This is a genomic window from Micromonospora sp. WMMD730 (genome assembly GCF_049178955.1).
Classification (GTDB): Bacteria; Actinomycetota; Actinomycetes; order Mycobacteriales; family Micromonosporaceae; genus Micromonospora; species Micromonospora wenchangensis.
Genome location: NZ_JBMHML010000002.1, coordinates 3,948,174 through 4,004,603 on the forward strand (window position 1 = coordinate 3,948,174; position 56,430 = coordinate 4,004,603).

The 56,430-nt window shown below is 72.2% G+C and carries 54 protein-coding genes (2 of these 54 running past the window's edge); 24 read left to right on the forward strand and 30 right to left on the reverse strand.

Annotated elements, in window-relative coordinates:
- From ACN265_RS17260 to ACN265_RS17270, 3 genes are all read right to left on the reverse strand, one after another.
- Positions 1–441, reverse strand: the 5' portion of a protein-coding gene (locus ACN265_RS17260) for a PspC domain-containing protein (protein ID WP_421408538.1). 81 nt of this gene lie to the left of the window's left edge; the window shows 441 of its 522 coding nt (coding positions 1–441); the start codon lies at positions 439–441; the stop codon falls past the left edge of the window.
- On the reverse strand, positions 438–761 hold the full coding sequence (locus ACN265_RS17265; protein ID WP_420115747.1) for a PadR family transcriptional regulator: 324 nt from the start codon (positions 759–761) through the stop codon (positions 438–440). Before ACN265_RS17265 ends, ACN265_RS17260 begins: the two co-directional genes overlap by 4 nt.
- A 92-nt stretch (positions 762–853) precedes the next feature.
- Entirely contained in the window at positions 854–1,543 is a 690-nt protein-coding gene (locus tag ACN265_RS17270; RefSeq protein ID WP_421408539.1) for a FadR/GntR family transcriptional regulator, read from the reverse strand.
- A 188-nt stretch (positions 1,544–1,731) separates the two neighbouring features.
- On the opposite strand from ACN265_RS17270, the gene ACN265_RS17275 reads away from it, so the two are divergent.
- Positions 1,732–1,866: a hypothetical protein gene (locus ACN265_RS17275; RefSeq protein ID WP_421408540.1), complete on the forward strand. Its 135-nt coding sequence runs from the start codon at positions 1,732–1,734 to the stop codon at positions 1,864–1,866.
- Positions 1,863–2,663 carry an ABC transporter ATP-binding protein gene (locus ACN265_RS17280; protein ID WP_307826280.1) on the forward strand — a complete coding sequence of 267 codons (801 nt, stop codon included), beginning with the start codon at positions 1,863–1,865 and terminating at the stop codon, positions 2,661–2,663. The genes ACN265_RS17275 and ACN265_RS17280 overlap by 4 nt, the downstream gene beginning before the upstream one ends.
- Before the next feature lie 56 nt (positions 2,664–2,719).
- Here ACN265_RS17280 and ACN265_RS17285 read toward each other — a convergent pair whose 3' ends face one another.
- Positions 2,720–3,577, reverse strand: coding sequence for a hypothetical protein (locus ACN265_RS17285; protein WP_421408541.1), 858 nt, complete (start codon positions 3,575–3,577; stop codon positions 2,720–2,722).
- Positions 3,578–3,827: 250 nt separating this feature from the next.
- On the opposite strand from ACN265_RS17285, the gene ACN265_RS17290 reads away from it, so the two are divergent.
- The 10 genes from ACN265_RS17290 to ACN265_RS17335 all read left to right on the forward strand — a co-directional run bounded on the left by ACN265_RS17290 (position 3,828) and on the right by ACN265_RS17335 (position 15,138).
- On the forward strand, positions 3,828–5,069 hold the full coding sequence (locus tag ACN265_RS17290; RefSeq protein ID WP_421408542.1) for an MFS transporter: 1,242 nt from the start codon (positions 3,828–3,830) through the stop codon (positions 5,067–5,069).
- A gap of 806 nt (positions 5,070–5,875) precedes the next feature.
- A complete protein-coding gene (locus tag ACN265_RS17295; protein ID WP_357930987.1) occupies positions 5,876–6,322 on the forward strand; it encodes a hypothetical protein in 447 nt (148 codons plus the stop codon).
- A complete protein-coding gene (locus ACN265_RS17300; RefSeq protein ID WP_421408543.1) occupies positions 6,310–7,482 on the forward strand; it encodes a cytochrome P450 in 1,173 nt (390 codons plus the stop codon). Before ACN265_RS17295 ends, ACN265_RS17300 begins: the two co-directional genes overlap by 13 nt.
- Positions 7,482–7,718, forward strand: a complete 237-nt coding sequence (locus ACN265_RS17305) for a phosphopantetheine-binding protein (RefSeq protein ID WP_204926655.1) — start codon at positions 7,482–7,484, stop codon at positions 7,716–7,718. Before ACN265_RS17300 ends, ACN265_RS17305 begins: the two co-directional genes overlap by 1 nt.
- Positions 7,718–8,458, forward strand: coding sequence for an SDR family NAD(P)-dependent oxidoreductase (locus ACN265_RS17310; protein WP_420119666.1), 741 nt, complete (start codon positions 7,718–7,720; stop codon positions 8,456–8,458). The genes ACN265_RS17305 and ACN265_RS17310 overlap by 1 nt, the downstream gene beginning before the upstream one ends.
- 22 nt (positions 8,459–8,480) lie before the next feature.
- A complete protein-coding gene (locus tag ACN265_RS17315; RefSeq protein WP_421408544.1) occupies positions 8,481–9,302 on the forward strand; it encodes a PAS domain-containing protein in 822 nt (273 codons plus the stop codon).
- A 257-nt stretch (positions 9,303–9,559) separates the two neighbouring features.
- Complete coding sequence (locus tag ACN265_RS17320; protein WP_421408545.1) at positions 9,560–11,647, forward strand: molybdopterin oxidoreductase family protein; 2,088 nt, start codon at positions 9,560–9,562, stop codon at positions 11,645–11,647.
- Between the two features lie 4 nt (positions 11,648–11,651).
- Complete coding sequence (locus tag ACN265_RS17325) at positions 11,652–13,025, forward strand: FAD-dependent oxidoreductase (protein ID WP_421408546.1); 1,374 nt, start codon at positions 11,652–11,654, stop codon at positions 13,023–13,025.
- Complete coding sequence (locus tag ACN265_RS17330; RefSeq protein ID WP_204926660.1) at positions 13,022–14,224, forward strand: NAD(P)/FAD-dependent oxidoreductase; 1,203 nt, start codon at positions 13,022–13,024, stop codon at positions 14,222–14,224. Before ACN265_RS17325 ends, ACN265_RS17330 begins: the two co-directional genes overlap by 4 nt.
- 29 nt (positions 14,225–14,253) lie before the next feature.
- A complete protein-coding gene (locus tag ACN265_RS17335; RefSeq protein ID WP_421408547.1) occupies positions 14,254–15,138 on the forward strand; it encodes a 2-hydroxy-3-oxopropionate reductase in 885 nt (294 codons plus the stop codon).
- Here the strand turns inward: ACN265_RS17335 and ACN265_RS17340 are convergent.
- The 4 genes from ACN265_RS17340 to ACN265_RS17355 are packed head-to-tail and all read right to left on the reverse strand — an operon-like array spanning position 15,123 to position 19,115.
- Positions 15,123–16,004, reverse strand: a complete 882-nt coding sequence (locus tag ACN265_RS17340) for an ABC transporter ATP-binding protein (RefSeq protein WP_421408548.1) — start codon at positions 16,002–16,004, stop codon at positions 15,123–15,125. The genes ACN265_RS17335 and ACN265_RS17340 overlap by 16 nt on opposite strands.
- Positions 16,001–17,035 (reverse strand): FecCD family ABC transporter permease, encoded by a 1,035-nt coding sequence (locus tag ACN265_RS17345; protein ID WP_421408549.1) that lies wholly within the window; start codon positions 17,033–17,035, stop codon positions 16,001–16,003. The genes ACN265_RS17340 and ACN265_RS17345 overlap by 4 nt, the downstream gene beginning before the upstream one ends.
- On the reverse strand, positions 17,032–18,072 hold the full coding sequence (locus ACN265_RS17350) for a FecCD family ABC transporter permease (protein WP_421408550.1): 1,041 nt from the start codon (positions 18,070–18,072) through the stop codon (positions 17,032–17,034). The genes ACN265_RS17345 and ACN265_RS17350 overlap by 4 nt, the downstream gene beginning before the upstream one ends.
- Positions 18,072–19,115 carry an iron-siderophore ABC transporter substrate-binding protein gene (locus tag ACN265_RS17355; protein ID WP_420119674.1) on the reverse strand — a complete coding sequence of 348 codons (1,044 nt, stop codon included), beginning with the start codon at positions 19,113–19,115 and terminating at the stop codon, positions 18,072–18,074. Before ACN265_RS17355 ends, ACN265_RS17350 begins: the two co-directional genes overlap by 1 nt.
- A gap of 99 nt (positions 19,116–19,214) precedes the next feature.
- On the opposite strand from ACN265_RS17355, the gene ACN265_RS17360 reads away from it, so the two are divergent.
- Complete coding sequence (locus tag ACN265_RS17360; protein ID WP_421408551.1) at positions 19,215–20,903, forward strand: ABC transporter ATP-binding protein; 1,689 nt, start codon at positions 19,215–19,217, stop codon at positions 20,901–20,903.
- The gene (locus ACN265_RS17365; RefSeq protein ID WP_421408552.1) at positions 20,900–22,753 is read left to right on the forward strand and encodes an ABC transporter ATP-binding protein; all 1,854 of its coding nucleotides are present in this window, start codon (positions 20,900–20,902) and stop codon (positions 22,751–22,753) included. The genes ACN265_RS17360 and ACN265_RS17365 overlap by 4 nt, the downstream gene beginning before the upstream one ends.
- Here ACN265_RS17365 and rpsD read toward each other — a convergent pair.
- Positions 22,741–23,349, reverse strand: coding sequence for a 30S ribosomal protein S4 (gene rpsD / locus ACN265_RS17370; RefSeq protein WP_357930952.1), 609 nt, complete (start codon positions 23,347–23,349; stop codon positions 22,741–22,743). The two genes, ACN265_RS17365 and rpsD, sit on opposite strands and share 13 nt — an antisense overlap.
- Before the next feature lie 73 nt (positions 23,350–23,422).
- Between rpsD and ACN265_RS17375 the strand changes: the two genes are divergently transcribed.
- Positions 23,423–24,157 carry a DUF2470 domain-containing protein gene (locus tag ACN265_RS17375; protein WP_421408553.1) on the forward strand — a complete coding sequence of 245 codons (735 nt, stop codon included), beginning with the start codon at positions 23,423–23,425 and terminating at the stop codon, positions 24,155–24,157.
- 247 nt (positions 24,158–24,404) lie between these two features.
- Positions 24,405–25,046 carry a TetR/AcrR family transcriptional regulator gene (locus ACN265_RS17380; RefSeq protein ID WP_421408554.1) on the forward strand — a complete coding sequence of 214 codons (642 nt, stop codon included), beginning with the start codon at positions 24,405–24,407 and terminating at the stop codon, positions 25,044–25,046.
- A gap of 132 nt (positions 25,047–25,178) precedes the next feature.
- On the opposite strand, the gene ACN265_RS17385 is transcribed toward ACN265_RS17380, so the two are convergent.
- The 4 genes from ACN265_RS17385 to ACN265_RS17400 all read right to left on the reverse strand — a co-directional run bounded on the left by ACN265_RS17385 (position 25,179) and on the right by ACN265_RS17400 (position 28,532).
- The gene (locus ACN265_RS17385) at positions 25,179–25,775 is read right to left on the reverse strand and encodes a toll/interleukin-1 receptor domain-containing protein (protein ID WP_421408555.1); all 597 of its coding nucleotides are present in this window, start codon (positions 25,773–25,775) and stop codon (positions 25,179–25,181) included.
- A complete protein-coding gene (locus ACN265_RS17390; protein ID WP_420119680.1) occupies positions 25,772–26,191 on the reverse strand; it encodes a hypothetical protein in 420 nt (139 codons plus the stop codon). The genes ACN265_RS17385 and ACN265_RS17390 overlap by 4 nt, the downstream gene beginning before the upstream one ends.
- An 83-nt stretch (positions 26,192–26,274) precedes the next feature.
- Complete coding sequence (locus ACN265_RS17395; RefSeq protein WP_420119681.1) at positions 26,275–26,832, reverse strand: RipA family octameric membrane protein; 558 nt, start codon at positions 26,830–26,832, stop codon at positions 26,275–26,277.
- A 182-nt stretch (positions 26,833–27,014) separates the two neighbouring features.
- On the reverse strand, positions 27,015–28,532 hold the full coding sequence (locus tag ACN265_RS17400) for an MFS transporter (RefSeq protein WP_421408556.1): 1,518 nt from the start codon (positions 28,530–28,532) through the stop codon (positions 27,015–27,017).
- Between the two features lie 232 nt (positions 28,533–28,764).
- On the opposite strand from ACN265_RS17400, the gene ACN265_RS17405 reads away from it, so the two are divergent.
- Both ACN265_RS17405 and ACN265_RS17410 read left to right on the forward strand, forming a co-directional pair.
- Positions 28,765–29,313, forward strand: a complete 549-nt coding sequence (locus ACN265_RS17405; protein ID WP_421408557.1) for a hypothetical protein — start codon at positions 28,765–28,767, stop codon at positions 29,311–29,313.
- Between the two features lie 83 nt (positions 29,314–29,396).
- Positions 29,397–29,933: an AAA family ATPase gene (locus tag ACN265_RS17410; RefSeq protein WP_421408558.1), complete on the forward strand. Its 537-nt coding sequence runs from the start codon at positions 29,397–29,399 to the stop codon at positions 29,931–29,933.
- Positions 29,934–29,969: 36 nt separating this feature from the next.
- Here ACN265_RS17410 and ACN265_RS17415 read toward each other — a convergent pair whose 3' ends face one another.
- From ACN265_RS17415 to idi, 11 genes are all read right to left on the reverse strand, one after another.
- A complete protein-coding gene (locus tag ACN265_RS17415; RefSeq protein WP_421408559.1) occupies positions 29,970–30,497 on the reverse strand; it encodes a cellulose binding domain-containing protein in 528 nt (175 codons plus the stop codon).
- Positions 30,498–30,713: 216 nt separating this feature from the next.
- Positions 30,714–32,015: an FAD-binding oxidoreductase gene (locus ACN265_RS17420; RefSeq protein ID WP_421408560.1), complete on the reverse strand. Its 1,302-nt coding sequence runs from the start codon at positions 32,013–32,015 to the stop codon at positions 30,714–30,716.
- Complete coding sequence (locus ACN265_RS17425) at positions 32,015–32,824, reverse strand: hypothetical protein (protein ID WP_421408561.1); 810 nt, start codon at positions 32,822–32,824, stop codon at positions 32,015–32,017. Before ACN265_RS17425 ends, ACN265_RS17420 begins: the two co-directional genes overlap by 1 nt.
- Entirely contained in the window at positions 32,808–33,623 is an 816-nt protein-coding gene (locus ACN265_RS17430; protein ID WP_420119688.1) for a hypothetical protein, read from the reverse strand. The genes ACN265_RS17425 and ACN265_RS17430 overlap by 17 nt, the downstream gene beginning before the upstream one ends.
- Positions 33,608–34,876, reverse strand: a complete 1,269-nt coding sequence (locus ACN265_RS17435; RefSeq protein WP_421408562.1) for a hypothetical protein — start codon at positions 34,874–34,876, stop codon at positions 33,608–33,610. The genes ACN265_RS17430 and ACN265_RS17435 overlap by 16 nt, the downstream gene beginning before the upstream one ends.
- Before the next feature lie 28 nt (positions 34,877–34,904).
- The gene (locus ACN265_RS17440; protein WP_421408563.1) at positions 34,905–37,043 is read right to left on the reverse strand and encodes a geranylgeranylglyceryl/heptaprenylglyceryl phosphate synthase; all 2,139 of its coding nucleotides are present in this window, start codon (positions 37,041–37,043) and stop codon (positions 34,905–34,907) included.
- A complete protein-coding gene (locus tag ACN265_RS17445; protein ID WP_204926682.1) occupies positions 37,013–37,849 on the reverse strand; it encodes a radical SAM/SPASM domain-containing protein in 837 nt (278 codons plus the stop codon). Before ACN265_RS17445 ends, ACN265_RS17440 begins: the two co-directional genes overlap by 31 nt.
- Positions 37,846–39,042, reverse strand: coding sequence for a glycosyltransferase (locus tag ACN265_RS17450; RefSeq protein ID WP_421408564.1), 1,197 nt, complete (start codon positions 39,040–39,042; stop codon positions 37,846–37,848). Before ACN265_RS17450 ends, ACN265_RS17445 begins: the two co-directional genes overlap by 4 nt.
- Before the next feature lie 18 nt (positions 39,043–39,060).
- A complete protein-coding gene (locus tag ACN265_RS17455; protein WP_204926684.1) occupies positions 39,061–40,833 on the reverse strand; it encodes an ATP-binding cassette domain-containing protein in 1,773 nt (590 codons plus the stop codon).
- On the reverse strand, positions 40,833–42,572 hold the full coding sequence (locus ACN265_RS17460; RefSeq protein WP_357930912.1) for an ABC transporter ATP-binding protein: 1,740 nt from the start codon (positions 42,570–42,572) through the stop codon (positions 40,833–40,835). Before ACN265_RS17460 ends, ACN265_RS17455 begins: the two co-directional genes overlap by 1 nt.
- 4 nt (positions 42,573–42,576) lie before the next feature.
- Entirely contained in the window at positions 42,577–43,164 is a 588-nt protein-coding gene (idi, locus tag ACN265_RS17465; RefSeq protein ID WP_421408565.1) for an isopentenyl-diphosphate Delta-isomerase, read from the reverse strand.
- Between the two features lie 345 nt (positions 43,165–43,509).
- On the opposite strand from idi, the gene ACN265_RS17470 reads away from it, so the two are divergent.
- From ACN265_RS17470 to ACN265_RS17480, 3 genes are read left to right on the forward strand one after another with little or no spacing between them, the layout of a single operon-like run.
- A complete protein-coding gene (locus ACN265_RS17470) occupies positions 43,510–44,595 on the forward strand; it encodes a polyprenyl synthetase family protein (protein WP_420119694.1) in 1,086 nt (361 codons plus the stop codon).
- 43 nt (positions 44,596–44,638) lie between these two features.
- Complete coding sequence (locus ACN265_RS17475) at positions 44,639–45,574, forward strand: NAD-dependent epimerase/dehydratase family protein (protein WP_204926688.1); 936 nt, start codon at positions 44,639–44,641, stop codon at positions 45,572–45,574.
- Positions 45,574–46,371: a glycosyltransferase family 2 protein gene (locus tag ACN265_RS17480; RefSeq protein ID WP_204926689.1), complete on the forward strand. Its 798-nt coding sequence runs from the start codon at positions 45,574–45,576 to the stop codon at positions 46,369–46,371. The genes ACN265_RS17475 and ACN265_RS17480 overlap by 1 nt, the downstream gene beginning before the upstream one ends.
- A gap of 41 nt (positions 46,372–46,412) precedes the next feature.
- On the opposite strand, the gene ACN265_RS17485 is transcribed toward ACN265_RS17480, so the two are convergent.
- Together ACN265_RS17485 and ACN265_RS17490 are read right to left on the reverse strand one after the other, a co-directional pair.
- Positions 46,413–47,111, reverse strand: a complete 699-nt coding sequence (locus ACN265_RS17485; RefSeq protein WP_204926690.1) for a hypothetical protein — start codon at positions 47,109–47,111, stop codon at positions 46,413–46,415.
- Positions 47,108–47,788 (reverse strand): ABC transporter ATP-binding protein, encoded by a 681-nt coding sequence (locus ACN265_RS17490; RefSeq protein ID WP_204926691.1) that lies wholly within the window; start codon positions 47,786–47,788, stop codon positions 47,108–47,110. The genes ACN265_RS17485 and ACN265_RS17490 overlap by 4 nt, the downstream gene beginning before the upstream one ends.
- Positions 47,789–48,051: 263 nt before the next feature.
- Here ACN265_RS17490 and ACN265_RS17495 point away from each other — a divergent pair, with 263 nt between their 5' ends.
- Positions 48,052–49,080: a hypothetical protein gene (locus ACN265_RS17495; protein WP_420119696.1), complete on the forward strand. Its 1,029-nt coding sequence runs from the start codon at positions 48,052–48,054 to the stop codon at positions 49,078–49,080.
- 143 nt (positions 49,081–49,223) lie between these two features.
- Here the strand turns inward: ACN265_RS17495 and ACN265_RS17500 are convergent, their stop codons facing one another.
- From ACN265_RS17500 to ACN265_RS17510, 3 genes are read right to left on the reverse strand one after another with little or no spacing between them, the layout of a single operon-like run.
- Positions 49,224–49,688, reverse strand: coding sequence for a hypothetical protein (locus ACN265_RS17500; RefSeq protein ID WP_204926693.1), 465 nt, complete (start codon positions 49,686–49,688; stop codon positions 49,224–49,226).
- Positions 49,689–49,693: 5 nt separating this feature from the next.
- A complete protein-coding gene (locus tag ACN265_RS17505; RefSeq protein ID WP_420119697.1) occupies positions 49,694–50,338 on the reverse strand; it encodes an RNA polymerase sigma factor in 645 nt (214 codons plus the stop codon).
- Positions 50,335–51,648, reverse strand: coding sequence for a S8 family peptidase (locus ACN265_RS17510; protein ID WP_421408566.1), 1,314 nt, complete (start codon positions 51,646–51,648; stop codon positions 50,335–50,337). The genes ACN265_RS17505 and ACN265_RS17510 overlap by 4 nt, the downstream gene beginning before the upstream one ends.
- Positions 51,649–51,836: 188 nt before the next feature.
- Between ACN265_RS17510 and ACN265_RS17515 the strand changes: the two genes are divergently transcribed.
- Positions 51,837–54,449, forward strand: coding sequence for a CHAT domain-containing protein (locus tag ACN265_RS17515; RefSeq protein WP_204926694.1), 2,613 nt, complete (start codon positions 51,837–51,839; stop codon positions 54,447–54,449).
- A 31-nt stretch (positions 54,450–54,480) separates the two neighbouring features.
- Here the strand turns inward: ACN265_RS17515 and ACN265_RS17520 are convergent, their stop codons facing one another.
- Positions 54,481–55,263 (reverse strand): inositol monophosphatase family protein, encoded by a 783-nt coding sequence (locus tag ACN265_RS17520; protein ID WP_363654755.1) that lies wholly within the window; start codon positions 55,261–55,263, stop codon positions 54,481–54,483.
- 257 nt (positions 55,264–55,520) lie between these two features.
- On the opposite strand from ACN265_RS17520, the gene ACN265_RS17525 reads away from it, so the two are divergent.
- A protein-coding gene (locus ACN265_RS17525) for an aminotransferase class V-fold PLP-dependent enzyme (RefSeq protein WP_421408567.1) crosses the window boundary here: on the forward strand, positions 55,521–56,430 show its 5' portion. The gene runs 791 nt beyond the window's last position; only the first 910 of its 1,701 coding nucleotides appear in the window; it begins with the start codon at positions 55,521–55,523; its stop codon lies off the right edge, out of view.

Here is a 56,430-nt window from a genome sequence, read left to right on the forward strand (position 1 = left end):
GTACGCCACGGCGAGCAGCCCACCGGTGACCAGGGTCAGCAGCAGCACGACGGTGCGCACCCAGTCGACGCGGAACCCGCCGTACGCCGCGAGGCCGAGACAGACGCCGCCGAACCACCCGCCCTCGCTGATCCGGCACCAGAACCGGCCGCGTACCGCTCCCCCGACCTCGGACGGCACGGGGTGCGCCGGCCGCACCGGCCCGAGTTCGGACAGGATCGCGGTCATCCGGGCACCGGTCACCGGGTCGCCGCCCGGATCCAGCCGGTCGCCGACGGCGGCCTCCAGGTCACGCACGATCTCGTCGGCGTCCGGGTCGCCGCGCAGCGCACGTCGGGCGTCGTCGAGGTACCCGCGCAGGGCGTCGTACGCCTCGCGGGTGGCGGGATAGGCCGCGGTGTGCCCGGTGAGGCGGATGGCGGTGGAATCGTCCATGGTCATCGTCCAACCGAATCGATCATGCGGGTCAGGTCGTCCCAGTGCTCCCGGAACGCGGCGAGCCGCTGCCTGCCGGCGTCGGTGAGCAGGACGTACTTGCGGGGCGGCCCGGACGGCGACTCCCGCCACTCGTGGTGCACCAGCCCGTCCCGCCGGAGCTTGCTCAACAGCGGATACAGCGTGCCCTCCTGAGCGGGGAAGTTCGCCTCCCGCAACGCGGCGAGGATCTCTGCCGCGTAGCGCTGCCGGGACTCGACGGCGGCGAGCACGAGCGGTTCGAGCAGGCCGCGCCGCAACGCGACGAGCATCGGGTCGGCCTGCATGCCACTACCTTGCCACAACAAGGTACCTGCTCGCATCCGGAGCTCCTCCGGACCGGTTTCCCCGGGCACCGGTCGTTCGGCTGCTCCGGGGGTCAGAGCGACTGGAGCATGGCGAGGGTCTGCCGGAGCTCGTCCCGCAGCGCCCGCCCGGCCGCCTCCGCGTCCCCCGCCGCGACGGCGTCCACCAGAGCGGCATGCCCCTCGTCGCCGTGGTTCGGGTCCGCGGAGCGCAGGCTGAGCAGTTCCACCATGTCGAGCAGCCGCCGCTGCAGCACCGGCACGAACTCGGTGAACAGGCTGCTGAGCACCGGGTTGTGCGCCGCGGCGACCACCGCCACGTGCAGCGCGATGTCGGCCGCGACGAATGCGGCGTCGTCGGCGTGCGCGGCGTGCCGACGCCCGGCCAGGGCTCTGCGCAGGGCGGTGACGTCGTCGTCGGTCCGCCGCCGCGCGGCCAACTGCGCGGCTTCGACCTCGACGACCATCCGCACCTCGTAGACGTCGGTGATCGCCGCCTGGCGCAGCCGGGTGGACCAGTCCTGGCGGGGGCTGGTCGCGATGACGAAGACGCCCGATCCCTGCCGCGCCTGCACCAGCCCCGCTCCCGCGAGCGCCCGCAGTGCCTCCCGGACGGTCGACCGTCCCACACCGAGGGACTCGGCCAGTGCGACCTCACCGGGGAGCTTCGTCCCCACGGCCCAGGCGCCACCGGTGATCTGCTCGCGCAGACGGTCGGTGGCCTGCTCGACCAACGGGGACGGCCGCAAGGCACCTAGCGACATGTCAGATTCATCCTTCCGAGCAGGCGGACAAGTTGTCTGAGGAGCTGAGCGGTTGTTAGAGTACTCCGCATGCTGCCGCACGGGCTTCTTCTCCTCGGCTGCCGCTGCGGGGCCTGACACGACCGGCACCCCGTAGCGGGTTCCCGGGTTGCGCCGGTCACCGGACGGCTGACCGAAAGAAGTTCCGCATGTTAGCTTGCTGCCCACCCGCCGGCGTCGCGTGCCGCGGCGACGACTCCACCCGCCGACTCGCCGGCTGGAACACCTCCACCCTCGCCGCACCGGCGACGGCGGCCGCCGTCGACCGGGGGGTGTCCTCGTGACCGCGCCGCCGGTGCTGCGCGTGACGGACGCGGCGGTCGTCCGCGACGGCAAGCCGATCCTGTACGAGGTGTCGCTGACGGTACGGGCCGGCGAGCACTGGGCGCTGCTCGGCGCCAACGGGGCGGGCAAGAGCACCCTGCTCAGCCTGCTCGGGGCGGTCACCCATCCCACCCGGGGCACCGTCGAGGTGCTGGGCCACCGGCTGGGGCGGGTCGACCTGCGGGAGCTGCGCTCCTACGTCGGCCACGTCAATCCGCGGCACGATCCACGTTCGCCCCTGACCGTGCAGGACGTCGTGCTGACGGGCCTGACCAACACCAACGAACGCGTTCCCCGCTGGGAGCCGACACCGGACCAGGTCGCCGAGGCCGACCGGCTGATCGGCCTGCTCGGCCTCAGCGAGCGGCACGGGGCGCGGTGGCCGACCCTGTCGCAGGGGGAACGGGGCCGGGCGCTCATCGCCCGCGCGCTGATGCCCAGGCCACGGCTCCTGCTGCTCGACGAGCCCGCGACCGGCCTCGACGTCGCCGGCCGGGAACAGCTCATCGAACGACTCGACACGCTACAGCACACCCACCCGGAACTCGCGTCCGTCCTGGTCACCCACCACCTGGAGGAGCTTCCCCCCGGGACGACCCACGTCATGCTGCTGCGGGACGGTTGCTGCCTGGCGGCGGGCCCCGCCGACGAGGTCCTCACCAGCGACCAGGTCAGCAAGTGCTTCGACCATCCCATCCGCATCACCCGCACGGACGGACGGTGGAGCGTGCGGGCGAGCCGCCCGGCCAGAGGATGAGGTGGGCTGCGGTCGCGGTGGTACGCCCACCGGCGTGCGCCACCGCGACCGTAGCCTCAGGCCAGTGACTCCCCGGCCTTCTCGACGGCGGCCCGGGCCTGGTCCCAATCCCCGTCGAAGTGGTCCGCCAGAGCGTGGAGCCACCGCTCGACGCCGAAGCCGACACAGCTGGTGGAGACCGGGCCGCCGTCGGCCAGCGCGATGGAGCACCGTTCACCGAAGAACTTGTGGTGGGTGTTGACGGAGGCGATCGCCAGGCCCTGATAGACGTACTCGTGCTTGACCGGCACGAGCTGCTGGAAGGTGACGCGGTGGTCGGACTGGTCGTAGAAGGGGTCGGCGGCCGCGCGGCGGTACAGGGGCAGACCGATCTCACCGGCCAGCGTGGTCAGGAACCGCGCCGAATGATCGAGGTGGGCCGCAGCCTGTTCGGGGGTGCCCAGGGCCACGACCTCGCGCATCCGGAACGCCCTGAGGCGGCGGAGCCCGTCGAAGTGGTCCTCGTTGCGGAAGCACTGTCCCAGCAGGGTCACCAGCCTTCCGTCCCCGGGCACCTGTCGGTCCCGGTAGTGGAGGTAGACGCCATAGCAGGCGCTGGACGGCAGCGCGAGCCCCGCCGCACGCAGCGAGCCGGGGTCGAACGCCCCCGAGTCGGCCTCGCGGGCGAGCCGGTCGGCCCCCGCCGCAGCGACGTCCAGGGCCGAGGAGACGAGAGCGAGGTGCGGAAAGTTCCGGTAGACGTCGAGCACGGCGAGGTCGCTGACCGGCAGCAACGGCGGAACGGTCAGCGCGACGGCGCCGGACTCCCCGGCCCACCGGGCCCAGAGGCGGTCCAGCGCCTCGGCGAGCCGGGTCGGCTCCTCGTCCAGCGCGGCGAGGCCCCCCGACACCCGGACCCCTGTCGTGACGCTCATCAGCAGCTCCTCACGTGAATTCCGCACCTGACCGGAGACCGGTCGACGGCACCGCGACGGCGGGTGGTCACCGGTCCCGCTGCGGTCCCTGACGGCAGCGGCGGGTGGTCTCGCGCGGTGGATGGCCGGCGTTCGCCCCTGAGGGGTAGGGGACCCGCTGCCTTCATGACACTCGATAAGGTAACACCTCAGAGGACCTGAGCACCTGAGTGAATCAGGAGCTCATCGAGAGATAGGAACGGACTTTTAGATGAAAAAAGGGCAACTCGGCTTCCTGACCGGCACCCATGCGGTCAACGACCTGTACCAGGGGGCGATCCCCGCGATGCTGCCGTTCCTGATGGCCGAGCGTCACTACAGCTACGCCGCCGTCTCCGGCCTGGCGTTCGCGGCGAGCGGGGTCTCCAGCCTGCTGCAACCGCTGTTCGGCATCCTCTCCGACCGCAGGCCGCGCACCTGGCTGGTGCCGACGGGGTTCGTCACCGCCGCCCTGGGGGTGGTCGCCGCCGGCCTGGCCGGGAACTACGTCGCCACCTGGCTCTGTGTCGCGCTGGCAGGGATCGGCATCGCCGCCTACCACCCGGCGGCAACGAGTCAGGCCCGCGCCGCCGGCGGCTCCTCGCAGCGGGCCATGAGCGTCTTCTCCGTCGGTGGGACGATCGGCGGCGCCGCCGCACCGTCGCTGGTCACCGTCGTGATCGGGTCGGCGGGATTCGCCGCGGGTTACCTGCTGGCGATCCCCGCCCTGACCATGGCGTTGCTCTGGGTCCTCAAGGGCCCGTGGATGCGGTGGCGGGGCCTGCGGGAGACGCCTGCGTCCGCGGCCGGCGCGTCGGCGCGGTCCGCGGCCGGCACCGCACGGGCCGACGACTGGCCGTCCTTCGGCCGCCTGGCGGCGGTCGTCATCGGATGGTCGATCCCCTTCGTCACCGTCACCTCGCTGGTGTCCCTGCACGCGCAGCGCGATCTCGGCCGGTCCGAGGCGGCGGGGGCGGTGGTGCTCACCGCCTTCACCGCCGCCGGGGCGGCGGGGACCCTGCTGGGCGGCTGGGTCGGCGACCGGTACGGCCGGATGACCTCGGTCCGCGTCGGCTACCTGGTGGCACTTCCCGCGCTGGCCGGCGTGGCCTGGGCTCCGTCGTTCCCGGTCCTGGTGCTCAGCGCCACCGTGTTCGGCGCGGCCATGTTCCTCCCGTTCGCCGCCCAGGTCACGCTCGCCCAGGACTACCTGCCCCACCGCCCCGGCACGGCGAGCGGACTGACCCTGGGGCTGGCCATGGCAGCGGGCGGCCTGTGTTCCCCCGCGTTCGGGTGGCTGGCCGACGCCAGCGGCCTGCGCGCCACCTTCTTCACCCTGCTTCTCGTGTTCACCGCCCCCGTCGTGCTGGCGCTCCGTCTCCCCGACCGCGTCCTCGACTCAGCCGAGACGCCCCGTCCGGACCCGGTAGGGGCAGCGAATATCAGCGGAGCAAATATCGGCGGCGGACAGTAGATATTGCTGCCGGTCCACGAAAGTTGGTCATCGTCCTAACATTCGGAAGCCGCCCATAGTATGAGATGGGCATTGAGAGTAATCACAGCGTTACGTACCGTCTGGTCTGGCCCAGAATTCACTTCATCCACGCCATGCGTAGCGCGGTTCCACACGGACCGGCGCTGTCGGATCCGTGTGTCGAGAAGGAGATCTTCGATGAAGACCGACAGAACGGGAACCAGAATCCCCAGAACGGGTGGATCGCATCGCCGCGGCGTTCGGCGGGTGGTGGACAGAAGCCCTTCATCCGGGTTGTCACCAACCATTACAGCGGGCTCGGTCCGCCACCCACCCCGGCCACGCACCCGATTCGGACGCCCCGGCGTCGACGACATCCGCCCGACCTATCCGGCCTGAACTGGGGATTCTGCGGAACCACACCGGCCCAGAGCGGTCGCGCCAGACCGGGTCGGGACCGCCGGTGCCACCGCGAACCTGCGGAGACCGGGTCGGTCACCCGCGCGCCGAGAGAATGCCGTAGACCAATTCCCCTCCCGACCGCAGCGGCACGCACACATCATTCTGTTCGCCGGGCGGCCCGGCACCGGAAGTGCGGAGCGGAAACTCCGGGGATGCTCCCGGAGAAACGCCGTCCACCCACCCGGCACCCGCCGAGACGGACTTCTCCCCCACGATTCCGCCACCCAGGCACACCCCGATGGACGGGAGGGGTTTCGACTCGTTTCCACCACGGGCCCGAGGCGCCTGGCCGGATTCCCGAACCCCAGGCGCCGCACCCCCGCGCGCCGGAAAGGAATCAACAGTTGGACACGAACAACCACACGGAGGAGAAATTCTCCGTCGCGCTGGAATCCATCCAGAGTAAGCGTCGGATCGAAAGGGTTCAGGAAGCGGCGAACGCCCTGCTCGACCGCTACGCGACGCAGGAGGGCCCCGAAGAGCGGCTGAGGCTCACCTTCGAACTCGTACGCCGGAACTTCGCCCCGGACGTGGTCGCCGTCTTCGGGAGTCTGGCGCTCGGCGTCGCCGACGGGGGCCGGACCGGGACACCCGCGCCGTCCGGGGATCCACGGCAGGTGGTCTTCCACTGCGACATCCACGGCTCGCAGGGCAGGAGCGGTTCGCTCACCGCGTCCTACACCGAGCCCGGCCCGCTGGGACTGACCACCACCGAATGGCTGGCGGCGATGCGGCTGCTGGCCGGCATCACCGGGCTCGGCGTCGGCGGGCGGGCGACATGCCGACAGTGACCGGCACGTCCTCTCCGGCCGGTCTCCTCGCCCAGCCGTACTGGTACCGGCACCTGCCGGCGGGCACCGACGTCCACCACCTGGACGAGGGGCTGTTCGCGGTGACCGGCAACGCGGCCGTTCAGGAGGCGCTCGTCCACCCCTCGGTCGTGGCCGAACACCCGCTCAAGGCCAGCGCGCGGGCCTTCGGTCCCAACGTGCTCGACGCCGACGGGCCCAGCCACCGGGCATTCCGCGCCCTCCTCGCACCGATCCTGTCCGCCGGGCGGATCGCGGAGTACCGGACGTCGCTGATGCCCGGACTCATCCGGGAACTCGTCGACAGCATCGTCGGCGTCGAGACCGACGACTTCTACAACTCCTTCGCCCACCGGGTGCCGTACGGGATCGTCTGCACGATCCTCGGGATCGACGTCGCCCTGGTGGACCGGTTCCACGAGCTGACCCGTCCGCTGGCACGGCTGCTGGACTACCCCACCCGGGAGACCGACGAGACCCACGCCAACGTCGCCGAGCTGCTGCGGCTGATCGAGGAGCAGCGAGCGGCGGGAACCAGCGGCGAGCAGTCCCTGCTGGAGACGATCGAGCGGACCCGGGACCGCAAGGGCATCTCGCTGACCGACGACGAGGTGCGCTCGACGGCACTGCTGTTCTTCCTGGCCGGCACCGAGACCAGCAGCGCGTTCATCACGTCGCTCGTGTACTGCCTGGGGCGTGGCCTCTTCGGCCTGGACGAGCTGCGCGACGACACGGTCCGCGACGACTACCTCGAGGAGGTCCTCAGGCTCTACCCGCCCGTGCAGACGATCGTCAGGTTCGCCGGTGACGACCTGACCATCCAGGGGGTGCGAGTGCCGCGGCACTCGGCGGTGCTGGCCTCGATCGCCGGCGCCAACCGGGATCCGCGGGTCTTCGACCACCCCGACCGGTTCCAGACCGGCAGACCCATGCGGGGTTCGCTCCCCTTCGCGGTGGGAGCGCACGCCTGCCCGGGGGCCATGCTCGCGAAGACGGAGTTCTCCCTGCTCGTCGCGGAGATCGTCGAGCGCTGCTCGGACGTGGTCATCACCCGCGACCGCCTCGGCATGGAGAGCCAATCGTTCTCGCACCCCACCGACTTCTCCATCGAGTTCAGGACGAGACAGGGAAAGAGGTCATAGTGGAAAGCAAGCTCGCCTCGCTGCGCAGGTGGCTCGACGGTCTGCACGAGGAGCCGTTCGACATCCAGGACGACACCGACCTGATCCAGTCGGGGGCGGTGACCAGCCTCCAGTTCGTCCAGATGGTGATCGAGATCGAGCGTCTGCACGGGCGCAAGCTCGACCCGGGTGTGATCACCATCGAGTCGATGCGCACCCTCAAGGCCATCGACACGGCCGTCTTCCAGGCTGCCTGATGGCAGCGGAACCCACCCGGGCGGCAGTGGTCTCGGGCACGTCGTCCGGGATCGGCGCGGCCGTGGCGGCGGAGTTCCTGCGCCGGGGTTACACCGTCGTCGGGCTGTCCCGACGCGGCAACCCCGGGCTCGCGGAGCACAGCGGCTACCTCGACCGGGTCGCCGACCTGCGTGACCCCGACGCCGTGCGGGCCGCGCTCCGCTCCGTCGCCGACGTCACCGCGCACGGGGTCAGGGCCGTGGTCCTCAACGCCGGAGTCGCACCGGACCCGGTCGATCTGATCAAGACCGAATGGCAGGTGGTGGCCGACACCTACGAGACCAACATCCGCACGGCACTGAACCTCGTCCAGGAAACGGCACCGTTGCTCGCCCGCGGCGGCGGTGGCTCCCTGACGTTCGTCGGGGCGAGCCTGGCGAACGGCTACCAGCCGGACCGCTGGGCCTACGCGGCCAGCAAGGCCGCGCTGACCACCCTGATGCGGGCGTGCTCCGTCGAGTTCGCCGACGACGGCATCGTGGCGAACGAGGTCCGTCCCGGCCCGGTGGCGACCGCCATGACGATGACCGGGCTGGACGCCGAGGTGAACGAACAGATCCTCCGCGCCGTCAACGCGGGGTTCGGCACGGACTGGCTCAAGTCCGCGCGCACCGTGGCGCAGTGGATCGTCGCCCTCGCCGAGTTCCCGTCCAACGGACCCACCGGTCAGGTCTTCAACTACAGCCGCAAGGTGCTGTAACCCACCCGAAAGGCAGGCAGCCATGTCGCACCACCCTGCTTCCGAGCAGCTCCTCGACCTGTTCAACTGGGCCTCTCCCGGCATGCTGGTCACCGATGCGAACGGCGCCGTGGTGCTGGCCAACAAGGCCGCCACCGAACTGCTGAGGAACGACGCCGCAGCCGGCACCGTGGTCGCCACCGCACTGGGCGTGCCCGACTACGCCGCGCTCCTGGCGGCCGGGACGCCGGTGGAGAACCGGGAGGCCACCTTCGCGAACCCCGACTTCGCCTCCGGTTACGCCAACCTCGGCTTCGGTCAGGTCGACGGCCGGACCTACGGCTTCTGGGCCCTGCGGCCGGTCACCACCCATCCGACGCCCTCCCCCGCTCCGGCGGAAGGGTCCTCCACCGCCCAGGCGTGGATCGACCAGGTGAACCGGTCCCGCGAGTCGTACGTGCCGGTCGACGCGGAGGCCGTCCCGTTCCTCCAGGCGTACTACGACAACTGCCCGGTCGCCATCCACCTGATCGAGGAGGACGGCACGGTCGCCTACGCCAACTGGAAGGACATCGCGATCGTCGGGGCGAGCGCGCAACCCGACGCCTACGTCGGCCACCACATCCGCCGCATCTACGCCGACCAGGACGTCGTCGACGACTTCCTCGGCCGCTGGGGCGAGGACGCCCCGATCATCGACTTCCGGGCGGACTTCCTCAACGGCGGGAAGCGGGTCCCGGTGGTGATCTTCTCCACGGCCAAGGTCGAGGACGACAAGCTGAAGAACACCCGCTGCTTCGTCTTCCCCGACAGCCACCCGGACCTCAAGCGGGACAGGGTCACGGTGCTGGACCTCGACTTCTGAGTCGACGCCGCACGTCACGGCGGTGCGCACCGGGACGCCGGGCCCCGGCGGGCGACCCCCGCCGGGGCCCGGTCACGCCCACCGACCCCCTCGTACGCCGTCCCGTACCCGGGGAACACGGCCCGCACCCCTGCCCGCCACGGCGGTCGGCCCACCGGCCCACCACCTGCTGTGTCCGGACGTGATCCGCGCCGGGTACCCACACCGGACCCCGAGCGCGGTCTGGACGTCCGCAGCCCTCGTGAAGGAGACCGACCGTGTCTGAAACGCCCGCGCCGCGATCCGGGGTGGACACCCACTGCCCGTACTGTTCCCTGCAGTGCGGCACCCGGCTGCACGGTGATTCCCCCGCCCGGGTCACGGTGCGGCCGACCGGCTTCCCGGTCAACCAGGGTCGGCTCTGCCAGAAGGGCTGGACCGCGGCCGAGGTCCTGCGGGCCACCGACCGGCTGTCCCGGCCGCTCGTCCGCGGTGCGGACGGCCGGCTCCGGGAAGCCTCCTGGGACACCGCGCTGGACGCCGCGGCGGCGGGCGTGCGTCGGATCCACGCCAGGTACGGCCGGGACGCCGTGGCGGTCTTCGGCGGCGGTGGCCTGACCAACGAGAAGGCGTACCTGCTGGGCAAGTTCGCCCGCGTCGCCCTGCGCACCAGCCACATCGACTACAACGGCCGGTTCTGCATGTCGTCCGCGGCGGCGGCCGGCAACGCGGCGTTCGGGCTGGACCGGGGGCTGCCCTTCCCCGTCACCGATCTGCGCACCGCGCGGACCGTGCTGCTGGCAGGGGCGAACGTCGCCGAGACCATGCCGCCGTTGCTCCAGCACCTCGACCGGGCCGAACTGATCGTCATGGACCCCCGACGCACCGCCACGGCACAGCGCGCGGCGCTGCACCTGCAACCCGCACCGGGCACCGACCTAGCGCTGGCGCTCGGCCTGCTGCACGTCGCCCTCGTGGAGGGACTGGTCGACCAGGCCTACGTCCGCGAACGCACGCGCGGCTTCGACCCGGCGGCGCAGCGGGCGACGGCGTGGTGGCCGGAGCGGGTCGAGGAGGTCACCGGGGTCCCGGCGGGCGCACAGCGTCGTGCGGTCCGGATGCTCGCCCGCGCCGGCGGGACGTACCTGCTCACCGGTCGGGGGGTCGAGCAGCACAGCACGGGCACCGACACCGTCTCCGGGTTCATCAACCTGGCGCTCGCCCTCGGTCTGCCGGGCCGGGCGGGCAGCGGCTACGGGTGCCTGACCGGGCAGGGCAACGGCCAGGGCGGCCGGGAGCACGGGCAGAAGGCCGACCAGTTGCCCGGCTACCGGTCCATCACGGACCCCGCGGCGCGCGCCCACGTCGCCCGGGTGTGGGGCGTGACGCCCGACGACCTGCCCGGCCCCGGCCGCAGCGCCTACGAACTCCTGGACGCGCTGGGCACCGAACAGGGCCCCCGGGGGCTGTTCGTCTTCGGCTCGAACCCCGTGGTCTCCGCACCACACGCAGCGCACGTGACCGGGCGGCTCGCCTCCCTCGACCTCCTGGTCGTGGCGGACTTCGTCCCCTCGGAGACGGCCCGACTGGCCGACGTGGTCCTGCCGGTGACCCAGTGGGCCGAGGAGGAGGGCACCCTGACCAACCTCGAAGGGCGGGTGCTGCGCCGTCGACGCCTGCTCTCCCCTCCCGCGCAGGCCCGCAGCGACCTCCGGGTGCTGCGCGACCTCGCCGTACGTCTGGGCGAGCCGGCGGGCCGCTACCCGGACGATCCGCGGGAGGTGTTCGAGGAACTGCGGGTCGCCTCCCGTGGCGGCCGGGCCGACTACTCGGGCATCTCCTACCAGCGGCTGGACGCCGGGGAGGCCCTGCACTGGCCGTGCCCGGACACGTCGGACGCCCACCCGGGCACCCCACGGCTCTTCCTCGACCGGTTCGCGCACCCCGACGGCCGGGCCCGGTTCGTGGCGGTGGACCACCGGGGGCCGGCAGAGGAGACCAGTGCCGCCTACCCCTTCTACGCCACGACGGGCAGGGTTCTCTCGCACTACCAGTCGGGCGCGCAGACCCGCCGGGTCCGGGAACTCACCGAGGCGGTTCCCGAGCCGTTCCTGCAGATCCATCCCGACAGCGCGGCGCGGTGCGGGCTGGTCGAGCGTGGTCTCGCCGTGGTCAGCTCCGCGCGCGGCAGCATGACGGCCCGGGTCAGGCTGGACCCGACGATGCGCCCGGACACCGTGTTCGTGCCCTTCCACTTTCCCGGCGACGGGCGGGCGAACCGGTTCACCCATCCGGCCCTGGACCCCCGCAGCGGCATGCCCGAGTTCAAGGTGTGCGCCGTACGGATCACCCCTCGGAAGGAGTGACAGGATGAGCGACGTCGTCGTGGTCGGTGCCGGACCGTCGGCCCACCGGCTCGTGGAGCGCCTGCGCCACCACGGTTTCGTGGGAACCCTCACCCTGCTGGGGAGCACACCGGACGGTCGGCCTCCGTCGCCGTTCGGTGCCCGGGACACCGAGGACGCCGACGGGACGGGCCCGCCGTCCCCGTTCACGGTCCGGGGCCGGGTCGCCGGGGTGCGCCGCATCGATCGGGTCCGCCGCCGGGTGCTGGCGTACGCCGCCGGGACGGAAACCGCGTACCCGTACGACGTTCTGGTCCTCGCCACGCCCGCCCGACCGCTGATCCCCGACGTCGCGGGCCTGGTCGGCGTCGACGGAGGTCCGGCGGAGGGCGTCGTCGCACCGGGTCCGGCCGCCACCGTGGCCGGGGCCACCGGGGACACCGTGGTCGTCCTCGGCGACGGTCCGTCCGCGGTGGAGACCGCGAGCGCCCTGACCGCCCGGGGCACCGCCACCACCCTGGTCTGCACCACCCCCCACCCGCTCCACGGACAGCTGGGCGCAACCTGCAGCGCCATGCTCGCCGAGGAGCTGGAACGGGCCGGGATCACGGTGGTCGGTGGGGCGACCGTGGTGGGCCGCTCGGCGGGCCGGCTCCGGTTGGCCGACGGGACCACCCTGCGTGCCGACCCGCTCGTCCTCGCCGCCGGCACCACCCCCGACACCGCGCTCGCCCGACGGGCCCGGCTGGACGTCCACACCGGGATCGTGGTCGACGACCGGCTGCGGACCAGCGACCCGCTGATCCACGCCTTCGGGGACGGCACCGAACACGACGGCCACGTCGTGGACAACCCCGTCGACACCTGGGAGCAGGCCGAGGCCCTGGCCGAGATCCTCACCGGCCGCACCGCCCGTTACCTGCCCCGCCCGCGGGCACTGCGCCTGCGTACCGACCTGGTGGACGTGGCCACGATCGGCTCCCCCGCCGAGCTGCGCCGGCCCGGCACCCGTCTGGTCGGCCTCACCGACCGGCCGCGCCGACACTATGCGCGGCTGGCCCTGCGTGACGGGCACGTCGTCGCCGCCGTGCTGCTCGGCCTGCCGCAGGCCATCGCCACGATCGGGTTCCTGCACCGACGCGGACAGCCCCTTCCCTCGGACCGGCTCGGTCTACTGCTGGGCCTGCCACCCCGACCGGCCTCGGACGGTGCCCCGGCGGACGAGGACGGGCCGGTCTGTCTCTGCAACGACGTCCGGGAGCGGACGCTGTTGCGGGCGTGGCGGGCGGGTTCCCGCACGGTGGCGGCGCTCGCCGAGGCGACCCGGGCGACCACCGGGTGCGGCGGCTGCGGCCGGGCCGTGGCGGAACTCTGCGGCGTCTGGGAGCGGGCGTCATGACGCGGACGCTCGTCGTCGTCGGGCACGGCATGGTCGGTCACCGGCTCGTCGAACGACTCGGGGTTCTCGACGGTGGGCGGCGCTGGCGAGTCGTCGTCCTGGCCGAGGAGCACCACCCCGCCTACGACCGGGTGAGCCTGTCGTCCTACCTGGACGGCAAGAGCAGGAGTGACCTCACCCTCCCGGGGGTCGACTTCCGCAACGACCCCCGGATGGACCTCCTGCTGGGCTGCCCCGCCGTCGCGGTGGACCGGGCCGCCCGTGCGGTGTCGACGGGCCGGGGCGACCGGATCGGCTACGACGCCCTGGTGCTGGCCACCGGGTCCCGCCCGTTCGTCCCTCCGGTTCCCGGCCACGACCTGCCCGGCTGCTTCGTGTACCGCACCTTCGACGACCTCGACGCCCTGCGCGCCGCGGCACGCCCCGGCCGCGCCGGTGTCGTCGTCGGGGGCGGGCTGCTGGGGCTGGAGGCGGCGAACGCCCTGCGGCTGCTCGGCATGCGCCCGCACGTCGTGGAGACCGCCCCGCACCTGATGCCGGCGCAACTCGACCCGGGTGCCGCCGGGGTCCTCCACCGCCACGTCACCGGGCTCGGCCTGCGGGTGCACTGTGCCACCGCCACCACGTCGATCGACGCCGGGGCCGACGGCACGGTCGCCAGCGTCACGCTGTCGGACGGAACCGTGCTGGATGCGGCGCTGGTGGTCTTCGCGGCGGGTGTCCGGCCACGGGACGAGCTGGCCGAGGCCATGGGCCTCGAACGCGGCGGACGCGGCGGCATCCTCGTCGACGGCCTCTGTCGTACCGGTGACGAGCGGGTCTGGGCCGTCGGTGACTGCGCGGCCGTGCGCGGACGCTGCTACGGCCTGGCCGCCCCCGGTTACCGGATGGCCGACAGTGTGGCCCGCCAGCTGACCGGAGAGCACCCCGAGCCGTTCGACGACGCCGGCACCGCGACCACCCTCAAGCTTCTCGGTGTGCGGGTCGCCGCCTTCGGCGCCACGGGCACCGACGGCGGTGCCGTGGTGGAGGTCGTCTTCGCGGAGGGGGCCGACCGCTACGCCAAGGTGCTGCTGAGCCCGGACGGCGGCCACCTGCTGGGCGGAATCCTCGCCGGCGACACCGGCTCCTGTGCGGCGGTCCGGTCCTTCGTCGGCCGCCCGCCACCCGCCGACCTGGAGCAACTGCTCCTGCCCTGAGTCCTCCCGCCAAGGAAAGGAACACCGCTGTGCAGACCATCGCCTTTCTCGGCCTCGGCACCATGGGCAGCCCGATGGCTGTCAACCTGTGCAAGGCAGGGTTCACCGTGTACGGCTGGAACCGCGGCGCCGGAAAGGCGGAGCCGCTGCTCGCGGCGGGCGGCCGGTCCGCGGCGTCGGTGCCCGACGCGGTCCGGGACGCCGACGTGGTGATCACCATGCTCCCGGACGCCCCCCAGGTCGAGGAGATCGCCTACGGCCCCGACGGTGTCCTGGCCCATGCCCGTCGGGGGAGCCTGCTGATCGACATGTCCACCATCGCCCCGCACAGCTCGATCACGCTGGCCCGCGTCGCCGCCGAGCACGGCATCCGTGTCCTGGACGCTCCGGTGGCCGGCGGTGAGGCCGGAGCGGTCGACGGCATCCTGTCGATCATGGTTGGTGGGGACACCGGCGACGTCGAGGAGGCGCGGCCCGTCTTCGAGGCCCTCGGCAGGACCGTCACGCACTGCGGAACCCACGGTCTCGGCCAGACCGTGAAGGCCGCCAACCAGCTGGTCCTCGCGATCAACATGCAGGCGTGCGCGGAGGCCGTGGTCTTCCTCGAGAAGGCGGGTGTGGATCTCGAAGCCGCGCTCGACGTGCTCAGCGGTGGTCTCGCCGGCTCCAACGTGCTCACCCGTAAGAAGCCGAACTTCCTGCGGCGCGACTACACGCCCAGCTTCACCATGGGTCTGCACCACAAGGACATGGGCATCGTCGTCGACACCGCACGCGCCGTCGGCGTCGCCCTCCCCCTCGGGGGAATCGCCGCGCAGCTCGTGGCGTCGGCGGTGGCCCGGGGCGAGGCGGGCCTCGACCACTCGGCCCTGCTCCGGGGCGTCGAGCTGCTCAGCGGCTACGACCGTGGGTAGGGAACCGTCCCCCGACCCGTACCGGGAGTCGCCGACCCGGGTTCGCCATGCGGCCGGGCGCGCTCGACCGAGACGTGGTGGCGACCGATCGGCAGCATCAGCGGCCGGCCGGAGACCGGGTCGACGATGACCCGGCTGTCCAGGCCGAAGACGGCGCGGACGCAGTCCTCGGTCAGCACCTCGGCCGGCGGTCCGGCCGCGTGCAGGCCGCCGTCGGCGAGCGCGATGAGGTGGCCCGCGTAGCGGGCCGCCATGTTCAGGTCGTGCAGCACCATCACGATGGTGGTGCCGCGCGTGGCGTTCAGGTCGGTGAGCAGGTCCAGCACCTCGACCTGGTGGCTGACGTCGAGGAAGGTGGTCGGCTCGTCGAGCAGCAGCAGGTCGGTCTGCTGGGCCAGCGCCATCGCGATCCACACCCGTTGGCGCTGGCCGCCGGAGAGTTCGTCGACCGACCGGTCGGCCAGGTCGGCGGTGTGGGTGGCGTCGAGGGCGGCGGCGACCGCGCGGTCGTCGTCCCGGCTCCAGCGGGACAGCAGCCGCTGGTGCGGGTTGCGGCCCCGGCCCACCAGGTCGGCCACGGTGATGCCCTCCGGCGCGACAGGTGACTGGGGCAGCAGGCCGAGGGTGCGGGCCAGTTCCTTGGCCGGCGTCCGGTGCACCTGGCGGCCGTCGAGCATCACGTGACCGGTGCGCGGGGCGAGCAGCCGCGACATCGACCGCAGCAGCGTCGACTTCCCGCAGGCGTTGGCCCCGACGATCGCGGTGATCCGGCCGGGCGGCACGAGCAGGTCGAGCGATTCGATGACGACGCGGTCGCCGTAGCCGACTGTCAGTTTGTCGGTCGTCAGGGAGTGGTCGGTGGTCACAGCGATCCTCCGGCGCGGTTCGTGCGGACGAGCAGGTAGATGAGGTACGGGGCGCCGAGCACCCCGGTGATCACCCCCACCGGGAAGCGGATGTCGAAGGCGAACTGGCCGATGAAGTCGGCGACCAGCACCAGCAGCGCGCCGACGAGGGCGGACGGCAGCAGCGGCGAGCCGCCGGCGCCGACGAGCCTGGCGGCGATCGGCCCGGCCAGGAAGGCCACGAACGCGATCGGCCCGGTGGCCGAGGTGGCGAACGCGATCAGACCGACGGCCGCGACGATCGAGACCAGCCGGGTACGTTCCAGCCGGGTGCCCAGCGCCGCCGCGGTGTCGTCGCCGAGTTGCAGCATGGTCAGGCTGCGGGCCTGGCTCAGCAGCACCGGGCCGAACAGGGCCAGCGCGACCAGCACCGGCACCGTCTCGTCCCAGGTGGAGCCGTTGAGGCTGCCGTTGAGCCAGCGGGTCGCCGCCTGCAGGTCCCACTGGCCGGCCTGGTTGAGGATGTACGCGGTGGCGCTGTTGAGCATGGCGGCGATGCCGATGCCGATCAGCACCAGCCGGGTGCCGGCCACGCCATCTTTGAACGACAGCAGGTAGATGAGCACGGCGACGCCGAGCGCGGCGACGATGGCGAAGACCGCGACGCCGGTCTCGTCCAGGCCGAGCACGATGATGGCGAAGGCCGCGGCGGCGCTCGCCGCCGAGCTGATGCCGATGATGTCGGGGCTGGCGAGCGGGTTGCGCATCATGGTCTGGAAGGTGACCCCGCCCATGCCGAAGCAGAGGCCGGTCGCCAGGGCCAGGACCGTGCGGGGCAGCCGGAGTTCACCCACGGTGAACGACGCGCCGGGCACGGTCTCGCCGAGGATCACCCGCAGCACGTCGCCGGCGGGGTAGAAGGTCCGCCCGACCATCAGCGAGACGACGACCATGGCGGCCACCGCCAGGGTGAGCGCGGCGAGCACGGCGCGGCGTCGGCGGTTGCGCCGGACCCGGCCGCGGGTGACGGCCTCCAGGGTCGTGGTGCTCACAGTTCGCGGACCTTCTGCCGGCGGACGATGTAGATGAAGAAGGGGGCGCCGATCAGGGCGGTGATGATGCCGGCCTCGATCTCGTCGGGGCGGTTCACCACCCGTCCGGCGACGTCCGCGACGGTCAGCAGCGCCGCGCCGACCAGGGTCACGAACGGCAGCAGCCAGCGGTGGTCGAGCCCGACGAGCAGTCGGCACAGGTGCGGCACGATCAGGCCGACGAAGGCGATCGGTCCGGCGACCGCGGTGGCCGCGCCGCAGAGCACCACCGCACCGGCGGCGGCGATCCCCCGCACCAGGGCGACGCGTTCGCCGAGGCCGGCGGCGAGGTCGTCGCCGAGCGCGAGGGAGTTCAGGGCCCGGGCGCACAGCAGGCAGACGGCCAGCCCGACGGCCAGGAACGGCAGGACCTGGCCGATGCTGTCCCAGCTGGCCCCGCCGACGCCGCCGACCTGCCAGGACTGGAAGTTCTCGGCGATGTCGCCGCGCGGCAGCACGACGGCGGCCACCAGCGACGCGAGGGCGGCGGAGGTGGCCGCCCCGGCCAGGGCGATCTTGAGCGGGGTCGCGCCGCCGCGACCGAGTGAGCCGACCGCGTAGACGAACAGCGCGGACACCGCCGCCCCGGCGATGGCGACCCAGATGTACGCGGTGGCGGTGTACAGGCCGACGGTGGCCAGGCCGACCGCGATGGCCAGCATCGCGCCCATGTTCACCCCGAGGATGCCCGGGTCGGCGAGCGGGTTGCGGGTGACGCCCTGCATCACCGCGCCGGACAGGGCCAGGGCCGCGCCGACCAGGGCGGCGAGCACCGTACGGGGCAGGCGTTTGACCACGGCCGCCTGGTCGAGGGTGTCCTGGGTGCCGCCGAGCGCGGCGGTGATGTCGGCCCAGCCGACGATCCGGGAGCCGAAGGCCACCGACGCGACCAGGGTCAGGGCCAGCGCGCCGAGGACGACCAGGAGCCAGGTCAGCCGGGTCCGGGCCGGGCGTCGCCGCAGGGCGACGTCCGGCCCGGAGGTGGTTGCACCGGTCATCAGAGCTTGTCGGCGGCTTTGCCGAGCAGGTCGACGTAGTCCTTGAGGACGTACGACACGCCGAGCGGCGTCGGGTTGGCGGCGGTGGCGACGGGGGTGCTGCCGGGCAGGGAGACGAACGAGCCGCGCTTGATCGCGGGGATCTTGGACAGCAGCGGGTCCTTCTGGAGGGTGGCCAGGGTGGTGCCGTCGGCGTCACCGTAGGTCACGATGATGTCCACGTCGCTGAGGTTCTGCACCTGCTCGGCGCTCTGGGTGAGGCTGAACTCCTTGGTCGTCGCGGAGGCCTTCGCGATGCTCTCCGGGTGCGTCATGCCGAGGTCGGTGAAGAACTGGGCCCGGGTGTCGTTCGTGGTGTAGAAGCTGATCTTGCTGAGGTCGGTCGGGTCGAGGTGGGTCAGGAACATCGCCGACCGGCCGGCCAGTTTCGGGTAGCGGGCCGCCTCGTCCTTCATCTGCTTCTCGATCTTCGCGATCAGCGCGTCGCCCTCGGCGGCCAGGCCGAGGGCTTTGCTCTCCAGCGTGATGCTGTCACGCCAGGACGTGGCCCAGGGTGCCTGTGGGTACGCGACGACCGGTGCGATCTTGGTGAGGGTGTCGTAGTCCTGCTTGGTCAGCCCGGAGTAGGCGGCCAGGATGATGTCCGGCCTGGTGTTCGCCACCGCCTCGAAGTCGATGCCGTCGGTCTCGTCGAACAGCACCGGGGTCGACGCGCCGAGTTCCTTGAGCCGCGCGGCGTCCCAGGGCAGCAGTCCGTCGCCGTCCTCGTCGCCGAAGTTGGCCTTGGCGTAGCCGACCGGGACGACACCCAGGGCGAGGGGGACCTCGTGGTTGGCCCAGTTGACGGTGGCGACCCGCTCGGGCTTCTTCGCGATCGTGGTGGTGCCCAGCGCGTGGGTGACGGTCAGCGGGAAGGTCGCCGTCGCGGACCCGGACCCGGACGCGGCGGGCTTCTCGTCGACGCCGGAGGACCCGCCGCAGGCGGCGAGGGCGAGCGTGGTGGCGACCGCGACGATTCCGGTGAGCAGCCGGGTGGGACGCATACGGAGTACTCCAACTCACATAGTAAGGACAGGCTTACCTAAAACTTGATCGGTAAAGTACTCCCCGTTCCTGAGCCGTTGACCAGGGGGTACTACGTAGTGAGCAAGGTCAGTACCGGCTCTGCGGTCCTGCGCCGGGCGGTCGCCCGCAACGGGCGACGCCTCTGGACCGGCACGGCGCTGGCCGGCGTCTACCAACTCTGCGCGGCCCTGGTGCCGATCCTCGTCGGCGTCATCGTCGACCGGGCCGTCGCCACCGGTGCGGTGACCGCGCTGCTCGCCTGGACCGCGACCCTGGCGCTGGTTTATCTCGTCCTGGTGGTGACGTACCGCTTCGGCGCGCGCAACCTGCAACGGGCCATCGCCGAGGAGGGCCACCAGCTACGGGTCGAACTGGCGGCGAAGATCCTCCACCCGCGGGTGCTGCGCACCGGCCGGCACACCGGCGACCTGCTCGCGGTCACCACCACCGACGCCGAGTACACCTCCTACCTGCTCGACCACATCCCACGGGTCACCAGCGCCCTGGTGGCGGTCACGGTCAGCGCGGTCGCGCTGCTGCTGATCTCGACGCCACTCGGGCTGACCGTGCTGATCGCCATCCCGGTCGTGCTGGCGGTCCTCACCCTCACCGCCCCGCTGATCGCCAGGCGCGTCAAGGAACAGCAGGACCAGGCCGGTCGGGCCAGCGCGCTCGCCACCGACCTGGTCACCGGGCTACGCCCGCTGCGCGGCATCGGCGCGCAGGACGCCGGGACCGGGCGGTACCGCCGGGTGAGCCGCCACAGCCTGGCCGCCACCCTGCGCGCCTCCCGGACCCAGAACGCGTACCTGGGCGCGTCCACCATGCTGAGCAGCCTGCTGGCCGGGGGCATCGCACTGATGGCGGGCTGGTTCGCACTGACCGGCCGCATCACCGTCGGTCAGTTCATCACGGTGATCGGCTCCGCGCAGTTCCTCGTCGAACCGTTCGGCGTGCTCGCGGTCGTACCCGGCTGGACGGCTGCCGCCCGCGCGGCGGCCGACCGGGTCGCCGCCGTCCTGCGGGCCGACGTGGTCCTGCCGCCGGGCACCGCCGTGCCCGACGGGTGCGAGCTGCGCCTGACCGACGTGACGTACGGCCCGCTGGCCGGCCTGCACCTGCACGTGCGCGCCGGGGAGTTCGTCGGCGTGGTGGCTCCCCGGCCGGCCGACGCCGAGGCGCTGGCGCGGCTGCTGGCGGTGCCCGACGGCCATACGGGTGACGTCCTGCTCGGCGGCGAACGGCTGGAGACCGTCGACCGGGACCGGGCGCGCCACCTGCTGCACAGCGAACCGCACCGCACCGACCTGTTCACCGGCACCCTCGCCACGAACGTCACCCTGCACGACGACGGCGGCGGACGGCTCGACGAGGCCCTGCGCGCCGCTGCCGCCGACGAGGTGGCGCACCTGCATCCGGCGGGCCTGCGGATGCCGGTCACCGAACGCGGCGCGAACCTCTCCGGCGGCCAACGGCAACGCGTCGCGCTCGCCCGCGCGCTGCTCGCCGGGCCGCCGCTGCTGGTCCTGCACGACCCGACCACCGCCGTCGACGCGGTCACCGAACAGGCCGTCGCCGACGGCATCCGGACGCTGCGGCACGGGTCGGACGGCGGTTACGGCACCGTCGTCATCACCAGCAGTCCGACGTTGCTCGCCGCCACCGACCGGGTCGTGTTCGTCGCCGACGGGGTCGTCGCCGCCGAGGGGACACACGCCGAACTCGTCGCCGACGACGACAGCTACCGCCGGGCGGTGCTGCGGTGACGTCCCCGACCCTGCCCGTGGCCAGCCCGCGTGAGAGCAGGGCGTGGCTCGGCGCGCAACTGCGGGCCCGCCGGGGGGCCGCCTCCGGCACACTGGTCGTCGGGCTGCTCGCCGCCGCCACCGCGATCGTCCCCGCCTACGCCTTCGGCCTGCTGGTCGACCGGGTCCGCGCCGGCGGCGGCACCGAGGTGCTCGTCCCGGTCGCCGTGCTCATCGCGACCGCCGCCGTCGTCGGTGGTGCGGCCACCGGCGTCAGCGCCCACCTGATCCGCCGGTTGGGTGCGGGCATCCTCGCCGACCTGCGCGAACGCGCCCTGGACGTCGCGTTGCGGTTGCCCGTGGCGGTGCTCGACCGGGCGGGCCGCGGCGACCTGGTCTCGCGGGTCGGCGCGGACGTCAGCGCCATCGACCGGGCCGTCACCGAGGTCCTGCCCACCCTGGTCTCGGCCCTGTTGCTGGCGGCGATCAGCCTCGGCACGATCGTCGGCATCGACTGGCGGCTCGGGCTGGCCGGCGCGGTCGCCGTCCCGCTCTACGTGCTCGGTGCGCGGTGGTACCTCCCCCGGGCCGCGCCGGCCTACGCGGCCGAGCGGGTCGCCATCGCCCAGCGGTCCCAACGGTTCGTCGAGAGCGTGCAGGGCATCAGCACGGTGCACGCCTACCGGCTGGAGGACCGGCACCTCGGCGGCATCGCGGACGCCTCCGCCCGCGCCCGGGACCTCTCGACGAGCGTGTTCGCCCTCTACACCCGATTCGTGGGACGGATCAACGCAGCGGAGCTGGCCGGGCTCGGCGCGGTGCTGGTGGTGGGGTTCCTGCTCGTACGCCGGGAAGCCGTCACCCTCGGCGATGTGTCGGCGGCCGCGTTGCTGCTGCACCGGCTGTTCGGCCCGGTCCTGCAACTGATGGTCACCTTCGACAAGGCCCAGGACGCGGGGGCCAGCCTGGCCCGCCTCGTCGGGGTGCTGAGCACGGACCCGGACCGTCGCGCGGGCAGCACCAAGCCCGCGACGCACGACCTCGTGCTGGACGGCGTCAGCTTCAGCTACGACGGGGTGACGCCGGTGCTGCGCGACGTCTCGCTGCGGGTCGGGGCGGGCCGGGTGGTCGCGCTGGTCGGCTCGACCGGCGCCGGGAAGACCACCGTCGCGTCGATCGCCGCCGGGGTGCTGCGCCCCGGCCACGGCGTGGCCACCCTGGGCGGTGTTCCCGTCCCCGAGTTGCCCGCCCGGACGATCGCCCTGGTCAGCCAGGAGACCCACGTGTTCGCCGGGCCGCTCGCCGAGGACCTGCGGTTGGCCCGGCCGCAGGCCCCGCCGGAGGAACTCACCGCGGCCCTGGCCCGGGTCGGCGCCCTGACCTGGGCGCTCGCCCTCCCCGACGGGCTGGACACCGTGGTCGGCGAGGGCGGCCACCCACTGACCGCCGCGCAGGCGCAGCAGTTGGCGCTCGCCCGGGTGGTCCTGCTCGATCCGGCGGTCGTGGTGCTGGACGAGGCGACCGCGGAAGCCGGCAGCGCGGGGGCGCGGGACCTCGAACAGGCCGCCGCCGCGGCGTTGGCGGGACGCACCGCCCTGGTCGTCGCCCACCGCCTCACCCAGGCCGTGACCGCGGACCACATCGTCGTCATGGACCGTGGCGAGATCGTCGAGAGTGGTCCGCACGCCGAGCTGATCGGGGCGGACGGCAGCTACGCCCGGCTGTGGGCGGCGTGGACCGCCCGCGCCGACGGCACGCCGACCCGGGCCGGCGACGCGCCGGGGTCCGCGGTGGTCGGCGGCGACCCGCCCGTACCGCGACCACGGCACGGGCGGTGGACCGGGCCGCCGCTGACCGCTCAGCGGGAGTAGAACTCCACCACGAGCTGCTCGTCGCAGATCACCGGCACCTCGTGCCGGGCGGGCTCGCGCAGCAGCGTGGCGCGCAGCCCGGTCAGCTCCACCGACAGGTACGGCCGGGGTCGGTCGTCGGCGTGCGCGCCGGCGGCGGCGAGCTGGAACGGTGGCAGGGTGCGGCTGCGCTCGCGTACCGCGACCACCTGGCCGGGCCGCAGCCGGTACGAGGGCCGGTCGACCTTGCGTCCGTCCACCGTGAAGTGGCCGTGCCCGACGAGCTGGCGCGCCTGGTAGATGCTGCGGGCCAGCCCGGCCCGGAGCACCAGCGCGTCGAGTCGCCGTTCCAGGAGGGCGACCAGCGACTCGCCGGTCTTCCCGACGCCCCGGGCGGCCTCGTCGAACGTGCGGCGCAACTGGGCCTCGCTGACGTTGTACTGATGGCGCAGCCGCTGCTTCTCCAGCAGCCGTACCTGGTAGTCGGAGGTCTTGCGCCGGTTGCGGCCGTGCACGCCCGGCGGGTAGGGACGCCGCTCGAAGTAGCGCACGCACTTGCGGGTCAGCGGAATGCCGAGGGCACGGGAGAGCCGGGCCTTGGGACGGGGGTGGTTCACGTTCGACGTCTCCGATCGGATGGTCTAGCCTGCGAGTTAGGTAAGGCTAACCTATGTTGAGGAGATCGGGATCATGCGACCCAGCCCGGCGGAGATCGTGCGCACCCTCGTCGCGGGACGACTGCCCGCCCTCGCCCACCTGGCCGGCAGCACCGGCCCGCACCAGGTCAGGCACGCCACCGACCCGGCCGGCCGGGTGCTGCTGCTGGTGCCGGCGTCCGGCGACCTCGCCACGGCACTCGCGCCGCCGGCCGGGGACACCGACGTCGCCACCGTCCTCGACGTGCTCGACCTGCCACCCACCGCCGACGCCCCCTCGCTCGGCCGGGCCTGGGTCTCCGGCTGGGCCGAACGCCTCGACGGCGACACGGCGCGACAGGCCGCGATGGACTTCGCCGCCACCCGGCCCACCGGCGACCTGCTCGACGTGGGCAGCAGGTTCCAGCTGCACCGGTTCGCGGTGACCGAGGCCCGCTGGGAACGCACCGACGGCATGCGCCCGATCGACCCGCAGGCGTACGCGCAGGCCGAGCCCGACCCGTTGCACGCGGCCGAGGCGGACCTGGTGGCCGACCTCGCCGACCACCACGCCGAGCAGGTCGCGGCCCACCTGCGCCGGCAGTTGAAGCTCTCCGGTGCCGAGTCGCCACGGGTGGTCCGGATCGACAGGTACGGCCTGACGGTCGCGTACGGTCGGCCCGGTGCGGTCCGACGGGCGAGGGTGAGCTTCGGACGACCCGTCGCCGACGTCGACGAGCTGTCCCTGCTGCTGCACCCGATGCTCTGCCCCCGGCAGGCGGCGGCCTGAACCCGCCGCGACGGCGCTGACGCCCGCTGCCACCCTGACTGCCGGCCGGATCCGGCCGGGGTCCGGTACCCCCGGACGTCGCCGACGCGACGGCTCCTGGCGCGCGGTCAACCCGGTCCGCCGGATACGGTGGTGCGGTTCACCGGGAACGTCCCCTGCGCGAAGGCGCAACGCCGCAGGTCGAGGCTCCCTGTACCAGTGAGGGTCCGGAGCCGTTATGCAGTCTTCCTCGTCGCAGGGCGGTCGGATGGGACGCCCCGCACGCCTGTCCAGGGAAGCCATCGTGGCGGCGGCCCGACGGATCCTCGGCGCGGAGGGCGTCGGGAGCCTGTCGATGCGTCGCCTCGCCAAGGATCTGGACAGCACGCCGATGGCGCTCTACCACCACGTGAAGGACAAGGACGAGCTGCTGCTCCTGCTGCTGGAGGAGCACGCCGCGCAGTTCCCACGCCCGGACCTGCCGCCCGAGCCCCGGGACCAGCTGACCAAGGCGGCCCAGCTGCTGCACGACATCCTGGCCGAGTGCCCGTGGATCGTCGAGGTACTCGCCTCCGACGACCTGATGGCGGTCTCCGCCCTGTGGATCGTCGAGAACATCGTCGACGGCGCCGTCCGCTGTGGCATGACTCCCGAGCAGGCCGTCTACGCCTACCGGGTGATCTGGTACTACACCGCCGGTGAGCTGATGCTGCGGGCTTCCCGCGGGGAGCACTACTCCCGGCCGGACGCGGGAGCACACCGGGAGAAGGCGTTCGCCAACCTCGACCCCGCGCAGTTCCCGCGGCTGTCCGCCCTCGCCGGCCGGTGGCCGACACTCACCGCACGCGACACGCACCGGTCGGGGCTGATCGCGGTCATCGACGGGTTGCTGAGGCAGACCGTGGGCTGACCCGGCTGACCTCCCACGGTCGCCTCGATCGCCCTCAGCAGGTTGTCACGTCGGCAACCCTGATCGTGCAAGCCATCCTCGTTCTGCGGTACGTCGCAACCAACCGGTCCTCAGCATGCGGAGGGCACACGTTCAGAAGAAGCTTCCGTCACCCCCTCCGATGAGGTCGTTGCCGGCCCCTTCGCCACCGTCTTGACCGTTTCCACCAGGATCCGGAATGAAGACACCGCTGGTGAAGATGCCAAGAATGGCAGCACCGATCGCCACGCGTTTCCATCGACCAAGCATCCGTTGCGCGAGTTGGTCCACGTGCGTTGCCGGAATTTCGGTGCCGGCGGCGGGATCACGCAACCCACGGAGTAGCAAGTCACGGCAAGCCGTCTTCGATTTTCCAGCGAGGTTGACGCGAGTGATGCTCCTCAGAATGATAGGTATGTCGCACGGTTCAACCTGCACGGGCACCATTCTGCGGCGATTCAGAGCGCTTGTCCACTCGGTAGTGCACCACGGTGACACGAAATAGTGCCTCGAAAATATGGGCAGCACGATGTCAGCCCGGTCGAGCTCACGCGAAATCCACAGCGGGAAGTTCTCTCCTGGTGGAGAATCCAACTCCTGGAACACTGCCGTGTTGCCCGACTCCTTTATCACCTCGGCGATCCAGCGCGCCCACCCGAGGTCGGCTTTGTTGTACGAGATGAAAATCCTAATTCCCGCCGGGCCACTCATGACAGGCGGATCGTTCCTTCGATTACGATCTGGCCAGTATGGTCATAGTAGCCGAGCTCTGCGTCAGTGACATGCGGCAGCAGGCTGATCAGGCGTTTGCTGATTCCTTTGAACACGAACATCGTCGGCATGTTCAATCGTTGCCCCGTCCTGCGATAAAGCACGCCGTTGGCGGCAACGGCCAGGCCGGCGCTCGCCAGATGCGCGAGGATCCCGCGGACGCGCTCCTCGCGCGCGTTGTGTTTCTTGTCGAGGGCGAAGTGACGCCCGAGGGGGTAGCCGTCCGCAAGAAGAGTGAAGGAGGTCACGATCCCGCTGTCGGTCAACTCGGCGAACCCCGGCGGAACTACACCCTTAATCGACGCCCCGGACTTGGCCTTCACGTTGACCGTGAATCCATCTTCATTGGTTCTCATCCAGCAACTCCCGGGGAGAGGCGATGTAAGATCAGTTGCGCGCCATCGTTGTCAGGTGCAACGAAAGAGAGTTTCATACACTTTCAGCCCACCAAAATCGTTATAAGCACCAAGAGATAGGCGAGCGCGAAGGTGCTGGGCACCCACTGCTCAAGCTGCGCCATTGGCCAGTAGAGAGAGCGATCCAGGCCAGAACCCAGCCCCTTCCACTCCGCCCGCCAGTAGGGGGAGGCAGGGAGGCGCTCCTCCATCGCGCCAACGACACGAAATTTGGCCGAGGAAAGCTGCCGGTAGGACCGCAGCATCCAGAACCAGGCGACGCATTGAACAATCAGTACAACCAACGGTAGGAGCAACACCCACCGGGACGATTGACTGCTCAACGACCATGCGACATTGACCGCAGTGAAGACAGCGGTGTTCGCGGTTAAGAAGAAGGTGTTGGCCACACTGCGGCGGGCGCTGACCCGGTCCGCCATCTCAACGCATATCCGGTACTGCTCAAGTATAGCCGCCTGGTATTTCTCGCCCGCCCCGGCATAGGCGTCAGCGCCAATCTCGTTCGTCCACAGCGCAGAACGAATGTCGTCGAACTCCGCTTGGCTGCGCCCAAGGTATCGTCGCGCCGCGCCGACAATCATCGTTCGATTATCGACAACACCTGCCGGTTGGGGAACCACTGTGGACGATGCCGCGCTGTCGCGATCTCGACACTGAGCCATCTCCACGTGACCAAGGGGCCTGACCAGGTGGGCAGAGGCGTATCGGTAGTACTGGGGGCGCAGTAGCTGCCACAGCCGGGGCTGCCCAGCCATCAGGGTCGTCACCTCGATTCGCGGAGGGGCGGGGCAGCACGGTCCGGGCGCGGCTCGGCGGGCGCGGTCGTCGTCCTGGAGGAAGGCGATCCCGCACCGCGCCGGGCTATCGGTCCGGCGGCCCACTTACCGGGGAGGACGAACAGTGCCACGAGGGCGGCGACGAACAGCAGCGCGCCCGACAGCGTCAGGCCGACGCCGAATCCATCGGTCAGCGCGTCCAGGGGCGGGTCACCGGCGGCACGGCGGTGGGCCGTGTACGTGGCCTGCGCGGTGACCAGGGCGGCCAGGCCGAGAGCACCGCCGATCTGACGGGAGCTGTTGAGTACGGCCGAGGCCATGCCGGCCTCGTGCCGGGGCAGACCACCGACTGCGGCTCCGGTCAGCGGCACGAACGAGATGCCCATGCCCAGGCCGGTGAGGATCGAGGGGCCCAGCAGGTCGACCACGAAGCTGCCGTCGACGTCGAGCGCCCCGAACCAGGCGAAGCCCACCGCGGCGAGCAGGCCGCCGGCCACCAGCAGCACCCTGGGGCCGGTCCGGGGAAGGAGCCGGGTCGAGATGTTGATCGCCACCACCACGGTGAGCGTCAGCGGCAGGAAGGCGACCCCGGCGCGCGCCGCGTCGAAGCGCAGCACCTCCTGCAGATAGAGCGAGATGAAGTAGAAGGCCGCGAACTGACCCGCGCAGAGCAGCAGGATGAAGAGGTTGGCACCGGCGACATTGCGCTTGGTGAGCAGGGCGAGGCGTACGAGCGGGTCGCCCTTGACGCCTCGGGTCTCCCACAGTACGAAAAGCACGAGCAGCAGCACTGCCGCACCGAGGGTGAGCAGGGTCGTGGTCGAACCCCAGCCCTGCTGTTCGGTGCCGACGAGCCCGAGCACCAGGGTGCCCACACCACCGGTGACCAGAACCGCGCCACCGACGTCCAGCTTCCGACCGAGCGGAGCGCTGAGCAGCCCGCCCAGCACGCTCACCAGGGCGAGCAGGACAACACAGGCGGCCATCGGAACGTTGACCAGCATCACCCATCGCCAACCCGCGTACTGGGTGAGCAGACCGCCACTGAGCACCCCGGCCGCACCGCCCACAGCCGAGACCGCGGCGTAGACGCCCAGGGCACGGATGCGTTCCCGGCCCTCGCGCTGGGTCAGCGTGAGCACGGCGAGCGCGGCCGGCGCCATCATGGCGGCGCCCACACCCTGCAGGGCCCGGGCCACGATCAGCTGCCACGGTGCCTGCGCCAGTCCACCTACCAGCGACGCGAACGCGAAGAGCACCGTGCCACTCAGCAGCAGGCGGCGCTGGCCGAACAGATCCGCCGCACGTCCGCCGAGCATGAGGAAACCGCCGAACAGCAGGGCGTAGATGTTGACGACCCAGGGCAGCTGAGCCTCTCCGAAACCGAGCTCGGCATCGAGCGACGGCAGGGCGACATTCACGATTGTCATGTCCAGGGTGACCATGAACTGCGCCAGGGCCACCGCGATCAGTGCGCCACGCCTGCTCGGCTCCAGCTGGGCCATGCGTACTCCTCATCGTTTTCTTACACATAAACTATACGCGTACGATAACTATGCGCCACGCGGTGGGACTACCGCCACCCCTTAGCCGCCGCGACGTCGGCCGGCTGCGTGGTCGACCCCGTCACCCGGCGGCCCGACCGACGGTGTCCGGTAGGACCAGCGGAGGCAACGGCCGACGAGGCGGACTGGCCCTGGGGTTTCGCCCGTTGCCCGTTGCGGGTAGCGGAGGGCCGTGAACCGCGATCTCGTGACGGCCTTGCAGGCCGCCTGGGGCCTACCGGAGTTCCGCGACGGGGTGCGCCACGTCGTCGACCTCGACGAGGTGGCGCTGCTGCTGGCCGCGCTCTCCGTCCCGGACCACGACCGCGAGGTGGAACGCAGCCTGCTGCGGCTGCTGCGGTCCAGCCTGGACACCACCGAGATCCGGGAAGCGGTGTTGCTGCTGCTGGAACGCGACGAGGTACGCCGACCCCTCCTCGCGGCGGTGGTGCGACCACGTGCCGACCGGCCGGGTCTGGCTGCCGCCGTCACCTCGGCGGCCGAGGACCCCCGGGTGCGGCGTGAGGTACGCGCGGTGCTGGACGACGCCCGGGTGCGCGAACTGGTCTGGCAGGTGGTCGAGAACCAGGTGGACGCCGACCGGGTCGGCCTGCTCCGTCGCGCCGCCGTGCTGTTCGTCCGGCACCCGAGCGTGCCCCGCCTCGCCTGGGCCCTGCGCCGCCACGGCGTCCTGCGCGAACTGCGCCGCACCGCTGCGTCGGATGATGACGCGGCGGCCTGAGCGGCCGGCTCCCACCCTCCGAACCGCGAGCGGCAGGCGCGGAGATGAGCGATGATGGGGCGCGCGCCGACCGGAGGGTGACGATGGGGCGACCGACACTGTTCCTGACCGTGGGACTCCCCTGCACCGGGAAGACGACGGCGGCGCGGCGTATCGAGGTCGAACACAACGCCCTTCGCCTGACGAAGGACGAGTGGGTGAAGGCGCTCTACGGGCCCGGGAACCCTCCCCTGGCGGGGGCCGTCATCGAGGGGCGGCTCATCGGGATCGGACTGCGCGCCCTCGAACTCGGCACCAACGTGGTGATCGACTACGGCCTGTGGAGCCGCGACGAGCGTTCCGCCCTGCGCCGGGCCGCAGCGGACCTCGGCGCGAGGGTGGAGCTGCACTACTTCACCCTCACCCCGGCCGAGCAGCGCAGACGGCGTGACCGACGCCAGGCCGACGCGCCGCACACGACCTGGCCCATGGCGGATGAGGAACTCGCCGAGTGGGCCGCCCGCCTCGACGTCCCCACGCCGGGGGAACTCGACGGCAGTGAACCCATCGATGCTCCCCCGGCGGGATTCCCGACCTGGCACGCGTGGCGCACGTACCGCTGGCCGCCGTCGGCCCACTGAGACCTGCGGATCGGCCCCGCCCGCCTGACCGCCGGCTCAGCCGAGCGCGCAGGGTGTCCCGTTGAGGGTGAACGAGGACGGGCTGCCGGTGTCACCGGTGTGGTCGGCCACGAACCCGATGGCGATCGCTCCGCCCGGCCCGATGGTGACGTGGTCGTCGTGGCCACGGGCCGTGACGGTGCCACTCGACGGCGAGTACACCGCGTTCCAGCCGGTGGTGATGCGTTGCCCGGGGGGCAGCGGGAACGTCAGCCGCCAGGAGGTGATCGTGGTGACGCCGGTATTGGTGATGGTGATGCTGCTCGTCAGGTAGGTGTCCCAGGTGTAGGCCGAGTACCGGACGGTGCAGGCGGCCCCGCTCGGCGGCGGGCTGCTCGGCACGGGACTGCTCGGCGGCGGGCTGCTCGGCACGGGGCTACCGGACGGCGGGCCGGCCGGCACCGCGCTGTTTGAGGGCGGGGTCGTGCCGGCCGAGGCGGTGCCGGGTGCGCTGACCCCGGCCAGGGCGGCGGCCAGTGTCAGGGCCGCCGCGGCGACGCCGAGAAGACTGCTCGTCGGTCTCATGGCGGTGGCGGTTCCTCCGGGGGACGGCGCGCGACTGCGCGGGCGGAGCGGGGACGCCGGTCGGCACCGGGTGTCGGCGCACCTCACGGGAATTGACGATAGTCGATCGGAATCGTTCGCGCGGCGGATCGGACCGACGCCCTCGACCCGAGCCGGTTCGGCCCAACCGGCACCGCGCGGGCGGACGCGGGCCGGCGGGCCGGGCCACGGGACGGATCAGATCGGAAGCCGGGGGCCGAGCACGGTTCCCGGATCGTAGCGGCGCTTCACCTCCCGCCACCTGTCGACGGTCGGCCCACCGAACTGGGCCCGGTAGAAGTCCCGCTCCACCCGGTGGTAGCCGTGCAGGTAGACTCGGCCGCCGAGGTCGTGACAGAGCGCCCCCGCCGCGTCGAAGTGCTCCCGGTAGGCGTCCACCCGTTCCGGGGGCACGATGCAGTAGAAGCCGAACGTGCGTACCCGGTCGGCGTCGGGCAGCGGGCTCAGCGGCGGCCGGGGCCGGTCCCCGGGGCGCAGGAACGTGCCGTTGACCACCGGGATCACGGCGGGGTCGGCGAACCTGTCGCGAACGGCGGCGAAGAAGGCGTCAGCCTTCTCCATCGGCAGGAAGAAGTCGCTCCACAGCCGACGCGCCTCGGCGTCGTCGGCCAGCAGACCCGCGGCGACCTGGGCGCGGGCGATGCCGACGGAGAATCCCGCCTCCGCCTCGAACAGCCGCTGGTGGTAGTCGGCGACCAGGGTCTCGTCCGACCCGGCCGCCGCGTCACCCGCCGCCCGGCCGACCTCGACCTTCCACCGGCCGGCGGCGGTGGAGTACACCGTGCGACAGATCCGCAGCCGCTCGTCGCCCCACACCTGCTCCGCCACCGTGGCGAGGTCGTCGCCACCGAGCCGGCGGACCAGGACGGCCGGTTCCGCCGGGACCACCCGCAGATCGGCCCGGACGATCACCGCCACCTGGCCGAGGCCGCAGAGCGCGTACCGGAACAACTCCCGGTGCGGACCGTCGGCGGTCGCGTGCACGAGCGTGCCGTCACCCGTGACGACATCCAGCGCCGTCACCTGGTCGACGACCGAGCCGACGAAGGGCGACGTCGGCCCGAACCCGCCGACCGACAGCGTCCCGCCGACCGTGGCGTGCTCGTTGCTGGTCACCACCGGCAGGGCGAGGCCGTGCTCGTGCAGCCAGCGGTGCAGGGTTCCCCAGCGCACCCCCGACTCGACGCGCACCGTCGCCGTCCCGAGAAGCTCGATCCGGTCCAACGCGGCGGTGTCCAGTTGCAGGCTGTCGGTGAGGCTCTGCCCGTTGCTGCTGCACCCGTTACCCCGTGCGACGACCGCCAGCCCGCCGGCGAGGGCGTACCGCACCGTCTCCTGCACGTCGGCGACACCTGCGGGGAAGACGACCGCCTGTGGCTGCCGGCAGTGCAGCCGGCTGAAGTCCCGCTGACAGCCCTCGGGTGCCGGACCCACCAGTTTCCCGGCGAGCAGCCGGGCGAGCGGTTGGTGCGGCGTCATCAGACGGTCGCCGCCGGCCGGCTGAGCAGGCCCTTGAGCTTCACCGCGAAGTGGTCGAAGAACGGCACCAGGTCGCACACCGGGTCGCCCTGCCGCACCGCCGCGACGGCCCGGTCGCGCCACTCGTCGATCGCGGCGGCGACGTCGGTGAGGTCGACCGCGCCCGAGGCGACCAGGTGGGCGAGGTTCCCGTCGCGCTCGTGGATCTCGTCGAAGTCGACCGCGTCGTCGCCGATCATGTAGAGCACGCCCAGTGCCTCACCGAACTCCCGGGCCGGCCCCACCAGCTCGGGAACCCCGCCCGCGAGGCAGTTGACGGCGGCGTAGTTGGCGAGCATCACCCCGGCCTTGATCCGGGCCGCCGCGATCCACGACTCGACAGTGGTCGGCCGGGGCGCGGCGACCTCGACGATCTCCTGCCGCCAGATGTCCCGGTAGTCGTCCTCGAGGGTCTTCAGCACCTCGACCGGGCGCTGGTGGCTGGCCAGCAGCGTCGTGCCGACCGAGAGCAACTGCACGCCGAAGATCTGGTCGCGCGGTGAGAGCGGCTGGTCGTCGTCGATGAGGTCGTCGATCAGCTTCACGCCGACCGCGTGGATCGACACCCCCGCGCCGAGGTCGGCGCGCACCTGCGGGTCGTGCACCCACAGCGTCGTGTAGTACGGCGTACGCGGGTAGCCGGGCAGGTCGCGCACGAAATCCAGCCCCTGTCGGGACATGCCCAGGCTGGTGAGTTCGGTGAGACACCGCTGGACCACCCGCGCCTGACTGGCGTCCATCTCGGCCTTGAACTCAGGAAACGTCAACACGGTCGTCCTCCAGAAGAAAGGTGATCAGACGGTCGGCGAAGTCGGCCATGAAGCCGGCGATCGGGAACTCGGGTGGGAACTCCGCCAGGGCGCGCAGCGCCTCCGCGCGCCACCAGCGGGTTGCCGCGACGGCCGCGTCGCGGCTCACCCGCCCGCTACGGATCAGGTGGCACAGGTTGCCACCGGCCTCTCCGAGGTCGCGGTGGTCGCGGATGTCGTCACCGATCATGAACAGGACGCCGAACGCCTCGCAGAAGGCGCGCGCGGCGGGCAGCCGGTCCACGACGTCGGCGGCGAGGCAGGCGGCGGAGGCGTAGCACATCATCATCCGACCCGACTTGATGCTGGCGTAGTGGATCCAGCTGTCCAGGTCGTGTGCCGGGCGTTCCGCCTCGTTGATCTGCTCCCGCCAGATCACCCCGTAGTCCTCGTCGAAGACGCGCAGCACCTCGGCCGGCCGGTGGTGGGCGCCGAACGTCGCCGTGCTGCTCTGGGTGAGGAACATGCCGAGGATCTGGTCCCAGGGCCGGATCGGCTGGTCGCCGTCCATCAGGTCGTCGACGAGCTTGATCCCCATCGCGTGGGTGCAGATCGCGATGCCCAGCTCCTGCCGCAGTGCCGCGTCCGGCACCCAGAGCGCGGCGAAGTAGGGGATCCGTGGATAGCCCTTCATCTGCCGGACGTACTCCAGCCCCTGCGGCGTCATTCCGGTCCCGGCGAGCCGGTCGGTGACCCGCTCCAGCAGGACGCGCTGCGCGACCGCCCACTCGTCGTCCAGGCCGCTCACTCCGGAGAGCACGGGGCCTCCTCGTCGATCCGCGCCGGCCCGCCGTCGAGCACCGCGGCGACGGCGGCCACGGTGCGCCGCCGGGCCCGGTCCGGGTCGAGCAGCGTACGGGCCAGGGTGGTGGCCAGGTGGCGGCGTCGGGGCAGCTCGTCGGGGCCGCCCAGCCAGCGCACGGCGACGTCGACCAGATCCTCCATCCGGTCGAAGCCCTGGCCGACGCCGTGCTCGGCGAGGAACGGTCCGACCCACTCCTCCATCGGCAGGCCGGAGCGCACCAGTAGCTGCGGGATGCCGAAGTAGAGCCCCTCCAGCATCGAGTTCGGTCCGGTCTTGGAGATGAACAGTGGCGCGTCGGCGGCGTGCAGCCAGGACAGATACCGCAGGTAGTCGCCCTGCGCCAGCCGGTCGAAGGTCTGCCAGGCCGGCACCTTCAACTCGGTCAGCAGCTCGGCGGCCTCGGTGGCGAGCGCCGGATTGTTGTACGCGATGAAGACCAGCGCCGCGTCCGGATGGGCGGTGGCGATCCGCTCGACGGCGGCGAGATACTCCCGACCGCCCCGGTTGGACAGGATCAGGACCCGGGTACGCGCCTCGGCCAGTGCCGACTCCATGGCGTCGGCGTCGGTGCCGCCGATGCGGCCGCCCTGACCGGCACCCTCGAAGACCTGGGCGGCCTGGGCCTGCGCGAGCAACCGGCCGACCGGTACGACCCGCTCGGGGCGGTAGCCGTGCTCGCGGACGAGATAGTCCCTGGCCCGGTCGAACTGCACCAGGTGGACGGGCAGGTGGGGTGCCCGGTGCACCGGCAGCCGGAGCAGCCCCTCGTTCGTCACGTAGTTGACCACCGGGGTCGGCAGGTCCGCGATCCGCAGCGCGGCACGGCTCAGCCGGGAGATCACCCCCTTGGTGCCGATCACCAGGTCCGGCTTCGTCGTGGCGAAGTGCTCGACGACGGCGGCCAGCCGGTCGGCGGTCGCCGCCGGCACCGGGTCTTCGTCCAGGCCGCCCGGCAGCCGGCCGGTGAAGTCGGCCATCAGGCTCAGGTAGCCGGCCCGGACCTCGTCGGCGGGCAGTCGGGCCGCCACCAGCTCACGGATGGCGGCCCCGGCCTCGGCGAACTGCGGGAAGATCGTCTCGGCCTCGACGACGGTGACGTCGACGTCGTCGAGGCCGGCGGCCAGGGTCGCGGCGAGTGTCCGGCCGGCCAGGAGGTTCCCCAGCTCTCCCCAGGTGCGCATCGAGATGACCTGCACGCTGCGGGTCATGCCCACTCCCTCCGTCGCGCTCGCGGTGTCATGCCAGCAGTCCCGGGTTGAACAGACCCTGCGGGTCCAGCTCCCGGCGTAGCCGGCGCAGGGTGGTGAGGTCGTCGCCGTACATCGACTGCAGGTCCGCCTCGGTCAGGTCGTACCAGCCGGCGAGGTAGGGCCGCCCGCCGAGCGCGAGGCACTGCGCCAGCACCCGACGGTGCAGGCCCTGCACCCGGTCGACGGCGGGCCGGTCCCCGCGCGGGACGCCGAAGTACAGCCCGAAGCCGAGCGCCAGGCCCCGCAGACCGGCCGCCGGGGTGAACGGCACGCCCGGACGCTGCTCCGGCCGGTGCACGCCGAGCATGAGCAGCCGGCCACCGCCCTCCCGGTAGCCGGTGCTCGCCAGGATCTCGACGTCGAGGAAACGGGCGAACTCGGCCGCGGCCGGCAACGACAGGCAGTAGTCGGCCCAGATGAAGTGCACCGACGGGTCGGCCGGGTTGCGCCGGGACTCGCGCATGGACCGCAGCGGCCAGTCGGCCTCGACCCGGGTCTCGGCCCGCCCCGCCAGTCGCTGCGGCAGCGGGCCACCACCGCGCATCCCGTACGTGGCGACGAAACCTCCCTCGTAGTGCTGGGCGGAGAAGAGGTCGACCGGCGACCGCTGCTCCTGTGCCAGCCAACCGACCTCCGCCACCAGGGCGGTCAGGGACGGATGCCGCTGCGTGGCGATGGTGGTGTGCCGTTGGTGCTCGACCGTGCGCAGCACCACCCGGTCCAGCACGCCCAGGGTGCCGAGCGCGCCGATGCCGTAGCGGAACAGCTCCGGCGACTCGGTGGGCGAGCACCACCGCGGCTGCCCGTCGGGCAGGACCAGCCGGAACCGCTCGACCAGGTCGACCTGGCCGCCGTGGGTGATCGTGCCCTCGCCGTAGCCGCCGACCGACAGGGTGCCGCCGATCGAGACCGTCAGGTGGTTGGTCAGCACCGGGATGCTGCGTCCCTGGGCGTTCAGGGCCAGCTCGGCGGCGTACCAGGGAGCCCGGGCGGACACCTCGGCGGTGCCGTCGTCGAGCACCCGGACGGCGGGGTCCCCCGGCTCGCCGACGATCAGCACCCCGCCGTCGGACAGGCCCTGCCGGCCGAACGAGTGTCCACTGCCCCGCACCGCGACGGGTGTGCCGGCCGCCCGGGTGGTCCGCAGGACGTGCGCGACCTCCTCCGCCGAGGTCACCGGGGTCACCACGGCCGGCAGCAGGTGGTGCAACCGGCCGACGTTCGTGGCGTACGCCGCCCGACCGGCCGGATCGGACCGTACGGGCCGGCGCAGCCCGCGCTGCAACTCGGCGGCGATCCCCGGGGGGACGGCGGGGTCGCCCGCCCCGCCGGGCCGTCCACCCGGACGGCCGGACATGCCGCGCAGGGTGTCCCGCCAGTCGGCGGTCTCCAGGCCGTTGCCGACGACGACCCAGTCGACGCCGCAGTCGTGGTACTCGCGGACCTGACGGTACGAGCTGACCCCGCCGCCGACGAAGAGCAACTGCTGGGGTGCCAGGCCACGCCGGTAGGCACGCAGGACCCGGTCGGGGACCCGGCCGTGCCGGTAGAGCAGATAGGCGAGGTCGAAGTCGGCGGCGGCGACCTCGGCCACGAGCCGGGGCAGTTCCAGGCCGTCCTCGGCCGCCGGCCGGGCGCCGACCGCCTCGTGGGTCTTGCCGTCGGTGCCGAAGGCGAACGACGCCGAGCGCAGCAGCTCGGGTCCGTCCTGCCCGAGCGCGGTCGCGGTGCGGGCGGTGGCGGCCAGACCACCGGTGACGAAGAAGGACCGCACCGAGTTCAGCACCGCGTGCACGAGCACGGCGTCGGCGCCCGGACACAGCGGGGCGCCCCGCCCGGGTATCGACGGGAAGTGCAGGATGAGCGGCAGGTCGGTCCGCTCGCGCAGCTCGGCGACGTAGGGGGCGACCTGCTGGTCGAACGCGGGGTTGTCGGTGCTGCCGACCAGCAGCGCGGGATGACCGAGATCGGCCATCGCCCGTGCCTTCTCGACCGCCTCGGCCAGCGGCACCTTGTACGGGTCAACGACGTGCAGGAGCCCGGGGGCCTGCGCCCGCAGCGCCGTCAGCACCGGGGCGGTAGCCGGGACCGTGCTCAGATTCCCGGAAAGTCGCACTTCGCGCATAGGTCGGTCCGCTCCTTTCGCAGCAGGCTCGCGCGGCGGGCGGTGTACTTCTCGTTGTTCCAGATCTCCTCGATGGTGTTGTCGTTGACGTTGCCCATGACCTCCTGCACGCTCCAGTCCTGGCAGCACAGGACGACGCGGCCGTCATGGGTGATGTAGAACTCGTTGAACGGCCGTACGCAGAACTGGTTGAGCAGCACGGTCGGCCGCCCCAGCACGTTGCCGGCCCGGTTGGTGAGGGTGGCGTCCGGGTCGCGGTCGACCAGCACCAGCTCGGGTCGTGCCGGATACCGGCGGACCTTCTCCAGCACCGACAGGTCGGTGGTGTAGTCGTTGACGACGACGGTGGCGTACTTCGTCAGTTCGTCGGCCAGCTCCTCGGTGAGCTTGGAGCCGTTGGTCTGGATGGAGATCGACGCTCTGGTGCGCTCCTTGGCCATCCGCACCATCTCGGGCAGCCGCCGGTCCAGCAGCGGCTCGTTGAACAGGTACGGGTGGATGACGCCGGTGAAGTCGGCGAGCTGGTCGAGCAGCGACTCGTAGAGTTCCATCGACATCCGGCCGGACGGCATCTTGATGGTGCCGATCGGGCAGAACGAGCAGCGGTAGTTGCAGCCGCTCATCGTCTCGATCGCGATCATGCTGAACTGCGGTGGCGTACGGCTGGACTTCTGCTTGAGCCAGGCGGCGTCGCTGAGCGTCTTGGTTCCGGTGCCGTTGAGGTAGGTGCGGGACACCCCGCTGAGCACGTTCAGGACGCCTTTGCCCTGTGCACGCTGTTTGATGTATTTCGCAATGTCTGTCATGCGCGTTCCCCTCCGGAGATCGTGGGAGACAACGGGACCGACGAGGCCGTTGGCTTGGCGTGCTTCGTGTATGCCGACCAGGGGATCTCGCGTCGGGGCCGACCGGCGACGCCGCGTACGGCCAGCCCCAGCGCCACCGTCGAGAACCAGCCGAAGTGGACCGACTTGAGCAGCCACTTCTTCGCCGCGAAGCGGAAACCCTGGCCCCGGGCGGCGGGGGCCAGCGGCCACAGTCCGTAGAAGTACATGCGCCAGTACCGCCCGGCGACGTCGGCGGGAAAGTCGGCCATCAGCACCGCCGCGGTCAGCAGCGAACGGTTGACGCGCTGTCTGATCTCGCCCGCCGGGCCGCCGGTCAGGTGGTAGCTCACCGCGTCCGCGACGATGTGCGTACGGTGCAGCGGGTTCTCGTCGCGTGGGTCGAGCAGCGCGAAGCAGAAGTAGTCGTCCTCGCAGGTGTAGCGGTCGGGGATGCCCCGGGCGGCCAGGTCGGCGTCGACCACCATGCAGCACCCGTGCGGGTAGCTGAACTTCGGCGTCTTGGTGATCCCCTTGCCCCGGTGCAGCAACCGGGCCGCCGCGTACGGGTTGGGTTGGGGGACCTTGCTCGCCCCGACCGAGCCCCGGGCGCCACGGTCGAGGAAGTCCTCGAACAGCCGGCCGATACAGCCGGTGCTGAACGTGACGTCGTCGTCGACCCACGCCACGCCGGCCAGGCCGAGGCCGGTGGCCATGGCGAAGGCGGCGTTGAGCATGCGGCTCTTCCCGGCCTGGGGCATCGCGATGCCGACGAAGGTCGGCCCGCCCGGGGAGGCGGCGACCTCGCTGAGCCGGCGCAGCCGCTCGACCGCCTCGTCGTGCTGGTCGTCGCGGTACTGCATGCCGACGACCAGCACCAACGGGCGGGCGGCGACCGTCGGGGGGAGGTCGGTGAGCTGGCTGACGAGTTCCTCGACGCTCTCGCGGTGGCTCGACAGCGGTGCGCGACCCACGTAGGTCGGCAGGACCAGGGCCAGCCCACCGGCGAAGCCGTCGCCGAGCGTCGCGGCGACATCGCGGACCGGGATTCCGGACCGGACGACTGTCGGTCCGGGGCGGACCACGAGGCACCCGGTGGGCGGTGGATCACCCTCGGCGGGCTGGTAGCCGCGCCGGATCGCCCACCGGACGGGGCGGGTCACTAGCTCGATCATCGGTGCCTCCGCATGGGGTCAGTCGTGGGCCACGGCGGACCAGAGCCGGCGTATCTCGTCGGAGCTGTCGAGCAGGTCCGCCGGGGCCCCGACCGCCGTCAGCCGGCCGTCGTGCAGGACGACGACGAGGGCGGCCCGGCGGAGCACCTCGGGCCGGTGGGACACCGCGAGGACCGTGCTTCCGCCGTCGCGGAGGATCCCCTCCCACAGGGCGTCGCTCGTCTCGGGATCGAGGGCGCTGGAGACGTCGTCGCACAGCACCAACGGGGTGCGGCGCACGAGCATCCGCGCCACGGCCACCCGTTGTGCCTGGCCACCGGAGAGGCGTAGGCCGCGCGGCCCGATCACCGTGTCGAGCCCGTCGGGCATCGTCGTGAGGTCGGCGTCGAGCGCCGACCGGGACACCGCCTCGGCCAGCCGGTCCGCCGGCAGCCCGAGCAGGATGTTCTCCCGGATCGTGCCGGTGAACAGTCGCGGCACCTGCGGCGTGTACGCGCACCGGGGCGGCACGAGCACCGCGCGGCGGTCGGCGGGCAGCGGGACGTCGTCCCAGCGCACCTCACCGGTCGCCCCCGGCACCTGGCCGAGCAGGGTGCGCAGCAGGGTGGTCTTGCCCGAGCCGACCTGGCCCATCACCACCGTCAGTTGCCCGGCCGGCATCGTGAAGCCGACGCCGACCAGTCCGTGGGCCGCGCCGTCGTGCCGGGCGGTGAGGTCCGTGACCGTGATCGTGGGCGGACCCGGGGCGGGGGGCGGGGGCGGCTGCCGCGGTGGGACGCCCGTCATCGCACCGGGTCGGCCGCGGTCGAGGTCCATCCCGTGCCGGGGCTGCAGCCGACCGCCCGTGATCGCCGTCATCCGGCGCAGCGCGACGAGCACGCGCTGCAACTGGACGGTCAGCACGCCGAGGGAGGCGAGCGTGTCGACGAGCAGTTGCAGGTAGAACGTGAACAGCACCATGTCGCCGATGGACAGCTCGTTGCTGCTGATGGCCGGCGCGGCGATCAGCAGCACGATCCCGGTGCCGAGCGGAGCGGCGTTCAGCAGGGTGCTGCGCTGCACGGCGACGGCGAGTTCCTCGGCGATGGCGATCCTGGCCCGGTCGGCGTTGAGCCGGTCGAGGTGCCGGGTGACCGCCTCCTCGGCCCGCGCGGCCTGTACGCCCAGCGCCGCGCCCGTCACCTCGCGCAGCGCCTCGGTGACCCGTGCGGTCTGGGCGCGACTCTGCTCGCGGTAGGCCACCATCCGCCCGTGCACCAGGCGCATCAGCGCCACGATCAGCACGAAGAGCCCGAGGATGCTCAGGGTGATGAGCACGTCGATGCGCATCATGATGGTGATCGCGGCGACCGCGAAGAGCCAGCGGGCGATGTTGATCGGTGACCACACCACGAAGAAGCCGGCGTCGGCGGCGTCGGTGCCGACGGTCGCGACCGCCTCGCCCACGCTGCCGCCTCCGGCCTGCGGTGGCGGTTCGAGCAGCGACTCGAACAGCGACATCCGCAACGCGCCGACCGTGTGGTACTGCATGCGCGGTTCGAGCCAGGGCACGACCGTGCTGAACTGCAGCGAGATGCGCGCGGCCTCGATGCCGGCGACGAGGGCGACGACACTCCACAGGTTCAGGCCGGCGGCCGACTCGCCGCTGAGGGAGTCGAACGCCGTCTGCATCAACAGTCCCAGGGCGAGCATGCCCAGGCGCAGCACCGCCCAGACGGCGGCGAGCACGGCGTACCGGCGTCCGCGACCGGCCAACAACAGGCGTGCCCGGCCGCCGCTCGTCGTGGTCATCAGGACCGCCCTACGAAGAACCGCTGGTCGACCGGCCCGTCGGTGCCGTCGGTCGGGTCGGGGCGGGGCGTCAGGCTCACGACCCGGCCTTCCTCGACCACCATCACGTCGTCGACGATGGTGAGCGTCTCGGGCCGGTGGGCGATGACCAGCGCCGTACGGCCCTCGATGAACCGCTCCATCGTGCGGCGCAGCCGCCGCTCCGCATGCGGGTCCAGGCGGGCCGACGGCTCGTCGAGGAGCACGATGTCGGGGTCGGTCAGCAGTGCGCGGGCAAGCGCGAGCAGTTGCTCCTCACCGGCCGACAGCCCGGCTGCACCCGGCCCGATCCGGGTGTCGAGGCCGTCGGGCAGGGCGGCGTACCAGGTACCCAGGCCGACCTCCTCCACCGAGCGGAGCAGTTGCTCGTCGGGCCACCGGTCGTCGTAGAAGGTCAGGTTGTCGCGCAGCGTGCCGGCGATGACGTGCACGTCCTGGGTGACGAGCGTGATGCGGGAGCGCAGCGCGCCGACGTCCAACCGCCGGACGTCCACCCCACCGACCGACACCGTCCCGGCCTGCGGGTCGTACTGACGGAACAGCATCCGCAGGATGGTCGACTTCCCGCCGCCACTGCGTCCGACCAGCGCCACCCGTCGGCCGGCCGGGATCGTGAACGAGACGTCCGACAGCACCGGACGGTCCTCGTAGGCGAAGGTGACGCCGGTGAAGCTCACCGAGCCGCGTCCGGGCGCGAGGGTGCCGCCGCCGTCGGGGACGATGTGGGCCTCGCCGAACAGTTCCTCGACGCGGCGGACGCTGCCCAGGACGTTCTGCACGTCCTGGAACCGCGAGGTGATGCTGACCAGGGGCATCCGCAGCAGGATCGCGTACGACAGCCCGGCGAAGACGGTGCCGACGCTGACTCCCCGGTTCTGGCTGAGCCACACACCGGTGGCCAGTGCCGCGCAGAGGTTGACGGCGGTGAGCACCTGGACGGCCGCCGGCCAGGTGACCGTGGCGCGGGCGGCCCGCCGGGCGAGCCGGTAGTGGTGCGTGATCCGGTCCCAGGCCGTCTGAAGGGCGTGGGTCGTCCCGCCGTTGGCGTTCAGGTCCTCCCGCCCGGTCAGGTTCTCCTCGAGGTAACCGAGCAGGCCCGCCTCCGCCCGTTGCCGGTCGGCGATGAGCGGCACCGCGCGGCCGAGCAGCCGCCGCAGGAGCAGCAGCATCACCAGGGCGAGCGGGGTGAAGAGCGCGCCGTACCGCCAGTCGAGCAGGAACAGCGCCACGACGATCCCGATGATCATCAGCAGTTGGACGGCGATGTCGAGCACCAGTTCGGACAGCAGCTTGGCCAACCGGGTGACGTCGCCGTCCATCCGGTCGACCAGTTCCCCGGGCGGGTGTCGGAGGAAGAACGTCGGCCCCTGCCGCAGGACGTGCGCGAGCAGGTCACGACGTACCTCGTTGGTCGTACGCCAGGCGACCCGGCCGGAGACCCAGCCGGTGCCTGTCGACAGCACCTGCCGGACGACCGCGAGCGCCACGAAGACCACGGCGTACCCGGCCAGTTCGGTCTGCGACCGGCCGCCCACCGCCGCGTCGATGAACCGGCGTACGACCTGCGGCGCCACCAACTGGGTGCCGACGTCGAGCGGGATGAGCGCGGCCAGGAGCAGGAACCAGCGGCGGTGGCCGCCGACGTAGGCCACATAGCGTGACCAGTTCGTCGCAGCCGTCCGCGGCTCGTGAGACGCCATCTGGTCAGCCGTGCCCGGCGACCGCGACCCTGGCTGCGGGAGGCAGTTCGGCGGCGTCGCCGGTGGGCCAGTCACCCGGCACGGGGCCGAGCCCCGCCAGTTCGTCGACCTGCAACCGGCACCACGGGGACAGGGCCGGGTCGGTTCGGGCCCGCTCCCGGAACGAGTCCCAGTCGACCCAGTCGACCCGGTCGACCTCGTCCGGGTTCGGCACCGGGTCGCCCACCGCGCGGGCCACGTACACCGGGCACATCTCGTTCTCGACCACACCGTCGAGTTCGGCGCGGTAGCGGAAACGGGGCAGCACCAGACGAAGGTTGCTCAGCGTGAGGCCCAGCTCGGCGGATGCCCGTCGGTGAACGGCGTCGGTCATCGCCTCACCTGGGGCGGGATGGCCACAGAAGCTGTTGGTCCATATACCTGGCCACGTCTTTTTCCGCAACGATCGGCGCGACATCAAGAAATACCCACTATTGCTGAACACGTAACAAGAGAATGCTAGGTGAAGCGGGGTGCCTCCATCATGGACGGCGTATTTGTCCTGCTCACCAACGACTTGGCCATCCTGGTCGAGTAGCACGACCTGCTCCATACCGCTCCCCCACCATCCGGATCGGTCAATTTCGCTCGCACAACAATCCACGGTAAATCGACTCCAGTCAACCCCCCTACAAGAACAAAACGCCCACACGGGAAATTGCGGATAAGCAAAGTAGGGGGTTCCGGATGCCCATCGATCGGCTACAGTGGATACCCAGCCAGCCACGAGGGGTCACGTAAGCGCAGGCCACCCCACCCAGGCCGTCACTGACCGTGATCCCTTCACATCGAGGGTCGGCCCCGCTCTGCCGCATTCAGCCTGCGCGATCGTTCACCCCGGCGGGACCGGACACCGGTTACCTGCCGTCGACATCGCCTGCGACCGGACGGGGGACAGATGACCGCCACCAGCGAGACCGCCCGAGGCGCGCCCGGCCTCCCCGGGCCCGCGCTCAGGGTCGAGGTGGAACGCACGATTGACAGTTTCCTGACCGCCCGACGGGACATGAACGCCAACCCCGAGTGGCGCGACGGAGTCGACGCCCTACGCGCCCTGGCACTCGCCGGGGGCAAACGCACCCGGCCGACGTTCTGCTGCCTGGGTTGGCGCGCGTTCGGCGGTGACGAGGATCCCGGCATCATCATGGCCGCCACGGCGCTGGAACTGTTCCACCTCTTCGCCCTGGTGCACGACGACATCATGGACGACAGCGACGTCCGGCGGGGCAATCCGACCATGCACGTCACCATGGCCCAGGCGCACCGCCGGCTCGGTTGGCGCGGCGACCCCGAACACTACGGTCGCAACGCGGCGATCCTCTGGGGCGACCTCTGTCTGACCTGGTCCGACGAGGCGTTCCACGGTTGCGGCCTGCCTGCCGAGCGGGTGTCGGCGGCGGCCGGACTGCTCCAGAGCATGCGCGTCGAGGTGCTGCTCGGGCAGTATCTCGACGTCCGTGGCGAGGCCGTCCGGGCCGACCTGGCCGACTGCCTGACGATCCTGCTCTACAAGTCGGCGAAGTACACCGTGGAGCGTCCGCTGCAGATCGGCGCGATGCTGGCCGGCGCGCCCCGGGCGGAGGTGGACCGGCTCTCCCGGTTCGGTGTTCCGATCGGTGAGGCGTTCCAGCTGCGTGACGACATCCTCGGCGTGTTCGGCGACGACGCGGTCACCGGCAAGTCGACCCTGAGCGATCTGCGCAGCGGGAAGTCCACCGTGCTCATGGCACTGACCAGGCAACGGGCGGATGCCACCCAGGCCGCCGAGATATCCCGGTGGCACGGCAACCCGCGCCTCGGCGAGCGGGAGGCACTGCGGCTGCGGCACATCGTGCGGGACACCGGCGCGTTGCGGACGGTCGAAGAGATGATCCACGCCCGCACCGAGCAGGCGGTGGCGGCGCTCGACTCCCTGCCCATCGCCGCGCAGGTGCGCACGGCGCTGACCGACCTGGCCCACACGCTGTCGGTCCGGCGCAGCTGAGAGTCCACCGCCAGGCACGTCCCAGACCAGGGAGGGCACGGAAATGACGGTTCACGACCCACGGCGTACGGTGCTGGTGACCGGTGCCGCCGGGTTCATCGGGCGACACCTGGTGGAGCACCTGGCCGACCGTGGCCAGCCGGTGATCGGTGTCGACCTGCGGCCCCGGCCGGCCGGCGCGGCCGGCAGGCACGTCGTCGCCGATCTGCGCACCACGGACATCCGTCCGTTGCTCGACGGGGTGTCCGCGGTGGTCCATCTCGCCGCGCTGCCCGGGGTCCGGCCCTCGTGGGACCGCTTCGACGACTACGTCGAGTCGAACGTGATCGTCACCCGGCGGCTCCTGGAGGCAGGGGTGCAGACCGGACTACGACGACTGGTGATCGCCTCGTCGTCCAGCGTCTACGGCAACCAGCGCGACGGGGCGATGAACGAGGACCAACCGCCCGCGCCGATCTCCCCGTACGCGGTCACCAAACTGGCGGCCGAGCACCTCGCGCTGGCCTACGCGGCGCGTCCCGCCTCCGTGCTGACCAGTGTGGCCCTGCGGTTCTTCACGGTGTACGGCCCACGGCAACGACCCGACATGCTGATCTCCCGGATCATCTCCGCGGTCCGCGACGGCCGGGAGATCCGGGTCTTCGGCGACGGCTCGCAGCGTCGCGACTTCGTCTTCGTCAAGGACGCGGTACGCGCCGTGGCGGCGGCCGTCGACGCGCCGGGTCCGAGCCGGGTGTGCAATGTCGGCACCGGTGAGCAGATCTCGGTCACCGGGATCATCGACCTGATCAGTGAGCTGATGGGACGCCCGGCGAACGTCCGTGTCGAGCCCCACCGGGCGGGCGACGTGGTGTCCACCCGCGCCGACGTCACCCGCACGGCCGAGGCGCTGGGCTTCCGCGCGTCGGTCTCCCTGCGGGAGGGGCTGCGGGCGCACATCGACGCGGTACGCAGCGAGTCGATGCCGGTCGGCGCCTGATGGGTGGGCAACCCCTGCTGACCGTCATCGTGCCGCACTTCCGCTGCGCCACCTACCTGCCGGAGTCGGTCGCCTCCGTACTCGGGCAGACCCATCGGGACCTGCGGCTCGTGGTCGCGGACGACCACTCGCCGGACGACGACTGGATCACCGCGCTCGCACCCTGGCGGGACGACCCACGGCTCACGCTGCTGCGCGCGTCCCGCAACGTCGGGCCGCTGCGGCTGAAGAACGCGGTGGTCGCATCGGTGTCCACGAAGTACATCGGCTTCCAGGACGCCGACGACGTCAGCGAGCCCGACCGCTTCGCCCGTCAACTGGCCGTGCTCGAACGGGGCCGGGCCGATCTCGTCGGCTGCGGGTACCGCGTCATCGACGCGTCGGGCAACCCTCAGGGCGTACGGCACATGCCGCGCAACGGGAACCTGGTGCACCGGTTCGGCCGTAAGACGGTCGCGCTGCACCCGGCGACGGTCGTCCGGCGGGAGGTCTTCACCCGGCTCAACGGCTTCGACGGCACCGCGGCCTTCGGTTCCGACACGGACTTCCAACTGCGGGTCGCCTGGCTGTACCGCATCCGCAACCTGCGTCGGCCGCTCTACCGCTACCGGGCCTGGGCGGCCTCGCTGACCGCGGCGCCGGAGACCGGCTTCGGGTCACCCGCTCGTGCCGCGTGCATGCGACGCATGGCCGAGCTGGAGCAACGCCGCCGGCAGGCCCGCACCCCCGCAGAACGGCTGCCGTTGCTGGTCGCACCGCCGAACGACGTGTCGTTCGCCCTGCAGGAGGTGGGGTGAGCGCCGGGCGGGCGCGGCGCGCCACACCCGCCCGGCTGCTCCTACCGGACGGCCGCCCGGATCCGCAGGTGCCTGCGCTGCCGTAGCCGCACGCTGGCCAGCACCGCCGTGACCAGAATGAGGCCCACGCAGTACAGGGCGCCGTGCAGGAGGCCCTTGCGGAGGTACTCCGGGTCGCCGCCGTCGAGACCGAAGGTCCCGACCTGTTGGGTCGACCAGAACGGCAGGGCCTTGCCGAGTTTCTGGTCCGGCTCGACGAGGAACTGCAATCCGGTGATCGAGATCAGGACGAGGGTGCCCTCCAGATCGTGGGGGGCGACGGCGCTGATCAGCAGGCCCAGCGGGGCGGCGACCACCACCGTGAGCCCGAACTCGATGGCGACCGCGCCGGGCCGGGCCAGGTTGTCCTGGTCGAGATAGATGAGCACCCAGTAGACCGTGGCGAGTACGGCACCCAGGGCCAGCAGCGCGGTGAGCGTGCCGAGGTAGAGGTGCGCCGGCCGGTAGCCGATCTGGCGCAGCCGCCGCTCCACGGCTTTCGTGGTGTTGCTCAGGAAGAGGCCGGCCGTACTCACCGCCCAGGCCAGGCCGAGACCGGCGAAGCGGATCGCCTTCTCGGGATTGCCGTCGTGCCGGGCCATGTAGAACAGTAGGGGAACGAATGCGAGCAGCGCGAGGGCCACCCGCCGCCGGGCGAGATCCCGACCCATCATCTCCGCGACGGTGAGCAGCTTGGTCATGAGTCGGCGGCCGCCTTCGCTCCGAGGTCGAGAACGGCGTCGACCCGATCGAGGGAATTCAGCATGTGGGTGATGACGAGCGTCGACTTTCCGGCGTCGCGGCGCTGCAGAACCCAGTCCCAGAAATCGATGTAGCTGCCCCGGTCGAAACCCTGGTAGGGCTCGTCGAGCAGCAGGATGTCGGGATCGGTCAGCGCGGCGAGAATTAGGTTGAGTTTCTGCTGGGTGCCGCCGGAGAGATGCCTGGCCTGCGTTGCCATGCCGCCGTCCCAGGCCAGGCTCTTCGCGAGCTGCCGGCCGGTTGCCTGGGCCTCGCTCCGACCCATTCCGTGCCCGGCACCGAACAACGCGAAATGCTCGTCGGCGGTCAGGTAACCCATGAGTCCTGCCTGCTGAGGGCAGTAGGCCATGCTCTCGTCGACCTCCACCACACCACTGGACGGGCTGACCAGACCGGCGCAGATCCTCATGAGCGTCGACTTTCCGCAGCCATTGGCGCCGATAATGGCGACCACCTCGCCGGCACGGACCGTCAGGTCGACGCCATTCAGGACATGGTTCTTGCCGTACCGCTTGTGAATGTTCGCCGCACGGAGCCGGATCGGTGTCGACGAGTCGCCCTCCGTTGGACCGTGCCGGGTGGCTGTCACCGGTGAGGCGCTGTCACTCAGATCCATGGGAGCACCCTAGTACACCCTTACGTCCGGCAGTGGTCGCGATCACGCCCGGATGACCGTGTCGTTCCGGTGGCACCCGTGCCGGGGCACATGCGCGTCAGACATCGATGAGTGTCTTATTTGCCGGTCCTGGCGTCATCTGACGGCCGACCCCGCGACGGTATTTCCCGGCACGTTCACGGCTCTTCAACGACGTCATCGCGTCGACACGGCATCGCAACACGCCGGACTCGACGTCCCCCGCCGATGGGAGAAAACCTGTCATGGGCAAGGTAGGAAAGCGCGTCCGCCGCTCGACGCTGGCCGTCCTCACGGGCGCGGCGCTGGCCGGGCTGCTGGCGGTCACCGCCGCCGCCGCGGCACCCGGCGAGGCACCGCAGGGCAAGGCCGCCGCGGCGGCCCGCACCGACGTCTACATGAAGGACGTCACCGCCGACACCGGCATCCAGCCGCACTCGTACAGCCCGCTGTGGGCCAGCCCCGACATCAAGGTCTGCCCGACGGCCGTGGAGTGCTCCACCAGCCAGAACCCGAGGGTCGGGGTCACCAACTACCTCTTCATCAAGCTGCGCAACAACGGACCGTACGGCTCGGGCATCGACAACGGGGTGCTGCGTGTCTACCGGACGACCCCGGGCGGCGGCGCCACCTGGCCGACCCACTGGACCCAGATCGGCGCGGTCAGCGTGCCCGTCTACCCGGGCGTCACCACCGTGACGATCCCGTGGACCGGGGTGCCCGGACCGGGGCACTTCTGCCTGCTGGCGCGCTGGGTCTCGCCCACCGACCCGATGACCTTCGAGGGGCCGAGCACCAGCGTCAACACCCAGTACAACAACAACGTCGCCTGGCGCAACGTCGACTCGGTCCGACTCGTCTCGGGCGGGCCCCGGGTCGTCCGGCCGTTCGCCATCGGCAACGTGACCGCCGCGGAGACCAAGAACGACCTGGTCTTCACCCAGCCGGCCGAGCAGGCCCAGGGCGCCCGGGTCTTCGTCGACCTCGGCCCGACCCTGTTCGAGCGTTGGCAGGCCACCGGCAAGGTCGCCACGGGAGTCCGCCAGGTCGGCAAGACCGAACTGGAGATCGTCGATCCGGGGCGGGCCAGCATCAGCGGGCTGCTGTTGAAGCCCGGTGAGCGCATCGAGTTCTCCCTGTCCTTCTCGGCCGACACCACCCTGGCCAAGGAGACCGCGCTCAACGTGACCCAGTTCGGGCCCGACGCGGACGGCACCGAACGGGCCGACCTCGGCGGGGTGCAGTACCTGCTGGCGGGCGAGCAGCGGGGGTAACGCCGTCACCACCGCAGGACGGTGGGGCGCGGGCCGAGCGGCCGGCGCCCCACCGTCGTGGGTCGCGGCCACGACCGGGCACGGGACGCCGACGGCACGCTCGGACGCCGTCGAGAGGGCGGCGCACCGCCACCGGACCGAGGTCAGCGCAGACAGACCCAGGCGGTGGACACCGCGTACCCGACGGTGCGCGCGCACAGCTGGACCGGGCCCGGTGGTGGGACACCCAGCGAGAAGAAGCCCACGGCGTCCACCGACGCCTCGTCGTAGGTGCCGGCGGCCGTCCGGGCACTGACCCGCCCGCCACCGGACGGGGAGAGCTGGCCGACGATCCCGGCGTCGGTCACCTCGATCTCCACCAGCACCGACCCGGTCCGGAACGACAGCGTCCGCGCGGACGCCACGGAACGGGTCATGCCGGCCAACTCGGCGTCGACCGCCGAGTCGAACGTCAGCTCGGCGACGGCCAGTTCCGCGTCGGCGGTCCGCCAGGTGAACGCGGCCAGGGCCGCGCTCAGGTACGCCTCCGAGACCGGCCCGGTGTCCCACAGGGCCGCACCCAGCTCCGTCGTCAGCGCCTCGTCATCCGCAGGCGGCCACGGCTCCATCCGGTTCACCCCCGTTTCGTACCGATGGTGGAAGCTCCGAGAAACTCGACGATCGCCGGGCACTCCCGCAGCCTACGCAGGCATCGTGCCTGGGTCGGGCCGATGCTGCCGATCGGCACGCCCAGCCGTTCGGCGACCTCCCGGTAGCTCACCGGCGGGTCGGCCGTCAGCAGCGACAGCAACGCCTGGCAGCGCGACGGGAGCTGCACGAAACCCGCCCGCAACGCCTGCCGGCGCTCCGCGCGCAGCAACTCGTCGTCCGGTGCGGGTGCCATCGCGGCCAACTCCCGGGAGAGCCCGTGCTGGAGCTCCAGCGTCTGGTCGTACGGGTCGACGGGGTGGGAGCGGCGGCTCACCCGGGACAGCCGGTAGCACTCCCGGCGGGTCGTGGTGGCCAGCCAGCCCGGTAGCGCCTCGGGTTCGCGTACCCGACCCAACTGCTCCACCAGGCGCAGCCAGACGGTCTGGTTGACGTCGGCCGCGTCGGAGCGGCTGAGGTCGTAGGCGCGGATGACCGCGTACACGATCGGGGTGTACCGGCGGACCAGCTCGGCCCAGGCCGACTCGTCGCCGCGGGCGGCGGCGGACAGCAGGCTGGTCGCGCTGGCACCGGTCGCCGGGTCACCGCCCGGGGCGTCGACGCGGCTCATCCGACGAGCACCCCGTAGTCGGGATGCCAGCGGGGGGCGGCGAGCAGGCTCGCACGCGCCGCGTCCGCGCTGAGGCCCCCGGCGGTCATCATCGCGGCGAGCCGCCCGGAGACGTGCCCGGTGGCGAACGAGGTGCCGGCCCAGACGGCGAACCCGTGGAACTGCCGTGCCGGCCTGCCGGGCAGGGGGAGCTGCCCCTCGACGTAGGTGCTGTGCCGCTCGCCGACGGCGCAGGCGTCCACCCAGGGCCCGTAGCAGCTGTCGGCCGCCGGCACCGGGCCGCCGGTCGTCTGGCTGACCGCCGCGACCGCCACCACCCGGTCCAGGGCGGCCGGCCAGAGTGGTCGGCTGGTGCCGGCGTTGCCGGCCGCCGCGACCACGGCGCTCGTCGCCGGCAACGCCGCCACCGCGTTGGCCAGTGGCAGCGACGGCTGATCGTCCAGGGTGTAGCCGCCCAGCGAGAGGTTGAACACGGCGACCTGCGGCGCGAGCCGGCTCAGGGCGGCCACCACCGTCGACTCGTCGCCCACCCCGGTCGGGTCCAGGGCCAGTTCCGGGTCGACGCGTACGCCCGGGGCCGCCTGCCGGACCACGCCCGCGACGAAGGTGCCGTGCCCGCCCTGCGGGGCGAGCACGTCGGTGTGGACGTAGAGCGGGTCCTCGTCGTCGAGTTGCGGCAGGTACGCGCCGCCGAGCCACTGCGGGTGGCACGCGCCGGCCTGCTGCCAGATCCCGGTGTCGCAGATGCCGACGGTGACGCCGGCGCCCTCACCGAGCCGGGTCGGATCGGGGGGCGGCAGCGCCGGGGCGGGGCGGGGCGGGGTGCCCGGGTTCCCCATGATGTTGCCCAGCCCGAGCAACACGTGGTGGGGTTGCACCGCCGGCACCGGTTGGCCGGGCCACTGCTGGGGGTCGCGCAGTTTTCGCACGACGCCGGGGATGTCGGTCTCCCGGTCGAACAGCAGCCGGGTGACGCCGGCGAATCCGGCGCCGACGGTCGCCGGATAATCGTGGGCGCGCAGCCAGGTGGCGACCCGTTTGGCGTCGGCGTCGGCGGCGAGCAGTTGCCGGGGGCGGTAGAGGATCTCCCGGCCGGGGGCGGTGTACCGGCGTACGTTCTGGTCGGCGGCCAGGGCGGCCTCGAACGCCCTCTGGTAGGCGGCGGCGTCCGCGTCGCCGGCGGCGGCCGGGGCCGGCCGCGGCAGCACACCGAACGGCGCCGCCACCGCCAGCGCGGACAGCGTCAGCATCCGCCGTCGGGACAGTGGGCCGCCCGGACCCGGCACGGTGGGGTGGTCAGACGGCGGCACGGATCCTCCATGCTTGTGAAAGAAGCGTGCCCACCCAGGGCGGGCGCGGTGAATTCCCCGACCGCCAATTATTCCGCACCATCGCCGCTTGTCAATTAGGGGCAACCGAGCAGGACACCCATTGACGACATTCCCGCGATGGATTCTCGACGTTGACTCGCGGCTGTTCGTCGTGGACTCTCTAGGGCATGCCCGACAGCACCGGTTGCGGTGCCGCGGCGGCCCAGGCGGCGCTCGACGCCGTCCAGCGATACCCACCCGAGGCGATCAGCATCGCCCAGCGGGTGCTCGCCAGCCAGACCGCCGACGACGACGAGCGCTCCACCGCCGAGCGGGCCATCGGGCTGGCCCTGCGCGAACTCAACGACCTGCCCGGCGCGCTGCGCCACCTGCGCCGGGCGGTACGGGTGTCCGGCACCCCGCGTACCCGGGCGCTGGCCCGGATGAGCCTCGGGTACGTGCTGGCCAACGCCGGTCGTACCGCTGCCGCGCTGCGGGCGGTGACCGCCGCGCTGCCCCAGCTCACCGGTGCCGACGCCGGCCGGGCCCGGATGCAGCGGGGGGTGGTGCTGCACTACCGCGGGCGCTACGCCGAGGCGGTGCGCGACTACGGCATCGCCATCGACATCGCCCAACGCGAGAACGATCCGCTGCTGGAGGCGCGCGCCCGCAACAACCGGGGACTGCTCAACGCGCACCGGGGTTCCTCCGGTGGCCCCGGCGACGACCTCTCCCGGGCGGCGGCGGTCTTCCACCGGCTCGGGCTCGACCTCGCCGCGGCCGACGCCCGGTGGAACAGCGGCATCGCCGCCGGGCAACGCGGCGAGATCGCCGTCGCGCTGCGCTGCTTCGCCGACGTCGACGAGGAGTACCGCCGGCTCGCCGTCCCGCGTCCGGCGCTGCTGCTGGACCGGTTCGAGCTACTGCTGTCGGTGCCGCTGCTCGACGAGGCGGTCGGGGTGGCCGCCGCCGCGGTACGGGAACTGCACCGCCGGGGCATGGCCTCGGACCTCGCCGAGGCGCTGCTGGCCCAGGCCCGCGCCGCGCTGCTCGCCGACGACCTGGACACCGCGACCGCGGCCGCAGCCCAGGCCCGGGTCAGGTTCCGGCGTCAGGGCCGGCGCACCTGGGCCGCCTTCGCCCGGCACGTCGAACTGCGCGCGGAGTTCCGCCGGGGCACCCGGACGGCGGCCCTGCTCACCGCGATGGTGCGGACGGCCGACGAACTCGACGCCACCGGGTGGCCGGGGCCGGCGCTGACCACCCGCCTCGAAGCCGGCCTGCTGGCCGCCGCCTCGGGCCGGGTCGACCGGGCCGTGACCCTGCTCGACGTGGCCGCGCAGGCCCGCCGGCGGGGCACCGCCTCCCGCCGCGCCCAGGGCTGGTACGCGCTGGCCCGTTCGCGTCGGCTCACCGGTGACGACGCCGGGGCGGCCCGGGCGCTGCGGCGGGGGCTGGCCGTGCTGGACCGGCACCGCACGTCCCTCGGCGCCACGGAGCTGCGCGCCCACAGCGGCACGTACGGTCGGGAACTGGCCGCCGAGGGCCTCGACATCGCGGTGCGGGCCGGCTCCCCGGCCCGCACCCTGGCCTGGGCCGAACGCTGGCGGGCCAACACCCTGCGGATGCGTCCGGCGCTGCCCCCGGACGACCCGGACCTGTTCGCGGCGCTCACCGAACTGCGGCTCGTCAGCAGCCTGCTGGAGGACGAGGTGCTGGCGGGCCGGCCGGCGCACGCCCTGCGGGGTCGGCAGGCGCGGCTGGAGCAGCGCATCCGGGACCTGGCCCGCCGGGTGCCCGGTGGGACCGGTGTGGTGAACCCGCCGGGGGTGGGCGTGCTCGCCGGCCGACTCGGTGCCCGGGTGCTGGTCGAGCTGGTCGCCCACGGCGACCGGCTGCGCGCGGTGCTGGTCCGCGACGGCCGGGCCAGCCTGCACGACCTCGGTCCGCTGGCCGAGGCGGTGCACCTGACCCGGTGGCACCGGTTCGCGCTGCGCCGGCTGGTCACCACCGGCGACACGGCGACCGCGCGGGCCGGGGCCGGGCACGCCGCCGCCGCACTGGACCGGCAGCTCTTCGATCCGCTGCGCCGGCACCTCGGCGACCGTCCCCTGGTGATCGTGCCGGTCGGGGCCCTGCACGCGGTGGCGTGGTCGGGTCTGCCGACCTGCGCCGGTCGCGCCGTGACGGTCGCCCCGTCGGCCACGGCCTGGCTGCGGGCGGACGACGGCGAACCCTCGGCCGGGCCGTCGGTGCTGGCCTGTGGGCCGCGCCTGCCGGCGGGTCAGGCCGAGGTGGGCAGGCTCGCGCAGGTGCTGCCGGGGGCGACCCTGCTCACCGGCGCGGACGCCACCGCCGACGCGTTGACCGCGGCGCTCGACGGGGCCGGCCTGGTCCACATCGCCGCCCACGGCACCTTCCGCGCCGACAATCCGCAGTTCTCCACCCTGGAGCTGGCCGACGGACCGCTGTTCGCCTACGAGTGGGAGCGGGTCACCCGTCCGCCCGGCTGTGTGGTGCTGTCCGCGTGCGACTCGGGGCTGACCGGGGTCCGCCCCGGCGACGAGGTCATGGGTTTCACCGCCGTGCTGCTCGGACTGGGCGCCCGGTGCCTGGTCGCCACCGTGCTGCCGGTGCCGGCCGACCCCACCACCGCGCTGATGCTCGACCTGCACCGACGGATGCGGGCGGGGCTACGACCGGCGCAGGCGCTCGCCGACGCCCAACGGGCCTTCGTCGCCTCCGGCGACGGCACCGCCGGGGCAACGGCGGCGGCGTTCGTCTGTCTCGGCGCCGGGTGACGCCCCGACCGTCGGCACGGCCGGTGCGGGGTCACCCCAGCGCCGCGACCCGGGGACGCAGGCCGTCGATCAGCTCCGGCGGCGCGGCGAGCACCCGGCTGCCGCTCACCTCGACCGCGACGCCGGCCTCGACGGCGATCACCTGACCGGCCGCCCAGTCCCAGCGGAACGTGCGGTCCTCGACGTAGGCGTCGCAACGGCCCGCCGCGATCCAGGCCAACGCCAGCGCCGTCGAGCCCAGCATCCGCACCCCGCGTACGTCACCGGCCAGGTCGGTGACCACGGCCGCCTGCACCCGGCGGTGGGCGACGTCGTAGGCGTAGCCGGCGGCGAGGACGACCTCGCCGAGGGTGACACCGGCGCGCCGGGTCAGCGGTGTGCCGTTCAGGGCCGCGCCGCCACCCCGGACGCCGCAGAAGGTCTCGTCGTGGACCGGGTCGTGGACCACCCCGACGACGGGCCGCCAGCCGTGCGGGGTCTGCTGCTCGCAGGCGATGCTGACGCACCAGAACGGTATCCCCGAGACGTAGTTGACGGTGCCGTCGAGGGGGTCGAGGACCCAGCGCAGCCCGGAGTCGCCGACGTGGTCGCTGCCCTCCTCGGCGAGGATGCCGTCGCCGGGACGGCGGGCACGCAGCAGCTCGACGATGCGCGTCTCACTGGCCCGGTCCGCCTCGCTGACCAGGTCGGTGGGGGCGGTCTTGTAGTCGACGCGGCCGTGGTCGCCGAAGCGCCGCAGCAGTTCCCGGCCGCCGAGGCGGGCCGCCTCCTCGGCGACCCGCCGGCAGTCGTCCAGCTCGGCAGCGGTCGCCATCGCGTCCTCCTCGGGTCGTCGGCAGGGCCGGTGGAGATCGTCGCACCCGCACGGGCGGGGGCACCAGACGACCCGGCGGACGCCGGTGGTGACACCGTGCCGCCCCGGACCGGGTGGCGGCGTCGGACCCCGGACACCGGGCGGCGAGCGGCGGGACCGGCCGGTCGGGCACACTGTGGACAGCGGTCGGGGAACCGACGCTCGCCGACATCCCGTCGACCCGCCCCGTCGCCATCGCCGTGGGGAGGCAGCGCGACATGGGTACGGTCGACACAGAGCGGCTGCTGGCGCGGATCCGCGACGGGGTCATCGGCGAGGGCGAGGTGCTGGACGGCCCGTACGGGCCACGCCGGATCACCTACGCCGACTACACCGCCTCCGGTCGGGCGCTGGACTTCGTGGAGGACACCGTCCGGGACTGGGTGCTCCCCCGCTACGCCAACACCCACACCGAGAGTTCCGCCACCGGCCGGGCGACGGGGCGGCTGCGGGAGGACGCCCGGCGGACGATCCTCGACGCCGTCGGCGGCACCGACGACCATGCGGTGATCTTCTGCGGTGCGGGGGCCACGGCCGCGGTCGACAAGCTGGTGGGCGTGCTCGAACTGCGGCTGCCCGACGGGCCGACGCGCCGCCACTGCCTGCTGGACGCCATCGCCCCGCACCAGCGCCCGGTGGTCTTCGTGGGCCCCTACGAGCACCACTCCAACGAGCTGCCGTGGCGGGAGACGTACGCCGACGTGGTCGTCATCGGCGCGGACGCCGACGGGCACATCGACCGGGCCGAGCTGGCCGAGCGCCTGGTCCGGTACGCGGACCGCCCGCTGCGGATCGGCAGTTTCTCCGCCGCCTCGAACGTCACCGGCATCCTGTCCGACACCGACACGGTCGCGGCGTTGCTGCACGCCCACGGGGCGCTGTCGTGCTGGGACTACGCGGCCGCCGGCCCGTACGTGCCGATCCGGATGGGCGAGTCGACGCCGGGCGCCGCGGACGGCAAGGACGCGGTGTTCCTGTCGCCGCACAAGTTCGTCGGCGGCCCGCAGACCCCCGGCGTGCTGGTGGTGCGGCGGGATCTGATGCGCAACCGGGTTCCGGTGGTGCCCGGTGGCGGCACCGTGGCGTTCGTCGACCCGGTGGGGCACCGGTATCTCGACGATCCGGTGG

Coding starts and splice junctions, on each gene's coding strand:
- ACN265_RS17265 (WP_420115747.1), bottom strand. CDS start 761: ATGCAGGCCGACCCGATGCTCGTCGCGTTGCGGCGCGGCCTGCTCGAA.
- ACN265_RS17270 (WP_421408539.1), bottom strand. CDS start 1,543: ATGTCGCTAGGTGCCTTGCGGCCGTCCCCGTTGGTCGAGCAGGCCACC.
- ACN265_RS17275 (WP_421408540.1), top strand. CDS start 1,732: ATGTTAGCTTGCTGCCCACCCGCCGGCGTCGCGTGCCGCGGCGACGAC.
- ACN265_RS17285 (WP_421408541.1), bottom strand. CDS start 3,577: ATGAGCGTCACGACAGGGGTCCGGGTGTCGGGGGGCCTCGCCGCGCTG.
- ACN265_RS17290 (WP_421408542.1), top strand. CDS start 3,828: ATGAAAAAAGGGCAACTCGGCTTCCTGACCGGCACCCATGCGGTCAAC.
- ACN265_RS17300 (WP_421408543.1), top strand. CDS start 6,310: ATGCCGACAGTGACCGGCACGTCCTCTCCGGCCGGTCTCCTCGCCCAG.
- ACN265_RS17310 (WP_420119666.1), top strand. CDS start 7,718: ATGGCAGCGGAACCCACCCGGGCGGCAGTGGTCTCGGGCACGTCGTCC.
- ACN265_RS17315 (WP_421408544.1), top strand. CDS start 8,481: ATGTCGCACCACCCTGCTTCCGAGCAGCTCCTCGACCTGTTCAACTGG.
- ACN265_RS17325 (WP_421408546.1), top strand. CDS start 11,652: ATGAGCGACGTCGTCGTGGTCGGTGCCGGACCGTCGGCCCACCGGCTC.
- ACN265_RS17330 (WP_204926660.1), top strand. CDS start 13,022: ATGACGCGGACGCTCGTCGTCGTCGGGCACGGCATGGTCGGTCACCGG.
- ACN265_RS17350 (WP_421408550.1), bottom strand. CDS start 18,072: ATGACCGGTGCAACCACCTCCGGGCCGGACGTCGCCCTGCGGCGACGC.
- ACN265_RS17355 (WP_420119674.1), bottom strand. CDS start 19,115: ATGCGTCCCACCCGGCTGCTCACCGGAATCGTCGCGGTCGCCACCACG.
- ACN265_RS17375 (WP_421408553.1), top strand. CDS start 23,423: ATGCGACCCAGCCCGGCGGAGATCGTGCGCACCCTCGTCGCGGGACGA.
- ACN265_RS17380 (WP_421408554.1), top strand. CDS start 24,405: ATGGGACGCCCCGCACGCCTGTCCAGGGAAGCCATCGTGGCGGCGGCC.
- ACN265_RS17385 (WP_421408555.1), bottom strand. CDS start 25,775: ATGAGTGGCCCGGCGGGAATTAGGATTTTCATCTCGTACAACAAAGCC.
- ACN265_RS17390 (WP_420119680.1), bottom strand. CDS start 26,191: ATGAGAACCAATGAAGATGGATTCACGGTCAACGTGAAGGCCAAGTCC.
- ACN265_RS17395 (WP_420119681.1), bottom strand. CDS start 26,832: ATGATTGTCGGCGCGGCGCGACGATACCTTGGGCGCAGCCAAGCGGAG.
- ACN265_RS17400 (WP_421408556.1), bottom strand. CDS start 28,532: ATGGCCCAGCTGGAGCCGAGCAGGCGTGGCGCACTGATCGCGGTGGCC.
- ACN265_RS17410 (WP_421408558.1), top strand. CDS start 29,397: ATGGGGCGACCGACACTGTTCCTGACCGTGGGACTCCCCTGCACCGGG.
- ACN265_RS17415 (WP_421408559.1), bottom strand. CDS start 30,497: ATGAGACCGACGAGCAGTCTTCTCGGCGTCGCCGCGGCGGCCCTGACA.
- ACN265_RS17420 (WP_421408560.1), bottom strand. CDS start 32,015: ATGACGCCGCACCAACCGCTCGCCCGGCTGCTCGCCGGGAAACTGGTG.
- ACN265_RS17435 (WP_421408562.1), bottom strand. CDS start 34,876: ATGACCCGCAGCGTGCAGGTCATCTCGATGCGCACCTGGGGAGAGCTG.
- ACN265_RS17440 (WP_421408563.1), bottom strand. CDS start 37,043: ATGCGCGAAGTGCGACTTTCCGGGAATCTGAGCACGGTCCCGGCTACC.
- ACN265_RS17445 (WP_204926682.1), bottom strand. CDS start 37,849: ATGACAGACATTGCGAAATACATCAAACAGCGTGCACAGGGCAAAGGC.
- ACN265_RS17450 (WP_421408564.1), bottom strand. CDS start 39,042: ATGATCGAGCTAGTGACCCGCCCCGTCCGGTGGGCGATCCGGCGCGGC.
- ACN265_RS17455 (WP_204926684.1), bottom strand. CDS start 40,833: ATGACCACGACGAGCGGCGGCCGGGCACGCCTGTTGTTGGCCGGTCGC.
- ACN265_RS17460 (WP_357930912.1), bottom strand. CDS start 42,572: ATGGCGTCTCACGAGCCGCGGACGGCTGCGACGAACTGGTCACGCTAT.
- idi (WP_421408565.1), bottom strand. CDS start 43,164: ATGGAGCAGGTCGTGCTACTCGACCAGGATGGCCAAGTCGTTGGTGAG.
- ACN265_RS17470 (WP_420119694.1), top strand. CDS start 43,510: ATGACCGCCACCAGCGAGACCGCCCGAGGCGCGCCCGGCCTCCCCGGG.
- ACN265_RS17475 (WP_204926688.1), top strand. CDS start 44,639: ATGACGGTTCACGACCCACGGCGTACGGTGCTGGTGACCGGTGCCGCC.
- ACN265_RS17480 (WP_204926689.1), top strand. CDS start 45,574: ATGGGTGGGCAACCCCTGCTGACCGTCATCGTGCCGCACTTCCGCTGC.
- ACN265_RS17485 (WP_204926690.1), bottom strand. CDS start 47,111: ATGACCAAGCTGCTCACCGTCGCGGAGATGATGGGTCGGGATCTCGCC.
- ACN265_RS17490 (WP_204926691.1), bottom strand. CDS start 47,788: ATGGATCTGAGTGACAGCGCCTCACCGGTGACAGCCACCCGGCACGGT.
- ACN265_RS17495 (WP_420119696.1), top strand. CDS start 48,052: ATGGGCAAGGTAGGAAAGCGCGTCCGCCGCTCGACGCTGGCCGTCCTC.
- ACN265_RS17500 (WP_204926693.1), bottom strand. CDS start 49,688: ATGGAGCCGTGGCCGCCTGCGGATGACGAGGCGCTGACGACGGAGCTG.
- ACN265_RS17505 (WP_420119697.1), bottom strand. CDS start 50,338: ATGAGCCGCGTCGACGCCCCGGGCGGTGACCCGGCGACCGGTGCCAGC.
- ACN265_RS17515 (WP_204926694.1), top strand. CDS start 51,837: ATGCCCGACAGCACCGGTTGCGGTGCCGCGGCGGCCCAGGCGGCGCTC.
- ACN265_RS17520 (WP_363654755.1), bottom strand. CDS start 55,263: ATGGCGACCGCTGCCGAGCTGGACGACTGCCGGCGGGTCGCCGAGGAG.